36 protein-coding genes are annotated in these 42,655 nt (G+C 61.4%); 24 read left to right on the forward strand and 12 right to left on the reverse strand.

The annotated features are described in order from the left end of the window. Positions 1 to 242: 242 nt before the first annotated feature. The 6 genes from aprB (at position 243) to AB7S84_RS00910 (ending at position 8,952) form a co-directional block, all read left to right on the forward strand. The gene (gene aprB, locus AB7S84_RS00885; protein ID WP_020877730.1) at positions 243 to 680 is read left to right on the forward strand and encodes an adenylyl-sulfate reductase subunit beta; all 438 of its coding nucleotides are present in this window, start codon (positions 243 to 245) and stop codon (positions 678 to 680) included. Between the two features lie 95 nt (positions 681 to 775). Next, positions 776 to 2,749, forward strand: a complete 1,974-nt coding sequence (gene aprA, locus AB7S84_RS00890; RefSeq protein WP_428152742.1) for an adenylyl-sulfate reductase subunit alpha — start codon at positions 776 to 778, stop codon at positions 2,747 to 2,749. Positions 2,750 to 3,010: 261 nt separating this feature from the next. After that, complete coding sequence (locus tag AB7S84_RS00895; RefSeq protein ID WP_020877728.1) at positions 3,011 to 4,288, forward strand: CoB--CoM heterodisulfide reductase iron-sulfur subunit A family protein; 1,278 nt, start codon at positions 3,011 to 3,013, stop codon at positions 4,286 to 4,288. A 96-nt stretch (positions 4,289 to 4,384) separates the two neighbouring features. Then, entirely contained in the window at positions 4,385 to 6,721 is a 2,337-nt protein-coding gene (locus tag AB7S84_RS00900; RefSeq protein ID WP_428152743.1) for an FAD-dependent oxidoreductase, read from the forward strand. A gap of 86 nt (positions 6,722 to 6,807) precedes the next feature. After that, positions 6,808 to 7,956, forward strand: a complete 1,149-nt coding sequence (gene qmoC, locus AB7S84_RS00905; protein ID WP_428152744.1) for a quinone-interacting membrane-bound oxidoreductase complex subunit QmoC — start codon at positions 6,808 to 6,810, stop codon at positions 7,954 to 7,956. Positions 7,957 to 8,034: 78 nt separating this feature from the next. Beyond that, entirely contained in the window at positions 8,035 to 8,952 is a 918-nt protein-coding gene (locus AB7S84_RS00910; protein WP_428152745.1) for a TIGR01212 family radical SAM protein, read from the forward strand. Here the strand turns inward: AB7S84_RS00910 and AB7S84_RS00915 are convergent. The 6 genes from AB7S84_RS00915 to mpl all read right to left on the reverse strand — a co-directional run bounded on the left by AB7S84_RS00915 (position 8,949) and on the right by mpl (position 14,646). Beyond that, a complete protein-coding gene (locus AB7S84_RS00915) occupies positions 8,949 to 9,677 on the reverse strand; it encodes an amino acid ABC transporter ATP-binding protein (protein ID WP_020877724.1) in 729 nt (242 codons plus the stop codon). The two genes, AB7S84_RS00910 and AB7S84_RS00915, sit on opposite strands and share 4 nt — an antisense overlap. Before the next feature lie 40 nt (positions 9,678 to 9,717). Next, on the reverse strand, positions 9,718 to 11,214 hold the full coding sequence (locus tag AB7S84_RS00920; protein ID WP_428152746.1) for an acylphosphatase: 1,497 nt from the start codon (positions 11,212 to 11,214) through the stop codon (positions 9,718 to 9,720). Positions 11,215 to 11,217: 3 nt separating this feature from the next. Next, positions 11,218 to 12,213 (reverse strand): SPFH domain-containing protein, encoded by a 996-nt coding sequence (locus AB7S84_RS00925; RefSeq protein WP_020877722.1) that lies wholly within the window; start codon positions 12,211 to 12,213, stop codon positions 11,218 to 11,220. After that, positions 12,210 to 12,668 carry an NfeD family protein gene (locus AB7S84_RS00930; protein ID WP_020877721.1) on the reverse strand — a complete coding sequence of 153 codons (459 nt, stop codon included), beginning with the start codon at positions 12,666 to 12,668 and terminating at the stop codon, positions 12,210 to 12,212. Before AB7S84_RS00930 ends, AB7S84_RS00925 begins: the two co-directional genes overlap by 4 nt. Positions 12,669 to 12,683: 15 nt before the next feature. After that, positions 12,684 to 12,938 carry a HypC/HybG/HupF family hydrogenase formation chaperone gene (locus AB7S84_RS00935; RefSeq protein ID WP_428152747.1) on the reverse strand — a complete coding sequence of 85 codons (255 nt, stop codon included), beginning with the start codon at positions 12,936 to 12,938 and terminating at the stop codon, positions 12,684 to 12,686. 286 nt (positions 12,939 to 13,224) lie between these two features. After that, complete coding sequence (gene mpl, locus AB7S84_RS00940; RefSeq protein WP_428152748.1) at positions 13,225 to 14,646, reverse strand: UDP-N-acetylmuramate:L-alanyl-gamma-D-glutamyl-meso-diaminopimelate ligase; 1,422 nt, start codon at positions 14,644 to 14,646, stop codon at positions 13,225 to 13,227. 231 nt (positions 14,647 to 14,877) lie between these two features. Between mpl and AB7S84_RS00945 the strand changes: the two genes are divergently transcribed. After that, complete coding sequence (locus AB7S84_RS00945; protein ID WP_020877718.1) at positions 14,878 to 15,702, forward strand: SIR2 family NAD-dependent protein deacylase; 825 nt, start codon at positions 14,878 to 14,880, stop codon at positions 15,700 to 15,702. Here the strand turns inward: AB7S84_RS00945 and hemL are convergent. After that, the gene (gene hemL, locus AB7S84_RS00950; RefSeq protein ID WP_020877717.1) at positions 15,699 to 17,000 is read right to left on the reverse strand and encodes a glutamate-1-semialdehyde 2,1-aminomutase; all 1,302 of its coding nucleotides are present in this window, start codon (positions 16,998 to 17,000) and stop codon (positions 15,699 to 15,701) included. The two genes, AB7S84_RS00945 and hemL, sit on opposite strands and share 4 nt — an antisense overlap. 396 nt (positions 17,001 to 17,396) lie before the next feature. On the opposite strand from hemL, the gene AB7S84_RS00955 reads away from it, so the two are divergent. The 8 genes from AB7S84_RS00955 (at position 17,397) to AB7S84_RS00990 (ending at position 25,864) form a co-directional block, all read left to right on the forward strand. Continuing rightward, positions 17,397 to 18,221, forward strand: coding sequence for a YpsA SLOG family protein (locus AB7S84_RS00955; protein ID WP_428152749.1), 825 nt, complete (start codon positions 17,397 to 17,399; stop codon positions 18,219 to 18,221). Positions 18,222 to 18,457: 236 nt separating this feature from the next. After that, the gene (locus AB7S84_RS00960) at positions 18,458 to 18,943 is read left to right on the forward strand and encodes a YchJ family protein (protein WP_020877715.1); all 486 of its coding nucleotides are present in this window, start codon (positions 18,458 to 18,460) and stop codon (positions 18,941 to 18,943) included. A 92-nt stretch (positions 18,944 to 19,035) separates the two neighbouring features. Further along, entirely contained in the window at positions 19,036 to 20,106 is a 1,071-nt protein-coding gene (locus tag AB7S84_RS00965; protein WP_020877714.1) for a BMP family ABC transporter substrate-binding protein, read from the forward strand. Positions 20,107 to 20,112: 6 nt separating this feature from the next. Further along, a complete protein-coding gene (locus AB7S84_RS00970; protein WP_428152750.1) occupies positions 20,113 to 21,180 on the forward strand; it encodes an ABC transporter permease in 1,068 nt (355 codons plus the stop codon). After that, on the forward strand, positions 21,177 to 22,100 hold the full coding sequence (locus AB7S84_RS00975; RefSeq protein WP_428152751.1) for an ABC transporter permease: 924 nt from the start codon (positions 21,177 to 21,179) through the stop codon (positions 22,098 to 22,100). Before AB7S84_RS00970 ends, AB7S84_RS00975 begins: the two co-directional genes overlap by 4 nt. A gap of 47 nt (positions 22,101 to 22,147) precedes the next feature. After that, positions 22,148 to 22,642 (forward strand): xanthine phosphoribosyltransferase, encoded by a 495-nt coding sequence (gene gpt, locus AB7S84_RS00980; protein WP_020877711.1) that lies wholly within the window; start codon positions 22,148 to 22,150, stop codon positions 22,640 to 22,642. Next, positions 22,639 to 24,150 (forward strand): ABC transporter ATP-binding protein, encoded by a 1,512-nt coding sequence (locus AB7S84_RS00985; protein ID WP_428152752.1) that lies wholly within the window; start codon positions 22,639 to 22,641, stop codon positions 24,148 to 24,150. The genes gpt and AB7S84_RS00985 overlap by 4 nt, the downstream gene beginning before the upstream one ends. 103 nt (positions 24,151 to 24,253) lie before the next feature. Continuing rightward, the gene (locus AB7S84_RS00990; RefSeq protein ID WP_020877709.1) at positions 24,254 to 25,864 is read left to right on the forward strand and encodes an AAA family ATPase; all 1,611 of its coding nucleotides are present in this window, start codon (positions 24,254 to 24,256) and stop codon (positions 25,862 to 25,864) included. A gap of 12 nt (positions 25,865 to 25,876) precedes the next feature. Here the strand turns inward: AB7S84_RS00990 and AB7S84_RS00995 are convergent, their stop codons facing one another. The 3 genes from AB7S84_RS00995 to AB7S84_RS01005 are packed head-to-tail and all read right to left on the reverse strand — an operon-like array spanning position 25,877 to position 28,566. Next, positions 25,877 to 26,839, reverse strand: coding sequence for a hypothetical protein (locus AB7S84_RS00995; protein WP_020877708.1), 963 nt, complete (start codon positions 26,837 to 26,839; stop codon positions 25,877 to 25,879). A gap of 1 nt (position 26,840) precedes the next feature. Further along, positions 26,841 to 27,236, reverse strand: coding sequence for a preQ(1) synthase (queF, locus tag AB7S84_RS01000; RefSeq protein ID WP_020877707.1), 396 nt, complete (start codon positions 27,234 to 27,236; stop codon positions 26,841 to 26,843). Positions 27,237 to 27,288: 52 nt separating this feature from the next. Beyond that, positions 27,289 to 28,566, reverse strand: coding sequence for a citrate synthase (locus tag AB7S84_RS01005; protein WP_020877706.1), 1,278 nt, complete (start codon positions 28,564 to 28,566; stop codon positions 27,289 to 27,291). 580 nt (positions 28,567 to 29,146) lie between these two features. On the opposite strand from AB7S84_RS01005, the gene AB7S84_RS01010 reads away from it, so the two are divergent. Further along, positions 29,147 to 29,623, forward strand: coding sequence for a PilZ domain-containing protein (locus AB7S84_RS01010; RefSeq protein ID WP_020877705.1), 477 nt, complete (start codon positions 29,147 to 29,149; stop codon positions 29,621 to 29,623). A gap of 88 nt (positions 29,624 to 29,711) precedes the next feature. Here AB7S84_RS01010 and AB7S84_RS01015 read toward each other — a convergent pair whose 3' ends face one another. Beyond that, entirely contained in the window at positions 29,712 to 30,410 is a 699-nt protein-coding gene (locus tag AB7S84_RS01015; RefSeq protein ID WP_428152753.1) for a TIGR04283 family arsenosugar biosynthesis glycosyltransferase, read from the reverse strand. Positions 30,411 to 30,547: 137 nt separating this feature from the next. Between AB7S84_RS01015 and AB7S84_RS01020 the strand changes: the two genes are divergently transcribed. Beyond that, positions 30,548 to 31,510, forward strand: a complete 963-nt coding sequence (locus AB7S84_RS01020; RefSeq protein ID WP_234979100.1) for an iron transporter — start codon at positions 30,548 to 30,550, stop codon at positions 31,508 to 31,510. Positions 31,511 to 31,529: 19 nt separating this feature from the next. Here the strand turns inward: AB7S84_RS01020 and AB7S84_RS01025 are convergent, their stop codons facing one another. Beyond that, positions 31,530 to 33,206, reverse strand: a complete 1,677-nt coding sequence (locus tag AB7S84_RS01025; protein WP_020877701.1) for a fatty acid--CoA ligase — start codon at positions 33,204 to 33,206, stop codon at positions 31,530 to 31,532. 291 nt (positions 33,207 to 33,497) lie between these two features. Here AB7S84_RS01025 and sat point away from each other — a divergent pair, with 291 nt between their 5' ends. From sat to AB7S84_RS01060, 7 genes are all read left to right on the forward strand, one after another. After that, positions 33,498 to 34,769, forward strand: coding sequence for a sulfate adenylyltransferase (gene sat, locus AB7S84_RS01030; RefSeq protein ID WP_020877700.1), 1,272 nt, complete (start codon positions 33,498 to 33,500; stop codon positions 34,767 to 34,769). Positions 34,770 to 34,924: 155 nt separating this feature from the next. Further along, the gene (gene mnmG, locus AB7S84_RS01035) at positions 34,925 to 36,931 is read left to right on the forward strand and encodes a tRNA uridine-5-carboxymethylaminomethyl(34) synthesis enzyme MnmG (RefSeq protein ID WP_020877699.1); all 2,007 of its coding nucleotides are present in this window, start codon (positions 34,925 to 34,927) and stop codon (positions 36,929 to 36,931) included. 18 nt (positions 36,932 to 36,949) lie between these two features. Then, entirely contained in the window at positions 36,950 to 37,789 is an 840-nt protein-coding gene (locus AB7S84_RS01040) for an NTP transferase domain-containing protein (protein ID WP_020877698.1), read from the forward strand. 137 nt (positions 37,790 to 37,926) lie between these two features. After that, positions 37,927 to 38,133, forward strand: coding sequence for a heavy-metal-associated domain-containing protein (locus tag AB7S84_RS01045; RefSeq protein ID WP_020877697.1), 207 nt, complete (start codon positions 37,927 to 37,929; stop codon positions 38,131 to 38,133). A gap of 8 nt (positions 38,134 to 38,141) precedes the next feature. Beyond that, positions 38,142 to 40,601, forward strand: a complete 2,460-nt coding sequence (locus AB7S84_RS01050; protein WP_428152754.1) for a heavy metal translocating P-type ATPase — start codon at positions 38,142 to 38,144, stop codon at positions 40,599 to 40,601. A gap of 235 nt (positions 40,602 to 40,836) precedes the next feature. After that, positions 40,837 to 41,415 (forward strand): NifB/NifX family molybdenum-iron cluster-binding protein, encoded by a 579-nt coding sequence (locus AB7S84_RS01055; protein ID WP_020877695.1) that lies wholly within the window; start codon positions 40,837 to 40,839, stop codon positions 41,413 to 41,415. Positions 41,416 to 41,737: 322 nt separating this feature from the next. Beyond that, on the forward strand, positions 41,738 to 42,652 hold the full coding sequence (locus AB7S84_RS01060; RefSeq protein ID WP_020877694.1) for a diguanylate cyclase: 915 nt from the start codon (positions 41,738 to 41,740) through the stop codon (positions 42,650 to 42,652). Positions 42,653 to 42,655 lie beyond the last annotated feature (3 nt).

The raw sequence follows: 42,655 nt of genomic DNA on the forward strand, positions 1-42,655 counted from the left end.
CATCGGCGCTCGAAGAAAGTTGTTTACACCGGGATGGATTTGACATAGTTAAGCAATTTGGGATCTCACAGGCAGTAAGTCTTTGACATAGGCAAGTCGGTAATTTTTTTGAGAAATGGTCCAAAGTCAGCTTTTTGGCCACAGGTAGGAAGGGAGGTGCAGACAGCTTAAGTTGCAACACATCTGATTTAGGTTGTTAGACCTTTACCATCACCAAACGCTAACTGTAGGAGGTATTGTAAATGCCAAGTTTTGTAATTCAGGAAAAATGTGACGGCTGCAAGGGTGGAGATAAGACCGCGTGTATGTACATCTGCCCCAACGACCTGATGGTTCTCGATCCCAACGCAATGAAAGCCTACAATCAGGAGCCCGATCAGTGCTGGGAATGCTTCTCCTGCGTGAAAATCTGCCCGACTCAGGCCATCGAGGTCAGAGGCTATGCCGATTTCGTGCCCCTGGGAAGCTCCATTATGCCGATGATGGGTACCGAAGACGTCATGTGGACCTGTAAGTTCAGAAATGGTGTTATCAAACGCTTCAAATTCCCCATCCGTACCACTCCCGAAGGCGCCGCCAATGCATACGCCGACCTGAAGGGCAAGGATCTCGACAGCGAGCTGCTCGCCACCGAAGAGACGGACGGCGTCACCCTGAAGAAGCCGATCGCCACGGTCTAACGTCGGAATTCCACACCGTCGTTACGGGTGACACGGCAGTAATCGGAAGTAAAAAAATCATAAAATTCTGATAATACTTTAAGGAGGTATGGAGTATGGCATTACCGAACAAACCGATGGGAGAGCTTAAAGCGGTTAGGGATCCTGAAGTTGACGAGCGCGAAGTTGACATTCTGATCGTAGGCGGCGGTATGGCTGCTTGCGGCGCGGCCTTTGAAATCAAGAAATGGGCCGGCGACAAGAAGGTCCTTCTCTGCGACAAGGCCGCCATGGAAAGAAGCGGCGCCGTTGCCCAGGGCCTCTCGGCCATCAATACCTATATCGGCAGCAATACCCCTGACGACTATGTCCGGATGGTCCGTAACGACCTGATGGGCCTGGTTCGTGAAGACCTGATCTTCGACCTGGGCTGCCATGTCGACGACTCCGTGCATCTGTTCGAGGAATGGGGCCTGCCGATCTGGAAAAAGACCGAGGACGGAAAGAACCTCGACGGCAAGAAGGGCCAGAAGATGGGGACGCTGAAATCCGGCGCCGCCCCGGTCCGCACCGGTAAATGGCAGATCATGATCAACGGCGAATCCTACAAGAGAATCGTCGCCGAGGCCGCGAAGCTGGCTTTGGGTGAAGACAACATCATCGAACGCTGCTTCATCGTCGAGCTGCTGCTGGACGCCAATGAAGAAAACCGCATCGCCGGTGCCGTTGGCTTTTCCGTTCGCGAGAACAAGGTTTATATCATCAAGGCCAATACCATGATGGTCGCCTGCGGCGGCGCCGTCAACATCTACCAGCCCCGTTCGGTCGGCGAGGGCAAGGGCCGCGCCTGGTATCCCGTATGGAACGCCGGTTCCACCTACACCATGTGTATGAAGGTCGGCGCCGAACTGTCCATGATGGAAAACCGTTTCACCCCGGCCCGTTTTAAAGACGGCTACGGCCCGGTCGGTGCATGGTTCCTCCTGTTCAAGGCCAAAACCCTCAATGGTCTGGGCGAAGCCTTTGCCGGCAGCGCCGCCGCCAAGTCCGAGCTCGAGAAATACGCGCCTTACGGAACCGCCGCCATCACCCCGACCTGTCTGCGTAACCACCTGATGCTGTTCGAGATGAAGGAAGGCCGCGGCCCCATCATCATGGACACCGTCACCGCTCTGGCCGAACTCGGCAAGACCATGGACAAGAAGGAACTCAAGCACCTCGAGTCCGAAGCCTGGGAAGACTTCCTCGACATGACCTGCGGCCAGGCCAACCTCTGGTGCGCCACCAACACCGAGCCCGAGAAGAAGAACTCCGAGGTTATGCCCACCGAGCCTTACCTGCTGGGTTCCCATTCCGGCTGCTGCGGTCTCTGGACCTCCGGCCCCGATTTCGACTGGGTGCCGGAAGCCTACAAGATCAAATACAAGGGCAAGGTTTACAACCGTATGACCACCGTCAACGGTCTGTTCACCTCCGGTGACGGCGTCGGCTGCTCCGGCCATAAGTTCTCCTCCGGCTCCCACGCCGAGGGCCGCATGGCCGCCAAGGCCATGGCCAAGTTCGTGCGCGACAACGCCGACTTCAAACCGACCCTGAAACAGTCCAAGGAAGAGCTGGTCGACCTGGTCTACAAGCCGGTCCGCACCTTCCTGGACAACTGCAACTACACCACCGCCATCGACATCAACCCGGCATACATCAAGCCCAATGGAATGATGTACCGACTGATGAAGGCGACCCACGAGTACGGTGCCGGCACCGCGACCTTCTACCAGACCTCCAGCAAGATGCTGGAAGTGGTCATGGATCTGCTCCAGACCATGCGCGAGGACTGTGAGAAGCTGGCCGCGGGCGACCTCCACGAGCTCATGAGGGCCTGGGAGATCGAGCATCGTATCTGGACCGTCGAGGCTCACCTGCGTCACATCCAGTTCCGTAAAGAGACCCGTTACCCCGGCTTCTACTATCAGGCCGACTTCCCGGGTCAGGATGATGAAAACTGGTTCTGCTTCGTCAACTCCAAGTACGATCCGACCAAGAAGGAATGGGATATCTTCAAGAAAGAATACATCAAGATCATTCCCGATTAATTGATGCGGAGACCGGAATGCTCAGGAGTTCCGATATCCAATAGAGATTGAACCGAAACCTCCGGGTGTTTTCGAATGCCCGGAGGTTTTTGTTAAGATGTGATGACGCATGTGTCAGGCGTTATGTGCCCGCATCGAAAGATGCATCGAGAACCGGACGTTGCCGGCACATAACTCCTAACACCCGGTATTTGATTAGGATGGAACATTTATGCAACCTTACTTTAATCACACAAACATTATGATGCACGGAGGGATAGCATGACGGTAGACAAACAAGCCCCTGGTAGCGGAAGCATTATGGTTGTTGGCGGTGGGATCAGTGGGTTAACGACGGCCCTCGAAGCTGCCGAAGTGGGGTATGAGGTATTCATCATCGAGAAGAACCCATACCTGGGCGGTCGAGTGGCGCAATTAAACCAGTATTTTCCCAAGCTATGTCCTCCGACCTGCGGACTCGAGATCAATTTCAGGCGGATCAAGGACAATCCGAACATCAAGGTGTTCACGCTGGCCGAGGTGGAAAAGGTGAGCGGCAATCCCGGAAACTACACCGTCGATGTAAAGCTGAGCCCCCGATACGTCAACAGCAACTGCACCTGCTGCGGGGAATGCGGCAAGGCCTGCGAGACCGAAGTCCCCAATGACTTCAATTTCGGGATGGATCGCATCAAGGGGGCTTATCTCCCCCATGAAATGGCGTTTCCGGCCAGGTACGTCATTTCGCCCAGGATCATCGGCACCGAAGATGCCAAAAAGGTCAAGGCCGCCTGCAAATATGATGCGGTGGAGCTGGATATGGAGGCGAAAACCATATCCCTCAGTGTCGGTTCCGTCGTGTGGGCCACGGGTTGGGAGCCTTACGATGCCAACCGGATCGACAACCTCGGGTTCGGTCGGTACCCGAACATCGTCACCAACATGATGATCGAACGCCTGGCGGCGCCCAACGGCCCCACCAAGGGCAAGATCCTGAGACCCTCCGACGACAAGGCCCCCGAATCCATCGCCTTTGTCCAGTGTGCCGGCTCCCGGGACGAAAATCATCTTCCCTACTGTTCCTATATCTGCTGCATGGCCTCCCTGAAGCAGGCCACCTATGTCCGAGCCCTGTATCCCGACGCCAAAATCTACATCTTCTATATCGACATCCGTTCCCCGGGTCAGCGGTATGAAAAATTCTACAACATGGTCAAGGCGGACGAGAATGTCTTTTTTATCAAGGGTAAGGTCGCCGAAGTCAGCGAGGATCCCGACACCCGGAATATCACCGTTGTCGCGGAAAACGCCGTCACCGGCGAAAAAATTCATCAAACCGTCGACATGGTCGTGCTGGCCACGGGCATGCAGCCGACGGCCGCCAACATCAAGCTGCCGGCGGATCTGAAGTACAACGCGGACGGGTTCATCATCAACGATTTCGAAAAAGGCGGCATGTTCGGTACCGGTTGCGCAGCCAAGCCCTTTGACGTGACGTCGGCCAATCAACATGCCACCGGAACGGCACTGAAAGCGATTCAAACCCTGGTGAACAAATAACGGTGACCAGCGAACAGGAATCGGAAATTCGTCCCGGTGGCATTGTCGATGCCGGCGGGCGACGGGTAACCGACGACTGAAATCAGGAGGATATCCATGGATAAAAAGTACGGTGTATATATCTGCACAGGTTGTGGAATCGGGGAAGCCCTGGATGTTAAATCACTCTGCGCTGTGCCGGAGGATGAAGGCTTGCCGGTCAAGACGCACCCCTGCTTCTGCGGCAAGGAGGGTGTCGAACTGCTCAAGAAGGACATTGCAGACGGTACCAACACCCTGGTCCTGGCGGCCTGTTCCCGCCGCGTCAATTTCGACACCTTCCGGTTCGACGGCTGCATCGTCGACCGGGTGAATATCAGGGAAGGGGTGGTCTGGTCCCATCCCCGGGATCAGTTTCCGGCCCTTACCGATGAAGAGAAGGAAGACGAGGACAATTTCGACCGCGTCCAGATGATGGCCGAGGATTATATTCGTATGGGGATGGCCCGGGTCGAAAAGGTCAAGCTTCCCGAGGCCTACAAGCAGGACAATTTCAGCGAGCGAATCCTCGTCATCGGCGGCGGCATCACCGGCATATCCGCTGCGGTGGACGCGGCCAAGGCCGGCTACGAGGTCACCGTCGTCGAAAAAGAATCCTACCTCGGCGGATATGCCGCCAAGGTCCGGAAACAGACCCCCGTAGGCGAGCCTTACGACAGCCTGATTCCCCCCATTATCCAGGCCAGGATCGATGCGCTTGAAAAACACCCCAACATCGCGGTCAAGACCAACACCGTGGTGGCGCGCATCGCCGGGGAGCCCGGAGATTTCACGGTGACTTTCAAGAAGCCCGGCGAAAAGATCGAGTTCGACGTGCCTTATCCCCTTCCGGACGAGATGAAGGTCGACGAAAGCGGCAAGGAGCTCGACGTCGAAACGATTCATGAACGGTATATGGAATACAACAAGGGGCGGAAGGATATCCTGACCCTGGACCCCAACGGTGAGAAGTTCGGAGCCGTGGTGCTGGCCGCCGGATGGCGCCCCTACAAACCCGCCGACGGCGAGTTTGCCAATTTAGGGTATGGGGAGATCCCAGATGTCGTCACCAACGCCAGGTTCGAGGAGCTTGCCGCCGCAGGTCCTGTCAAGCGGCCTTCGGACGGTAAGCCCGCCAAGTCCGTCGTCTTCATTCAGAGCCCCGGCGGCGAGGCGGGCGACGCCGACTTCTCCTACGCCGGCGCCGTGACCAGCATGGTCTCCCTGAAACAGGCCAAGTATGTGCGCGAGGATTACGAGGACGGCAAGGCCTATGTGTTCTACCAGCACATGCGGACCCCCGGCCTCAACGAGAATTTCTACAAAAGCATCCAGCAGGATCCCGGCATCTTCCTCACCAAGGGTGAGGTCATCCAGGTCTCCAGTAACGGCGACGGCCTGGTCATCGATGCCGACAACACCCTCCTGGGGGAGAATATCCGGGTCAAGGCCGACATGGTCGTCCTGGGCACCGGCATGGTGCCGGCCACGGCCGATGATCCCGTCGTCAACCTCGCCTACCGTCAGGGACCGGCCTTCCGGGATATCGGGCTTTTCAACGGGTACTCCGACTCCAACTTCATCTGCTTTCCTTATGAAACCCAGCGAACCGGCATCTACGCCGCCGGCGCCGTCCGCCGCAGCATGACGATGGAAGAGTCCATCGAAGACGCCGCCGGCGCCGCGCTCAAGGCCATCCAGTGCATCCGGTCCACCAACCGCGGAGTGTCGGTTCACCCCCGCTCCGGCGACATGACCTTCCCGGACTTCTTCTTTCAGCGGTGTACCCAGTGCAAGCGCTGCACGGAGGAGTGTCCCTTCGGCGCTCTCGACGACGACGCCAAGGGAACGCCCAAGCCGAATCCCGCCCGATGCCGCCGCTGCGGCACCTGTATGGGGGCCTGCCCCGAGCGGATCATCGGATTTGCCGACTACAACATCGACAGCATCGGTTCCATGGTCAAGTCCGTCAAGGTGCCATCGGAAGACGATTATTCCGAACCGCCCTTCAGGGTTCTCGGACTGGTCTGTGAAAACGACGCCTTCCCGGCCCTGGACATGGCGGCCATCAACGGCCTGTCCTACTCGGCCGACGTCCGGCTGATCCCCGTGCGCTGCCTCGGATCCGTCAACGTAATCTGGATCAAGGACGCCCTTTCCCAGGGCATGGACGGCGTTTTCCTCCTGGGGTGCAAGCATGGCGACGATTACCAGTGCCACTTTGTCAAGGGGAGCGAGCTGGCCGAAATCCGGATGAAGAAAATCGGCGACGCTCTCGCCAGCCTGGCCCTCGAGGAGGAGCGTGTGGCGCAGTTCGAGATCGCCATCGATCAATACGACAAGGTTCCGGAGATCATCAACGGTTTCGTGGAATCCATCGAAGCCCTGGGCCCGAACCCGTTCAAGGGATTCTAGTCAGGTAAAAACAGCAAGTGGGACGCCGGCGGAGGATGGGTTTCCGCCGCCGGCACGCCATTCTTAACGGATCAGGAGGTACTGAGATGACGGATAGATATGTGGTGGAGCCCGACGTCGGATTTATCAACGAGGTCATCGGGCTTGGTGGCGAAGATCTCAAGAAGTGTTATCAGTGTGCGACCTGTGCTGTGGCATGTCCGATTTCTCCGGACAATAAGCCCTTTCCCCGCAAAGAGATGATCGCGGCGTCCTGGGGGTTGAAGGACAAGCTGGTGGGGAATGCCGATATCTGGCTGTGCCACAACTGCGGCGACTGTTCGACCCTGTGCCCCAGAGGCGCCAAACCCGGCGATGTTCTGGGCGCCATTCGGGCCTATGCCATCCAGGAGTATGCCCAGCCCAAGAAGCTGGCCGAGCTTTTCAACGATCCCAAGAAATTGCCGGTGCTGTTCGCGATTCCCGCCGTTCTTTTCATCGTGCTCGGCATTATCGGCAACATCCTCGGCTTTCACTTCCTGGATTTCACGCCCGGGGGCGAGGAGATCGTGCATGCCAAATTCATTCATACCACATTGGTCGACATCATCATGATTCCGACCTTCTTCGCGGCCATCGGCATTTTTGCCATGGGCCTGAAACGCTTCATTGCCGACATCCACAAGGATGCGCTCGAAACCGGCAAGACGACCCTCCAGAAGATCGACCCCAAGGGTTTTGCGGAGGCGCTGGTCCGGGTCATTCCCGGGATATTCAAGCACAAGAAATTCACCGAGTGCGGCGAGAACACCGAACGGGCCACCTCTCACATGATGGTCTTCTTCGGGTTTCTGGGGCTGTTCATCGTGACGAACATCTTCTTTGTCGTCCTTTACGGCTTCGGGATCCATGGGCCCTATTCCCAGCTGAACCCGGTGAAATGGCTCGCCAACATTGCCGGCGTAGCCCTCATCATCGGCGCGGCGCTGATGATCAAGGACCGAACGGCCAAGCCGGACCAGGTTTCCGCCTATAAAGACTGGTTCATCATCGGCCTGGCCCTGGCCCTGGGCGCCACGGGCATGCTGACCCAGATGACCCGCCTGGGGGGCGCCGCCGGTCTCTCTTATTTCATCTATTTCATCCATCTGCTCTGCATCTGGGTGTTTTTCATGTGCCTGCCGTTCTCCAAGTTCGCCCACATCATCTACCGGACGGTGGCCATGGCCTACGCCGAATACACCGGCAGAAAATAACAGACAACCCGGGACGCTGCTGTCTTCGGATGATGAGGGGGAGCCTTCGGGCTTCCCCTCGCTGTTTCGAGGAACGCCATGACGGCTTTGCCGTACAGGGATTTCAACGCCTATTTGAGAGATCGCTTCGGGGAGCGGGTCCAGAAGATTATCGTGGATGCCGGCCTCGACTGTCCCAATCGGGACGGCACGGTAGCCCGGGGCGGATGTATCTATTGCAACCGCCGGGGATCGGGCACCGGCAATCATGCCAAAGGGCTTTCCATCACCGAACAGATCCGGGTCGGCAGCCGATTCGTCGCCCGCCGCTACAAGGCCCGCAAGTTTCTGATCTACTTCCAGTCCTTTTCCAACACCTACGCACCGGTGCCCGTGCTTCGGCGACTCTACGACGAGGCCCTCGGAGCCGTTCCCGGGATAGTGGGCCTCAGCATCGGCACGCGGCCGGACTGCGTGGACAAGGCGGTGCTGGATCTCCTCGAGGATTACGGCCGACGGACCCTGATGTGGGTGGAGTACGGTCTCCAATCGGCCCACGACGAGACCCTGCGGCGCATCAACCGGGGGCACGACGTCGCCTGTTTCCGGAGAGCGGCAGCCGAGACCCGGCGGCGAGGTATCCGCGTTTGCGCCCACGTCATATTGGGGCTGCCGGGGGAAAGCCGCGGAGAGATGATGGAAACGGCAAAGGCTCTGGCCGAGATGGGGATTGACGCAGTCAAAATCCACCTGCTTTACGTGGTCAGGGGGACGGCCCTGGAGCGCATGTACCGGACGGGGGCTTACCAATGCCTGACCCAGTCCGAATACGTAGACCTGGTCTGTGAATTTCTGGAGCATCTCCCCCCAAAGGTCGTCATCCAGCGTCTCACCGGCGATCCTCACCCGGATGAGCTTGTCGCCCCCGACTGGGCCCGCGACCGATCCACCCTGAACCGCATTCGTGAGACCCTGACCGCCGCCCATCGTTTTCAGGGGGGGCGATACGGCGGCTAGTGCTTGAGAATCTTGCCGAGAAACGAGCGGGTCCGCTCGTCCTCCGGTGCGGTGAAAAACGCCGTGGGGGTTCCGGTTTCGATGATCCTGCCGTCATCCATGAACACCACCTTGCTCGCCACCTCCCGGGCAAACCCCATTTCGTGGGTCACGACGGCCATGGTCATTCCCTCTGCAGCCAGCTTTCGCATAACGTCGAGAACCTCGTTGATCATCTCGGGGTCCAGGGCCGACGTCGGTTCGTCAAAGAGCATGATTTTGGGCTGCATGGCCAACCCCCGGGCGATGGCCACGCGCTGTCGCTGTCCGCCGGACAACTGCGCCGGATAGGCGCCCGCCCTGTCATGGATGCCGACCTTTTCCAGCAGGTCCAGGGCGATGGCTTCGGCCGTTTTCCTGGGAACGTTCTTGACCTTGATGGGGGCGATGGTGATGTTCTCCATGACCGTCATATGGGGATAGAGGTTGAACTGCTGAGAGACGAAGCCGATCTCGGCCCTGAGCCTTGTGATGTTGGTGGCCTTGTCGTGGACCGGCAGGTCGTCCACGAAGATTTCACCCGACTTGATCCGTTCCAGCTGGTTGATGCACCGGATGAGGGTGCTCTTTCCGGATCTGCTGGGCCCGCAGATGACCGCCGTTTCCCCGGCTTTCACATGAAAATCGATGTCCTTCAGCACGTGGTGCCGTCCGAACCATTTGTTGACCTTTTTGAACTCAATCATGAACGATCCTTTTCAGCCGCTCGCCGCGGCATTATGCTCGTCAGACGGTCGCGGCGGCCACCATGGCCTGGCCCAGGGAGATCCCGCCGTCATGGGTGGGGACGCGGGCGTGACTGAAGACCGAGAATCCCGCTCCGGTCAAAGCCCGGGTCAAGCCCTTCAGCAGAATGACGTTCTGGAAGGCGCCGCCGCTCAGGACGACCCTGTCAAGCCCGGTGTTGCAGCGAATATCGGTGCACAGCGTGGTGAATTGGCGGATAAGGGTGTTGTGGAATTTTCGGCTGATGACCGGAACGCAAAGCCCTGAGAGACGATCCCGGACCACGCCCTCGATGATGGGAAAGAGCGGGATTTCCCGGCTGTTTTGAGCCGGGCGTTCGCAGGGGTAGCAGCCGGTCTCCGAGGGATCGGCCGACATTTCGAGGGCCATGGCCGCCTGTCCCTCGAAGGTGACGTCATACCGGATATCGAGAAGAGCGGCGACCCCGTCGAACAGTCGCCCCAGGCTGGAGGTGAACGGCGCCTGGAATCCTCCCCTGACCATGGCGAGAACGGCATCGATCCGGTCCGCGTCGAGGCGTCTGAGCATGGGAAGGTCCAGTTCCCGGAGGGCATCACCGAAAGCCCCGTGGAGATAGGCCACGGCCATTCGCCACGGCTCCCGAACGGCGGCATCACCCCCGGGCATGGGGGTGTAGGCCAGATGCGCGGCCCGCTCAAACGATCGGTAGTCGGCCGTCAAGACCTCTCCGCCCCATACGGCCCCGTCGGTGCCGTAACCCGTGCCGTCGAAGGCGAGACCGATGACGGGGCCTTCCAGTCCGTTTTCCGCCATGGCCGCCGCGACGTGGGCGTGATGGTGCTGGACGGGGATCTTCGTTCCGGAAGATCGCATCCGGGCATACCGGGTACTGAGGTAGTCGGGATGCGCGTCGTGGGCGATGATCTCGGGGGCGATGGCGAGGATGTGTTCGAGGTGCCGGATGACGGCGTCCAGGAACCGGTAGGTCTCGAGGTTTCTCACGTCCCCGATGTGCGGGCTCAAATAGGCGCATCGTTTCCGGGTGAGGCAGACCGCGTTCTTCAATTCGGCGCCGCAGGCCAGAATCGGCGGCAGGGATCGGTGCAGAAAGATGGGCGCGGGGGCATATCCCCGTGAACGGCGGATAAAGCGGCTGCGGCCGTCGATATGCCGGACAACGGCATCGTCGCTTCTCTGGCAGATGTCCCGGTCATGAATGAGAAATCCGTCGGCGATGCCTGACAGATCCCGATGCGCTGCGTCGTTGTCGACGGCGATGGGCGCCGTGTCCACGGCCCGGACTTCGGTAATGACGGCCGGGGGGGGCAGCGACGCCGTGATCTCCCGGGAGAAAGCCGTGACGGCGTCGACCGTTCCCTCAAGACGGATGCGGACCCCCGCCGACGCGTTGGCCACCTCTCCCTTCAGGCCGTGTCGGCGGGCCAGCCGATAGACGAAAGGACGAAACCCGACCCCCTGGACGACGCCGCTGATGTAGAGGGTTCTGGATACCATGGATCAGGGTTTGGGAAGATCCCAGCGGGTCACCGGCGACGCCGGCGGGGTCGCTGTTGCGGCCCCGGGCTCCGCAGCCGGTGTGTCGAAGACGTCCAGGATTCCCTTGGCCGCGGCAATGAAGCCGCCGACATCCGAAAGGGTGGCGGGGATGATCATGGTGTTGTTGGTTCGGGCCAGATTTCCGAATTCCTGGATGTACTGTTCGGCGATGCGGAGGTTGACCGCCTGAAGCCCCCCTGCCTGCTGGATGGCCTGGGCGATCTTCCCGATGCCCCGGGCCGTGGCTTCGGCCACCCGCTCGATCTCCTGTGCCCGACCCTCGGCCTCGTTGATCCGCTTCTGCTTTTCCCCCTCGGACTCCGCGATCATGGCCTGGCGGCGCCCCTCGGCGCGGTTGATTTCCGCCTGTCGTTTTCCTTCGGATTCGGCGATCTCGGCCCGCTTGTCCCGCTCGGCCTTCATCTGCTTCTCCATCGCCTCGATGATGCTCTGGGGCGGCTCGATATCCTTGATTTCATAGCGTGTCACCTTGACGCCCCAGGCGTCGCTGGCCTCGTCCACCGATTCCACCACCCGCATGTTGATGACCTCCCTGGCCTCGAAGGTGCCGTCGAGATCGAAGGTGCCGAAGACGCTCCGCATGGTGGTCTGGGCCATCTGCATGACGGCGTACTTGTAATCCTCGATGCCGTAACAGGATTTCTGGGCGTCCACCACCTGGAGGTAGAGGATGCCGTCCACCCCGATGGAGACGTTGTCCTTGGTGATGCAGACCTGTTGGGGCACGTCCACCGCCTCCTCCTTGAGGGAACGGCGGTAGGCGATGCGGTCGATAAACGGCACCAGGATGTGGAATCCGGCCTCGAGGGTCCGGCTGTATTTGCCCAGTCTTTCGACGATATAGGCCGTTCTCTGGGGGACGATGCGGATGGTCTTGAAGAAGACGACGATGACGAAAACCGCGATGCCGGCGGTGATCAGGGTGTAGAGGCTCATATCTTTCGGTACTCCTCCTCGTGAAGGGGTTCGACAAACAGCAGGATGCTGTCCCGACCGACGATCGAGACGTAGCGGCCTTTTTCCAGCAGCTCCTCGGACGCGGTTTCAGCCTTCCATGCGGCGCCCTTGAAGACCACCCGGCCGGGCCGGCCCCGGCGAAGGGGCTCCAGTACGACGGCGGTCCGGCCGATGAAATCGTCCGTCAGGTCCGGGCCGCTGTCCGGGCGGGGGGTGAATCTCCGGCGGAGCAGCACGAGAGAGCCGATGGAGACAACGACAAAGACGGCGATCTGAAGCGGCGCGCCTACATCCGCCCCGAGGCAGAGGAGGGCGACCACCCAGGCGCCGACGCCGAAGAAGACGATGATCACTCCCGGCGCGAAAAATTCGACGATGACGCAGAAGAGTCCGATGAGGAACCAGAGGGTCACGGGGTCTTTCAGCATCTCCATGGCGGGCCTCCGATATCAACCCGACGGTTCGGAAGCGTCGAAAGCTTCCCCGTCCGTTGCGGCCCCCGCCTCCCGGAGCAGCCGGAGGGATTCCATGGCGACGGTCTCATCGATGACGTGGAGGGCGAACCCGGCGTGGACGATCACGTAGGCGCCGACCGCGGCGTCTTCCGCCAACACCAGGCTGCACTCCCGCCGAATTCCGTCCACGTCGACGACGGCGGTGTCGCCGTCGATCCCGATAACCCTCGCGGGGATGGCAAGGCACATCTGGATGCGCTACTCCTCTGGTTGAACGGCACGGGTTTCGATGCCGACGCCGACGGCCTCGGGAGGTCCGCCGGCTTGTGCGGCGATTCCCGAAGGCGTTAAATAATCACTTTTTATCACCTCAACTGTCGACTTTCACAGGCCGGTTCCGGGAGGAAAGGGGCGCGGGCCGTATCCTCCCGGCATCGCTTTCCGGTCGCCATCATGAAAGTCGACAGTTGAATTATCACTCTATCGATTGTGATGCCGATTGTCAATGAAACGGGGGTCCTTTCGGCCGGCGACGTTACAGGGCCGCCAGCAGCCGTTCATGAATGTTGTCGAAGCCGCCGTTGGACATGATCAGGATCGTGTCCCCGGATTCGGCGGTTTCCACCAGAAACCGGATGACGGCGTCGGTGTCGTCGAAATGGCGGGCGTCCATGCCGCGCCGTTTCAGATCCGCCACCAGGGTTTCCGAGGAGAGGCGCTCCTCCGGCGGAACCTTATCGAGGCGGGAGGGCTTCCGGATCAGGACCTGATCGGCGTCCTCGAACACCTGGGGGTAGACCGCCTGAAACACCCGGCGCATGCTCGTGTTGGTCCGGGGTTCGAACACGGCCACGAGTCGCCCTTCGGGATAGAAGCTGCGGACGGCCCGGAGGGTCTCCCGTACCGCCGTGGGATGGTGGGCGAAGTCGTCGATGACGGTGACCCCCCGCTTCACCCCCCGGACCTCCTGGCGTCGCCGCGGGCCCTGAAAGCTTTCGAGAGCCGCGGCCATGGCCGCCTTCGGGATGCCGACGGCGTCTCCGGCAGCCATGCAGGCGAGAATGTTTTCGAGGTTGTGCCGGCCCATGAGTCGGGTGTTGAAGGCGCCGAAGCGCCGGCCGTCCCGGAGGACCTCGAAGCGGGTCCACGGCGGGGCCGATTCGATGCCTCCAAGCCGCCAGGGGGAGTCGGGCCGATGGCCGTACGGCAGGACCCGGCACCCGCATGCGCTGGCTAACTCCGCGGCATTGGGGTCGCCGTCATAAGGGATCAGGGTGCTGGTGGGGTTCATCCGGTGAATCAGGCGACCGAAGGCCTGCTTGACGGCGGAAAGATCCTTGTAGATGTCCGCATGGTCGAACTCGACGCCGGTAAGAACGGCGACGGCGGGATCGTAGTGAAGAAATTTGGGGCCCTTGTCGAAAAAGGCCGTGTCGTATTCATCCCCCTCGATGACGATGAAGGGGCCCCCGCCCAGACGATAGTTGCTCTGAAAATCCCGCACAATCCCGCCGATGAAAAAGGAGGGGTCCAGACCCGCGCAATGGAGCATCCAGGCCAGGATCGACGCCGTGGTGGTCTTGCCGTGGGTTCCCACGACCATAAGGACCTGTCGGTCTCGAACGACGAAATGGTTGACGGCCTGGGGCATGGAGCAGTACGAAAGCCCCATCTCCATCAGGGCCAGGGCCTCGGGGTTTTCCCGGGTGACGGCATTGCCCACCACGACGAGATCCGGGCGGTGGGCCAGGTGGTCCCGTGAAAACCCCGGGGCCGCCGGAATGCCCTTTCCGGCGAGAAAATCGCTCATGGGCGGGTAGATTCCCTGATCCGATCCGGTGACCCGGTAGCCCAGGTCCTTGAGCATGCCGGCAAGCGCGCCCATGCCCGTGCCGCAAACGGCGATGAGGTGGATCGTCTCTATATGGGCGGGAATCCGGTTGCGGTTCACATCCATGGCTTGTCACTTCCTTTGTTTTCTGATAGTCCGGGTTCAGGTTCGGGCGGCGCCGTTCCGCATGCAGACGGCGGCGTCAGGGGGCGGCCTGCCTCCCCGACCGCCGCCGGCTGAAGGAAGGTCGCGCGGGGTCAACGGCAGGCATCGGATTTGGCAACGGCCTTTCGCAGGGAAGCATCTCCCGGCGCCGGGCGGCAGACGACAACACCACGCTCATCGGAGACGCATTCCATGGAAACCTCCCTCGAAAACCTCTTGAAAGCATTCGTCACTTCTCAACAGCGGATTACCGTCCTCACCGGCGCGGGCATCTCGGCCGAAAGCGGCATTCCCACCTTCCGGGGTCCCGAAGGCTACTGGACCATCGGATCCGAGGCCTACCGTCCCCAGGAGATGGCGACCCAACGCATGTTTCTGAAAGCACCCCTGGCGGTCTGGAACTGGTATCTTTACCGCCGTTCGGTCTGCGCCCGCGCCGAGCCCAACCCCGGGCATCGCGCGGTGGCCGGGATGGAGCGCCTCTTCGGCGATCGTTTCCGACTGGTCACCCAGAATGTCGACAATCTCCACCTGCGGGCCGGCAGCACGCCGGAGCGGACCTTCGAAATCCACGGCAACATCTTTCTGATGCGCTGCGCCGAGGCATGCTCTGCGGCTTTGACGCCGGTGCCGGCGGCCTTTGACGATTGGCCCCGGGACCGGGAGATTTCCTCCGGGGAGGCGGAACTTCTCCGCTGCCCCCGCTGCGGAGGGCTTTTAAGACCCCACGTACTCTGGTTCGACGAGGTCTACGACGAGCCGTTCTACCGGTTGACCACAACGCTCGCGGCCGCCCGGGAAACGGATCTCCTCATCGTCGCGGGCACCTCCGGCACCACCAACCTGCCCAACAAGGTGGCCTGGGAGGTCTCCCGCCGTTACAAGGCGGTCATCGTCGACGTCAACACCGACCGCAACCCCTTCGCCGCCCTGGCCGTCCGCCAGGGGGGGTTCGCCGTGACCGGCACCTGCGGGCAGATCCTTCCCGAGATCCTGGCGCTCTTCCAGGCGGCCTAGCACTCACATCCGGCGGCGAGGGTCTTGAGCACCTCGGCCGCCGCCCGGACGGTCTCGTCGATATCCTCCCGGGTGTGTGCCGCCGAGACGAAGGCGGCCTCGAACTGGGACGGGGCCAGGTAGATTCCCCGCTCGAGCATGGCGTTATAGTAGGCTGCGAACATCTTGAGATCGGATGTTTTGGCGTCCTCGAAATGGGTCACCGGGCGGTCGGTGAAGAACATGCCCAGCATGGAGCCCACCCGGGTGAAGGTCACCGGAATGCCGGCCACAGCGGCGGCGCCTTCGAGCCCGACGGCCAGCCGACGGGATTTCTGATCCAGCGCGTCGTAGAAGCCCGGTTCCTGGAGCTGTTTGAGGGTGGCCACGCCGGCGGCCATGGCCAGGGGGTTGCCGGAGAGGGTGCCGGCCTGGTACATGGGGCCTGCGGGGGCCACCTGTTCCATGATATCCCGGCGTCCGCCATAGGCGCCCACGGGCAGGCCGCCGCCGATGATCTTGGCGAGACAGGTCAGATCCGGGGTGATGCCGTAAAGCGCCTGTGCCCCGCCGTAGGCCACGCGGAACCCCGTCATGACCTCGTCGAAAACCAGAACGGTCCCGTGCTTCTCCGTTTCCTTCCGGAGGGTTTCGAGGAATCCGTCCACCGGGGGTACACACCCCATGTTCCCGGCCACCGGCTCCACGATGATACAGGCGATGTCGTCGCCCCGGGCGTTCATCAAGGCGGTCACGGCGTCGATGTCGTTGTAGGGCAGGGAGATCGTCTGGGCGACGAAGGCCTGGGGGATCCCCGGGCTGCCGGGAATGCCCAGGGTGGCGACGCCGGAGCCGGCCGCCACCAGAAGGGAGTCGGCGTGCCCGTGGTAGCAGCCGTCGAATTTGACGACGGCGTCCCGTCCTGTAAAGGCCCGGGCGAGACGGACGGCGCTCATGGTGGCTTCGGTGCCGGAGTTGACCATGCGGACCATCTCGATGGACGGCACGGCGTCTTTCACCATTTCGGCCAGCCGGAGTTCCAGCACCGTGGGCGCACCGAAGCTGGTGCCCTGGGTCAGTTCGAACTCGATCAGCTTGATCACTTCGGGATGACGGTGCCCCAGAATCATGGGTCCCCACGATCCCACGTAGTCGATGTAGCTGTTGCCGTCCACGTCGAAGATGCGGCTGCCCTGGGCCCGTTCGATGAACAGGGGGGTGCAACCCACGGACCGACAAGCGCGGACCGGGCTGTTCACCCCGCCGGGAATGAGTTCCCGGGCTTCTTCAAACAGTTTCAACGAGTGGTCTATGTTCATGTCAATCTCCTTCATTGCCTGCGATCCTCGGCTGTTGACCGCCCGGGATGTTCATCGTCAAAGGGCTCGATGCGGATGCATTCGTAAGGGGCGGTTCTCTGCATTGCCTTGCATTACCCGATGTCGACCGGCTTCTGAACGTCGAGTTGAATGCCGGAACGTAACGCCACCAGATACAACGGATCGGGGGATATTGCAACACCGGAGTCCGAAAACCGACCGTCGGCGCCGCTTCCCGTTCCCGGGGCGGGCGCTTGAAACAATATATTGATTTTGTAATTGAATCATCTTAAATTGAGACGATAATGTGGAAAGGCGGGCATGGGAAGGATGGGGACAACGGCCGCGACCGCTCCGAAAAGAGGGGCCGGCAATGCAGGGGGATGACGATCCGGTATGATTCGAAAGGTGATTTCCGGCGGAGAGGCGGGGGTGGAGCGCGCGGCACTGGACGCGGCCCAGAAATTCATGATCGACTGCGGGGGGTGGATGCCCCGGCGGCGCGACGGGGAGGACGAGGCTCTGGTCAGGGCTTATCGGTTGACGCTGCTGATCGACGCCGATGCCGACCAGGCCGCGGCGCGGAACGTGTCCAACGCCGACGGTGTGCTGGCCATCGTCTGGGGGGCGGCGACGGAAAGCGCCGCGCGCCATCTCCGGCTGGCGGAGCGATACGGGCGGCCTGCAAAGGTGCTGGACCTGGATCGGATTCCGGCCTTCAAAGCGGCCCGGGAGGCCGAGGCCTGGATCCGGGAGAAGGGGATCGCCGTGCTGAACGTCACGGGGTCCCAGACGACCGACGCGGCGGTCTATCGAACAGCGTCGGACATTCTCGAGACCCTCCATCAACTGCTCATGATCGACCCCCGGCATCACCGGTCGGGGCCCGGCGACGTCGCGACGCGGGCGGACGTCCGTCTGGACGCATTCGTCCGGATTCCCAAGACCGTCGACGAGGCGGTGGCGGTGCTTCTGTCGGCGCTGAGTTTCCGGGATCGAACCCGTATCGCCAACATGGACGAGAAGCGTCTCGATACCTTGATGCCCTCCATCGGCGTCTACATCCAGAACGAATTTCGGCTGCGGCAGGGCAACCCGTCGCTCATGGATGACTGCAGGGCCCGTTCGGACACCCCTGATGAAGCGCCCGCGAAGGTTGTCATCCGGGCGCTCCGGCACGCCCTTCGGAACACCGATGGGGTGCTGCGCGTCGTCAAATAGCCCCCTGCGCGTCGGACATTGACATACGCCGACCTGGAAGAGGCCCTCCTTTTACCTGGCGCGGTCATCTCGGGAAAAGTACAGGTGATCGTTTCTTTACTTTTGAAAGAGATATTGGTATAGGCCGTCAGTTTCAACAACCTTGCCGGTTATGAGAACCAACGGGGCGTCTTCGCTCCCCGCGGGATCGAGGCCCCCGGATCCATCCGAGATGAAAAGCAGAAAAGGAGTCGACCATGGAATCATGCCCCTGTGGATCAGGCCTGACATACACCGAATGCTGTGAACCGCTGATCACCGGCGCGCAACCCGCGAAGACCGCGGAGGCCCTCCTCCGGTCCCGCTACACTGCCTATGCCGGGAAGATCGTCGATTATATCGTCGACACGACCCATCCCGATCAGCAGGAACCCGACAGCCGGAAAACAGTGGAAAAATGGTCCCGAAACACCGAATGGCGGAAACTCGAGATCGTGAACTGCGAGGCCGGCGGCATCGATGACGAGGAAGGAACGGTGGAGTTCAAGGCGGATTACACGGAAAAAGGGAAGCCTAGAAAACATCACGAACTGGCAACGTTCAAGAAAAAGGACGGCCGATGGTATTTTTTCGACGCCGGGACACCCCCGATTCGACAGGTGGTGCGCACCTCCCCCAAGGTGGGGCGGAATGCGCCGTGCCCTTGCGGAAGCGGAAAGAAATACAAGAAGTGCTGTGGCTGAAAGACCGTAGATCGTCGCCGGCCGTGACCGGGTCCGGGAATATGCATGCCGGCGTTTGTTCTTCTATCGATTCAAGGAGGCGGGGTACAGCAATGGTGAAACGTGCAATCATGGTGGCGGCGGCGGTGCTGTTGTGCTGCGGGGCGGCGTTGTCCGCCGACAAAGACGACAAAGAGATGAAGGTCGGTTTCGTTTATGTCTCCCCCGTAGGGGATGCGGGCTATTCCTATGCCCACGACATGGGCCGGAAATTCATAGACGGCAAGGACGGCGTGACCACCGCTTTTGTGGAGGCGGTTGCCGAAGGCCCGGATGCCGAGCGGGTCATCCTCAACATGGCCCGGAAGGGCTACGATCTCATCTTCGCCACCAGCTACGGTTATATGGATCCCATGCTCAAGGTGGCCCAAAAATTCCCCGATATCGTGTTCATGCACTGCTCCGGATTCAAGGCCGCCGCCAACATGGGCAATTATTTCGGCCGGATGTATCAGGCCCGGTATCTGACGGGCATGGTGGCCGGCGGCATGACCCGGAGCAATACCCTGGGGTACGTGGCCGCCTTTCCCATCCCCGAGGTGATCCGCGGCATCAACGCCTTTACCCTTGGCGCCCGGGCCGTCAACCCCGATGCCGTGGTGCGCGTGGTCTGGACCAAGACCTGGTACGATCCGGCAACCGAAAAGGAGGCGGCCAAGAGCCTCCTCGACACCGGGGCCGATGTCATCGCCCAGCATCAGGACTCTCCCGGTCCCCAGGAGGCTGCCCAGGAGCGGGGCGTTTACGCCATCGGGTACAACACCGACATGAGCGCCTTCGCCCCCAAGGCGCATCTGACGGCCGCCGTCTGGAACTGGGGGCCTTTCTACAAGGAGATGACGGACGCGGTGAGAAACGGAACCTGGAAGAGCGGTGCCTATTGGTACGGCATGGACAAGGGCATCGTCGATATCAGTCCCATGGCCGACGTTGTGCCGGAAAGGGTCAGGGCACGGGTTGCGGCCGTAAAGGCCGAGCTGATTGCCGGCACCTTCGCACCCTTCTCCGGCGAACTGAGGGATCAGAGCGGCGTCGTTCGGATTCCCGCCGGGAAATCCATGACGGACGCCGAGTTGCTGGGAATGGACTGGTTCGTCGAGGGCGTGGTCGGTTCGACGCAATAATACCGCATGAACAGTCCGTTTCGGATCGTTAAAAGGGAGGCGCCTTTGGGGTGGGGCGTCTGCCTCGTCATATCGGGGGCGGTGCTTTTTGCCCTGGGGATCGGTATGGGCATGCTGAGTATCCAGGGCAAACCGCCGCTTTCGGGTATGGGGCTGCTGCTTCAAGGGGCCTTCGGCTCCCGCTGGGCACTGGAGGATTGTGTCGGAAAGGCGATTCCCATCTACCTCTGTTCCCTGGGGGTCGCCGTCGCCTTTCGTCTCCAGATATGGAACATCGGCGCCGAAGGGCAGTTCGCCCTGGGAGCCGTGGGCGCCGCATGGGCGGTCTACCGGTTTTCCGCCCTGCCCGGTTGGACGCTGATTCCGCTGATGATGCTGGTCTCTTTCGCCGCCGGGGCCTTCTGGGGGCTGATTCCCGCTTTCCTGAAGCTGCGCATGCGCGCCAACGAAATCATCGTCACCCTCATGATGAATTACATCGCCGTCTTCTTCCTCGATTACCTCGTCTACGGCCGCTGGAAAGACCCGGCGAGCTTCGGTTTCCCCATGACCCCCACGTTTCCGGAGAGCGCCGTCGTGGGCAGGATCGGCGGAACCAACCTCAATTGGGGGCTTCTGCTCTGCGTCGTCTCGGGTCTTATCATCTGGATCTTTTTCCGCCACACCCGGCTCGGCTTCGAACTGAAGGCCGGCGGGGAGAGCCTTCAGGCGGCCCGGTATGCCCGCCTACCCTATGAAAACCTGGTGGTTCTGGTGATGGTCCTGAGCGGCGGGCTGGCCGGTTGGGCGGGATTCATCGAGGCTTCCGCCACCCTCAACCGGCTTCAGCCCAGCATCATGGTCGGATACGGCTACACCGCCATCGTGGTGGCGTGGCTGGCGCGGCTCAACCCGCTCTACATCGGCATCGCCGCATTCCTCCTGGCCGGGCTGCGCGTGGGGGGCGAGAATCTCCAGCTGGAGCTCCAGGTTCCCGCCGCCTTCGGGGAGATCCTGGAGGGACTGATCCTTCTGTCGGTTCTGGCGTCGTCGTTTTTTATCCGTTATCGTTTTTCCCCAAGGCGGCCGTCATGACGTGGTGGGACATGCTGGTGCCGCTTCTGGCGGCTGCGGTTCAGTCGGGGACGCCCATCCTGTTCGCCACCCTGGGAGAGATCTTTACGGAGCGCGCCGGCGTTCTTAACTTAGGGGTCGAAGGCGTGATGCTCGCGGGCGCGCTGGCGGGATTTCTGACGTCGATGTGGAGCGGGAGCCCCGTACTGGGGTTTGCGGCCGGCGGTTTTTTCGGCGCCGGTCTGGCGGGCATTCACGGCCTGGTCTGCATCGCGTTCAGCGGGAATCAGGTGGTCTCCGGACTGGCCCTCACCATCCTCGGCATCGGGCTCGCCGACTATCTGGGAACCCCCTTCATCGGCCAGAGCGCGCCGGGATTCGTTCCGGTTCCGATTCCCGGGCTGTCCGAGATCCCTGCGGTGGGGGCGATCCTGTTCCGGCAGGACCCTCTCGTCTATGTCTCCTACGCCGTCCCGCCGCTGATGTGGTTGTTTTTCAGGAACACCCGGTGGGGACTCAGACTGCGTTCCGTGGGAGAATATCCCCACGCGGCCGCCGCCGCCGGACTCAACGTGTCCGCCTTCCGCTGGGCCGGCGTGCTGGTGGGAGGGTTCTTGTGCGGTCTGGGTGGCGCGTATCTCTCCCTGGCCTACACCCATCTGTGGACCAGCGGTCTTTCCGCCGGCAGGGGCTGGATCGCCGTGGCCCTGGTCATCTTCGCCTTCTGGCATCCCGGGCGGGCGGTGCTGGGTGCCTATTTCTTCGGGGGGGTGATGGCTTTCCAGTTCCGGCTTCAGGCGACAGGAACCCATATTCCCTCCTCCCTGTTGCTCATGCTGCCTTATGCACTTACCATCCTGGTTCTCGTCTTTTCGTCCTGGCGGGGGCGGGGCGATCGGGCGCCGGCCTTTCTGGGCGTCAATGCCGAGCCGGCAGAGTAAAATCCGGGGTGACGTAAAAGCGAGACCCTTTCAAGGAGAATGACCGGATGTCTGATTTGGATAGACGTTATCGAAAAACATATCCCATTTCATGGGAGCAGCTGCAACGGGATACCCGGACTCTCGCGCGGCGTCTTCTCGAGATCGGTGAATGGCGGGGCATTATCGCCGTCACCCGGGGCGGGCTCGTGCCGGCGGCCATCATCGCGCGGGAGTTGGATATCCATCGGGTGGATACGGTATGCGTTTCCAGCTACACCTGGCAGAACCAGGGGAAGATCCAGGTGATCAAGCCTGTGGCCGATCAGGGCGAGGGCTGGCTCATCGTCGACGATCTGGTGGACACCGGAAAAACCGCCGCCGTGGTTCGGGAGATGATTCCCCGCGCCCATTTCGCCACCGTCTATGCCAAGCCCGCCGGTCGGCCCCTGGTGGACTCCTTCATCACCGAGGTCGACCAGGAGACGTGGATTCTCTTTCCGTGGGACGCGTCATCTCAGTTTATCCGCCCCATCGCAGGCCTGAAACAGGACCGGTCATGACCGAATGCGAAAAAAATGCGCCTTTGCCGCTGGTACGCCTGGCGGGGATCGGCAGATCCTTCGGACGGGTCCGTGCCAACCACGATATCAGTCTCGACATTCATGCCGGTCGGATCATGGCGCTTCTGGGTGAAAACGGCGCCGGGAAGAGCACCCTCATGCGCATCCTGGCGGGTCGGCTTCAGCCCGACACGGGTCATATCGTCATCGACGGCCGGCGGACCGTTCTGTCGACGGCCAGGACCGCCATCGATGCCGGGATCGGGATGGTCTACCAGCACTTCACGCTGGTGGAGGCGATGACCGTCGCCGAAAACGTTTTTCTGGGCCAGGAGGGCGGCTTCTGGCTCCATCCCCGGCAGATGCGGGACAAGGTCGCGGCGTTGGCCGAGATCTACCAGCTCGCCGTCGATCCGTCCCGACGGATATCGACGCTTTCCATGGGTGAGCGGCAGCGGGTCGAGATCCTGAAGCTCCTTCTCCGCCAGAGCCGGGTTCTGATTCTCGACGAACCGACGGCGGTGCTGACGCCCCTCGAGACCGAGCAGCTCTTCAAAGCGATGCGCCGCATGGCGGGGCAGGGCAAGGCCGTCGTCTTTATCAGCCACAAATTGAGCGAAGTCATGGCCGTAGCGGACGACATCGCCATACTGCGGAAGGGTGAGATCGTCGACACCATGCCGGTCGCGGATGTCGCCTCGGTGGGGGAACTGGCCCGGCGTATGGTCGGTCGGGAGGTGCTGCTGCAGATCGAAAAAAATCCGGTGCCGTGCGGCGAAAGGGTCCTGAAGATTCGGGGCCTGTGCTCAAAGGCCCTCAAAGCCATCGACCTGGAACTCTTCCAGGGGGAGATTCTGGGGATCGTCGGGGTTGCCGGGAACGGGCAGAAAGCGCTCGCCGAGATTATCTGCGGTCTTCTGGCGCCCGAGGCGGGAGAGGTCGAGATCATGGGCCGGGAATGGGGGTGCTTCTTCGCGCGATGCCGAACGGAAACGCCCCTCGGCTACATTCCGGAGGACCGGCTGGGGATCGCCACGTGCCCCGATCTCGACCTGCGGGATAATTTCCTGCTGACCACCCGGTATGGCTTCTGTCGGGGGCCGTGGCTGCTGGGCAAGGCAGCCGAGGGGAAGGCTCGGGAGACCTTGAAGATCTTTCAGGTCCGACCGGCGAATATCTTTGCGTTGGCCCGGCAACTCTCCGGGGGCAACCTCCAGAAGATGGTGCTGGGCCGCGAGTTTTACCGGCAGCCGCGCCTCATCGTGGCCGAACAGCCGACCCAGGGGCTTGACGTGGCCGCCACCGAGGCGGTCTGGCGGCACCTGCTGGAGGCCCGGACCCGGGCGGGCATCCTGCTGATCACCGGCGACCTGAACGAGGCTTTGGCCCTGTCAGACCGCATTGCCGTCATGTTCGGCGGCCGGATCATGGACGTCTTTGAGGCGTCCGACACTCATAAGGTGGATCGAATCGGCATGTTGATGGCCGGCATTTCCTCGGCGGCCTGACGGTAACGGTGTGTTCGGGCCGTCCGGCGCCGATCCCGAACCCGAAAAGACATGTATCGGCATCGGGCCGATGCCCTTGAATACGTGAAAGGAGGCGAGGCCGTTGACGCGAACGACAAAAGCGGATGACCCGCGGACGATATTCGAGGCCGTTTGCTCGGCCATGGCGGATCCGACCTTCTACCCCCATGCCGTGACCGGCGTCGAGCGCCGGGATACGCATATCTCCGCGGTTTTTTTGACGGGGTCGATCGTCTACAAACTGAAAAAGCCCCTGGCCCTCGGATTTCTGGACTTTCGACGCCTGGAAGATCGGCGGACGGCCTGCCTTCGGGAGGTCGAGCTGAACCGTCGATTGAGTCATGACGTATACCGCGAGGTCGTTCCGATTCATCGCGGCCCCGATGGGAAAATCTCCCTGTCGCCCGGCGGTCGGGTGGTGGAATATGCCGTGACCATGCGGCAGCTGCCTGAAGCGTCCAACCTGAGAACGCTCCTGGAAACGGGTCGGGCAGGGCATGAATGCATGGTCGAAATCGGGCTTCGGCTGGCGCGTTTTTACGACGAGAGCGAGCGGAGTTCCGCGGTGGACGCCTACGGGTCGCCGGATGCCGTCGCCTACAACATGGAGGAAAACTTCCGGCAGCTGGGGCCGTGGGTGGACACCGTTCTGGCGGGGTGGCCGTGGCCGTTTCTGTGCGAGGCGAACCGTGCCTTTCTCGTCGATCACAAGGCCCTTTTCCAGGGGCGGATCGCCAACGGCCGGATACGGGACGGCCACGGGGATCTTCGGGCCGATCACGTCTATTTCGACGGCGGTCTCCAGATCATCGACTGCATCGAATTCAACGATCGGTTCCGGTACGGGGATGCGGCGGTGGATCTCGCTTTTCTGGTGATGGACATGGCCGCACTGGGGCACGGGGCCCTGGGATACACGCTCCTGGCAGCCTATGCCGCGGCGGCGGCGGATCCCGGCGTCTTCGCCCTTATCGACTTCTATGTGGTCTACAGGGCACTGGTCCGCGTCAAGGTTTCCTGCATGCGGCTTTCGGCGGCCGACGCCGACGAGCGGGCTGTCCTCCTCACGGAGATCGGGCGATACATGGACCTCGCCTACCGGCACACCCTCATGTTCGCACGTCCCACCCTCTGGGTTTGCTGCGGGCTTCCCGCCTCGGGCAAGTCATCTCTGGCCGCCCGGCTGGGCGAGGCGATGGGGATTCGGGTTTTCAGCTCCGATCGGGTTCGAAAGACGATGGCGCCCGGGTCCGGGGTTTCACCCTACGGCAAGGGGACCTATTCCGACCAGCGGCGGAACCGGGTTTACGGTCGGCTTCTGGCCCTGGCCCAGGACGAACTTCGCTCCGGCCGGTCGGTGATCCTGGATGCCACCTACGGCCGAAGGCACTGGCGGGACGGCGTCCGGCAGCTGGCGTCGGACATGGACGCCGGCCTGATCTTCGCCGAGTGCGTCTCTCCGCTGGAGACCCTTCGGCGCCGCCTGGCCCGCCGGGATCGGTCGCCCGGCCTGTCGGACGCCCGGCTCGGCCACCTCAGCCGACTTTCCGCCGAATTCGAGGCGTTGACGGATATCCCGCAGGCCATGCGTGTGTCGGTGGACACCGACGGCCCGCGGGAAAATACCGTGACGGCGCTGTTGAAAACGGCCTGGGCTCTTCGCGAGCTTCAGATTGCCGGCCGGTCGTCGTGATGCCGGCGAGGGCTATTTGAGCCTGACCGCGGCGCCTTCGGCCACCGGCGTCGCGTCAATCGGACGGGCTTCGGCCCGGCCGTCGTCGACGGCGGTGATCTCAAGCGTTCCCGCAAGCGTTCCCGGAATGATGAAGCGCTGCCCCATCCGTCCCTCGATCACCTCTCCCGCGTTGTAAACCTCGAGGATGTCCCCGGCCTTCAAGCCGATTTCCCGGCCGGACGACAGGATCGCCTTCCCGTCCTGAACCGCCAAGACGTAGCCTTGCCAGGGGTGTTTCCCGAGGACTTCACAGATCTGTGCGGCGCCGATTTCAGCGACACGGTCCAAGGTCTCGTCCAGCGCGTAGACGGCTTTCAGATCCCGGGCCAGAACGGCATCATATTCAGCCCCGTCCACCTCCGCGGTCGCCTTCGGGGACTCGTCCATGAGCTTGGCGCCGGTTCCGGAATCGTAAAGCTGCAGCCCCACCTGGACGGATTCGTAGTAATGGGTATCCCGGAATATGAAAAAGCCCTCATCCTTTTCCTCGGCGTCGATGCCGACGAGGTGACCCACCAGGAAGGCGTTGATGCCCGATGTTCTGCCGATTTCGGCCAGTGCGAGGTTGTCGATCCGGCCTGATGCCGGACGGGGCATCCGGTCGACGGCTTCATCGGGGTAGCCGGGATCGCCGGGTTTCAGCCACTGGACGCCATTGCAGCCGGCCGAGAGTCGGTCCATGAAACGGCTCATGAAGCGCTGCGTTATCTCGGCATCCGAAATGAACGTCGTGTTTTCAAAGGGCAGGATCGCCACCTTTTTCTGAAGCCGCTCACCGGTGAAAGGGATGGCCTCGACCACTTTCCGGGTCTGGCTTCGCACCGTCGCGCATCCCCAGAGGCAGAGGACCGACAACAGGACGGCCAGCAGCCGCATCGCCGGTCTTGCCGGCGACGCGCCGCAGATTTTCAGGGAAACGGTATTTGCGGACATGTCATGCGAGCCCTTCATAAAGCGCGGAGACGCTCGTCGAAATGCCCCCCCGCGGCGTGAAGTCACCGATGATCTCCATGCGTTTAGGGCTGACGACGGCCACCAGATCGTCCAGGATGCGGTTGACCACATGCTCGTAAAAGATGCCGACATTGCGGTATTGGAGCAGGTAGAACTTGAGGGATTTCAGCTCGACGATCTTCTTGTCGGGACGGTACCGGATGGTGATGGTGCCGAAATCGGGAAGCCCCGTCATGGGGCATACCGAGGTGAACTCGGGCTGCCGGATCTCGATATGCACATCCCGGTGCCCCGTATACTGATAGTCGACGGGATCCAGAAGGTCCCGGCGGATGGTATCGGGTTTTTCGATGTTCTGCAAAACAACGTCCGTCATGGTCAAACACTCCTTGCTGCAGGGTTGCGGCGGCAGATGTCCGGGAAGACGACTACCGTTCGTCGAGGGGAACGTATTCCCGCTGGGTCGGCCCGGTGTAGATCTGACGCGGGCGGTTGAGGCGCCATTCCGGGTCATCCATGCTTTCCTTCCACTGGGCGATCCATCCCGGAAGACGCCCGATGGCGAACATGACCGTGAACATGTTGGTGGGGATGCCGATGGCCCTCAGAACGATGCCGCTGTAAAAATCGATGTTGGGATAGAGGTTGTGATCGACGAAATAGCTGTCTTTCACCGCGATCTCCTCGAGGGCCTGGGCGACTTCCAGAAGCGGGTCGTGGATGTTGAGTTTGGTGAGGAGCCGATCGCACATCTTCTTCATGATCCGGGTCCGGGGATCGTAGGTTTTGTAGACCCGATGGCCGAACCCCATGAGCCGGAAGGGGTCGTTCCTGTCCTTGGCCCGGGCCAGCACGTCCTTCAACGGGATCTTCTTCTCGACGATGTTCGTCAGCATTTCGATGACCGCCTGGTTGGCCCCGCCGTGGAGCGGTCCCCAGAGGGCGGCGATGCCGGCGGATATGGCGGCATAGAGGTTGACCCGGCCGCTGCCCACCAGACGGACGGCGGAGGTCGAACAGTTCTGTTCGTGGTCGGCGTGAAGGATCAGAAAGACGGATAGGGCCTGAACGACGTCCGGATCGATTTCATAGGGCCTGACCGGGCTGTCGAACATCATGTTGAGAAAATTTTCGCAGTAGGAGAGGTCGGGTCGGGGATAGACCACCGTGTGTCCTCTGAAGATCTTGTAGGACATCGCCGCCAGGGTCCGGACCTTGGAGATGAGGCGTGCGACGGTGGTGTTCAGTTCCTCCTCGCCTTCGAGGTAGGGGTAAAAGCTTTTCAGGGCGTTGACCATCGAGGAGAGGATTCCCATGGGATGGGACGCCCGGGGGAAGCTCCCGAAAAACGACCGCATGTCCTCGTGAACCAGGGAGTGGTCGTTCAGGAGAACCGAGAAGCGGGTGATCTGCTTTCGGTTGGGGAGTTCGCCGTTGATGAGCAGATAGGCGACCTCCCGGAAGGAGGAGTGCTCCGCCAGTGCCTCGATGGGATAGCCCCTGTACCGAAGGATGCCCCGTTCGCCGTCCATGAAGGTGATGGCGCTCTTGCAGCTGCCGGTGTTGGCAAAGCCCGAATCCAGGGTGATCATGCCGGTCATCTGGCGGAGCCTGGAAATATCGATGGCCTTTTCCCCTTCGGATCCGGTGACGACCGGCAGCTCGTAGGTCTGGTCGCCCCAGATCAACTTTACGTGTTCAGTCATACATATTCCTTTCCTGTTCAGGCGGAAGGGTCACCGCCGTTACCGCTTTGCGGATCGTGCCCCAACAGTGAGCACCGGACAAAAAATATGCCGCCCATCATCCACGCCGGCCGTCCCGGAACAGAGCGTCCTTGCAGTCAATCCATGAATGTCAAGAAGTTTTTCGCCTGCGGATGCCGTTGGGTCGGCCCGGCGGAACGCACTGGAAGGCAAGAGAGTTCCCTGGAACCATACATGAAGATGCGGAATGGGTCAAGCAGTGATCGCGAGGCGGGCAGGACGGGCGCCGCCGTCTCCGATTTTTCGTTTGTAAAGGCCTTTTCGATGTATTATAGACAACCATTTACAAGCAGATGTTTCCGCTTCGATCCCGCAGGCCGGCTGGTTTTCAGATCCGAAAGGCCATTGATCCATTTTTTTGCGTTTTACGCGCCGAAAGCGCGTCTCTTGCCGCCATGGCGTGGTGGGCTATGACAGCCTGAGATGTCCGGGGGCGACGGCCCAGGCCCTCTGAAACGACGCCGTGACGGTTTGCAGCCGCCGATGAAATGCGGATCTCTCTTCTGGACAGGGTATACGGATGAATGAAGTGAAGGCTTTTATAGACAATTCGGGGGAGGCCGTCATCAAATGCCCTCGATGTCATGCGACGCGGGTTGTCGATGTCAAGGAATATTCCAGGCTCGACCACATTGTCCGCTTCAAGGTGACCTGTCCGTGCAAGCATGTTTACCGGGTGATTCTGGAGCGGCGGGAGTTCTTCAGAAAACCGGTCCGATTGACGGGCGTGTGTCGGATGCGGGAGGGCGTGCCGGCGGTTGACATCCATATCCACAATCTGTCCCGGAAAGGATTGCGGATCGAGCTGATGAAGGACGATCCGCCGGCGATAGGCGACAAGGTGACCGTAGAGTTCCGGTTGGATGACGAGAAAAAGACCCTTATCCGAAAAGAGGCGTTGGTTCGAACCCTCATGGGGCGGTTTGTCGGGCTGGAGTTTTTTTCCATCGATCCCTACAATGTCTATGACAAGGCCCTGGGGTTTTACCTGATGTGAATAACGCGGGTCAGGCCGCCTTCGGGGCGATCTTCCGGCAGATTCCGGACGGGGTCGACGTGCCCGTGCTGGTGAAGATACGCGGTTGTCATCGGTAAAAAAGGCTCAGCCGCTCGGGCGCAACGCCGGCGTGATACAGGATCAGCAGCATCCAGTTGCGGAGCGTGTTCCGACAGACGCCCGTTCTTTCCCAACGGCGGGCCGATGTCGTGACCCGATGGGGGAGCAGGATGATCCGGTCTCCCCGCCGCCGGATCCGTCGCATCAATTCGACGTCCTCCATGATCGGAATCGCCGCGAACCCGCCGTGTCTCAGAAAATAGGCCTTTCGGATGAAAATGGCCTGATCCCCGTACGGGATGCGCGTGATGCGGGAGCGGCGGGAGGCGGCTTTTTCGATCCATCGGAAACAGGGGCGGGGGGAGTCGATGGCGAGATCGAAGGCTCCGCCGACGAAGTCCTTCGCCTGAAGGGCCTCGATGATGCGTTCGAGGCCGTCATCGGGGAGGCGGGTGTCCGCGTGCAGAAACAGCAGGATGTCGCCTGTGGCGTGCCGGGCGCCCGTGTTCATCTGGACGGCCCGCCCCCGTGTCGAACGGAGTTTCACGGCCCGCGGATCCCGGATCGCCCGAAGCGAGTCACCCGAGGCGGCGCCGTCAACAACGATGATTTCCCGTTTACCCGCGAAGGGCATACGAAGCAGGTGACCGACCAGGGGATTTATGATATGGGCCTCATGAAATACCGGGATGACGATGGATACGGCGGGGCGCATGAACTGTTTCAACACGTCCGGTCTAACCGATGGGCTTGAAAGATGCGTCCGCGCGGTTGCGCGCGGCGCTTGTTTCCTGTCCTCTATCGCCGTCGCTCCGGAGAATATAGTCCGATAAGGGCTCGTACGAAAGGGCGTTGATGTCGTTGATGATGCATGTTACAGCGAGACTGTGGCCCGCCGCAAAAGCGGGGGTTAGAAAAGGGGTTTTCGGATTTTTGTGGATCCTGAAGATTCTGATTCCCATTTCCTTCCTGACGCTGCTGTTGGACGCCGGGGGCGTCATCGGCAGAATCGACTTTCTGCTCACGCCGCTCATGGCGGTGCTGTGCCTTCCGGCCGTTGCCGCGCTTCCCTTGATCATCGGCATGCTGACGGGAATATACGGCGCCGTCGCCGCCATGACGGTTCTGCCCATGACCCTCGATCAGATGACCCTCGTCGCGATTTTTCTTCTGATTTCACACAACCTGATCCAGGAGGGGATCATTCAGGGTCGCTCGGGCATCCATCCCGGGATTGCCACGGCCTTCCGCCTGGGCGCCAGCATCGTCACGGTCATGGTGACGGCGCGGTTTCTCCCCTCCGACACCACTGTCGTCCTCTCCGGCGGGACGACCCCGGGCACCGCGGGACCGTTTCTCGACATTCTCGGGAACTGGGCGCTCCGGATGGGATGGCTCAGCGTCAAGATCCTCGCCGTCATTACCGCCATCATGGTGGTCCTGGAGATCATGAAGGCCTTCCGGCTCATCACCCACCTCATCACGCTGCTTCAGCCCGTCATCCGGTTCATGGGGCTCGATGGGCGGGTGGGCATGCTGTGGCTGACCGCCTGTCTCTTCGGCATCACTTACGGTGCCGCGGTCATCGTCGAGGAGGCCAAGGAGAACGACTTTGCGGCGGACGAACTGACCCGGCTTCATCTTTCCATCGGCATCAACCACGCCGTAATCGAGGACCCGGCCCTGTTTCTGCCGTTGGGGATCGGGGCCTTCTGGCTCTGGGTGCCGAGGCTGATCAGCGCTGTGGCGGCGGTCTGGCTCCTCAACCTCTGGTTCCGGCTGCGTCGCCGCCTGACCGTGGGATTGACGGTTCGTACCCCTTCATGAGTTTCAATGCCGGCCTGGATCAGGGGCCGTTTTTCAGATCGAAGGGCACCGGGGATTGCTTTTCGAGCAGCTGCTTTCTGCTGATTTTGCCGACGCTGGTGGTCGGGATGGTCTCCACGAAGGCGATCTTGTCGGGGATACCCCTTCCGGGAAGGCCGGCCGCTTTCACCCGCGCCGATAGAAACTCCCTGAGATCCTCCTCGGTCATCCGGTCTCTGTAACCTTCCTTGAGAACGACGAAGGCCATGGGGCGCTCCCCGTATTTTTCGTCGGGAACGGCGACCACCGCCGCCTCGGATATCCCCTCGTGCTCACAGATCAGATCTTCCAGGGCCATTGTGTCGATCCATTCCCCCCCCGCCTTGATGGCGTCGCGGGTCCGGTCCGTGATCTGAAGATACCCGTCGGCATCGATAAAGCCGATGTCTCCGGTGTGGAGCCATCCGTCGCTCCAGAGCTTTTCGCTTTTTTCGGGATCCTTGGCATATCCCTGGGTCAGCCACGGCGCCCGAAGGACCACCTCGCCGATGCTCTTGCCGTCGTGGGGAAGCGGCGTTCCCTTGATATCCGTCACCTCGATATCGACCATCGGGGAGGGAATTCCGGTTCGGCACCGGACGTCCACCTGCCGCTCCGGATCCCACGACCGCATCTCCGGCTTGAGAAGGGAGGCCGCCAGCAGAGGCCCGGTTTCGGCCATGCCGTAGACCGAACAGATGTCGATGCCGAGGGAAAGCGCCGCCCGGCAGACCGATTTGGACAGCGGAGCGCCTCCCACGATCACCTTCCATCCCGTGAGACCGAATCCGCGGATATCGGGGCAGTTGACGAGGGTGTGGATCATGGGGGTATCGGAGTGAGAAAAGGTGACCCCCTCCCGGACGATCAGGTCCAGGATGGCCTTGGGGTCGTATTTGCCCGGATAGACCTGCTTGGCGCCAAGGAGCGTGAAGAGGTAGAAGAGACTCCAGGCGTTGACGTGAAACATGGGCGTCAGGGGCATGTAGACGTCGTCGGCGTTGACCGAGGGATGGAAACCATAGGCACAGAGGCCGGCCATGACGCCGTAAGTGTGCAGGACGAGCTGCCGGTGGCTGAAGCAGACGCCTTTGGGGGAGCCGGTGGCGCCGGTGCTGTAGAAAATGGACGCCATGGCGTTTTCGTCGAAATCGGGAAAGGAAAAGACGTCGTCATGTTGGGTCAGCATGGATTCGTACTCCCCGATAACGGTGAGGGCGGTTTCGGGGAAGATGCCGTCGTCGGTGATGAGAATGATCGTTTTGGGGCCGTCCAGGCGGTCCTTGATGGATTCGAGGGCCGGGAAGAAATCGGCGTTGGCCAGAATCACCCGGGATTCAGCGTGGTTGAGGGTGTGGACCAGGCTTTCGGGGGGTCGCCGGATGTTGATGGGATGGAGGACGCAGCCCATCATGGGAATGGCGAAGAAGCACTCGAGGTAGCGGTGGGAATCCCACTCCATCACGGAGACGGTCTCCCCCTTCCGGACGCCGATACGGTTCAGGGCGTGGGCGAGCTGAGCGATCCGCCTGTCGAGGTCCTGGTAGGTGTAACGGACCCGGTCTTTGTAGACGATTTCCCGGTGAGGGAAATATCTCATGGGAGGTCGGAGCAGATTCTTGATCAGCAGCGGATAATCGTAGGCCGACGGGGTCCGTTCTATCTTCCTGACTGTCATCTTGCCTCCTAAAATGGTATGTTTTTCCCAAAACATTTAGACCTATATCATGGCCGATGGGTTATTCCAAGCGAATCTTGACGCGGGTCGAAAGTCGGCGTCGCGCCGCCGTCCTTCAGGAGGGGGATTTGTCGTGGTGTTTTGATTAAACTTGACAAATCTCTTTTTCCGGATTAATTGTGATTCCTTATGGAAAGACACGAAGGATGCCGCTTCGTATAGGTTGGCTTCGAGGTCACCGGCGACGGGTGACTTATATACTACAAACCTTTTTGAAAGGAGACTGAAAGGATGTCCGAACTCGTACCGCCTCATGGAGGAAAAGGGTTGGTCTGCTGCCTGCTGGAAGGCGCTGCTCTGGAAAGTGAAAAGAAAAAGGCCCAGGGGCTTAAAAAAATCGAGATTTCCGCCCGCGCCAAAGGCGACCTGATCATGATGGGTATCGGCGGCTTCAGCCCGCTGAACGGTTTCATGACCAAGGCGGATTGGAAAGGTGTTTGTGAAAACTTTCTGATGGCCGACGGGACCTTCTGGCCGGTTCCCGTGACCCTCGACACCAATGACGAGAGCGTCAAGATCGGCGACGAGGTCGCCCTGGTGAACGATGGTGAGATTTACGCCACCATGAAGATCACCGAGAAATACGAGATGACCGACGCCGACAAACGGTGGGAGTGCGAGACGGTCTACAAGGGCGAAGGCGAGGACTCCAAGGGCGATTTCATGGCCAAGGCCCTGGAAGACCACCCCGGCGTCCAGATGGTCATGGCCCAGGGCAAATACAACCTGGCCGGACCTGTCAGGGTACTGAGCGAGGGCGAATATCCGACCAAGTATGCCGAGGTCTATCAGCGCCCCGCCGAGGCCCGCAGGATCTTCGATGAGAGGGGATGGAAAGAGGTGGCCGCCCTCCAGCTCCGCAACCCCATGCATCGTTCCCACGAGCATCTGGCCAAGATCGCCATCGACGTCTGTGACGGCGTATACATCCACTCCCTGGTGGGCAATCTGAAGCCCGGCGACATCCCCGCCGAGGTGCGCGTGAAATGCATCGACGCCCTGGTCAAGGGCTACTTCGTGCAGGACAAGGTCGTGCAGGGCGGCTACCCGCTCGACATGCGCTATGCCGGTCCCCGCGAAGCGCTCCTCCATGCCACCTTCCGCCAGAACTACGGCGTCTCCCGGATGATCATCGGCCGCGACCACGCCGGCGTCGGCGACTTCTACGGCATGTTCGAAGCCCAGACCATCTTCGACAAGATCCCATATGCCGCGGATACCTGCCCCGTACCGGGAAGAGCGCTGATCTGCACGCCGCTGAAGATCGACTGGACCTTCTACTGCCACAAGTGCGACGGCATGGCCTCCCTCAGGACCTGCCCCCACGGCAAGGATGACCGTGTCCTGCTCTCCGGCACCAAGCTCCGCAAGGGCCTCTCCGAGGGCACCCCGATCCCCGATCACTTCGGGCGTGAGGAGGTTCTTGAGATCCTGCGCGAGTATTACGCCGGCCTGGAAGAGAAGGTCGAGATCAAGACCCACAAGGCGGCCGACGGCGCCTGATGCGATGACGCCGTAACCGAATCCGGTTAGATAACGAGAAACACCGAAGGGGGGTGCCGAATGGGGCATTCCCCTTTTTTCGTGGAACGCACCCCGAACGGCTCCCGCCCGGAGGCATGGGCGACCCGGCGCCGAACGGGGGATGGAAAGACGGTATGACCCTTTACGAAAAACCCTATGATGTCATCGTGGTCGGCGCGGGGCACGCCGGATGCGAGGCCGCCCTGGCGCCGGCCCGCATGGGCCTCGACGTCCTGCTGCTGGCCATCGATCTGGACAAGGTGGCGGCCATGCCGTGCAGCCCCTCCATCGGCGGCATGGCCAAGGGACAGCTGGTCAAGGAGATCGACGCCCTGGGAGGCGAGATGGCCCGCGTCACCGACCGGACAGCCCTCAGCTACAAGCTGCTCAACACCAGGAAAGGGCCGGCGGTCCAATCCTCCCGGACCCAGAACGACAAGAAGCGCTACCACATGGCCATGAAACAGGCTATCGAGGCCGAGTCCCGCATCGACCTCAAACAGGCCATGGTCGAACGCCTGGTGGTGGCGGATGAACGCATCGTCGGCGTGATGGACCAGACCGGTTTCGGGTATCGGGGGAAGGCCGTCATTCTGGCCACCGGGACCTTTCTGGGCGGTCGGGTCCACATCGGATTTCAGCAGATTCCGGCCGGTCGGGCGGGGGAATTCGCCGCCGAAGGCCTGGCCCGGCAACTCCGGGATCTCGGATTCGAGGTGGGTCGGATGAAGACCGGAACACCGCCGCGGCTTCACCAGGACAGCATCGATTTCAAGCGGTTCGACATGCAGGACCCGGCCCCGGGGCCCGTGACGCCCTTTTCCTTTGCCACCAGGACGGTCTCAATACCGCATCTGCCCAGCTACATGGGGCACACCACCGAGGAGAGCCGGAAAATCGTTCTGGACAACCTCGGGCATTCCGCCCTTTACGGGGGGCGAATCACCGGAGCCTCCGCCCGCTACTGTCCCTCTTTCGAAGACAAGGTCGTCAAGTTTCCGGATCGCAGCCGTCACCACGTCATCCTCGAGCCGGAGGGCGTCGATACCCGCGAGATCTATGCCAGCGGACTGGGCAACAGTCTGCCTCTCGAGGTTCAGATCCGGCTGGTCAGATCGGTACCGGGCCTGGAGGCGGCCGAGATCATGCGGCCGGCCTATGCCATCGAATATGACTACGTCAACCCGGTTCAGCTCAAACCGACCCTTGAGACCAAGCGGATATCGGGGCTCTACATGGCCGGCCAGATCAACGGGACATCGGGGTATGAAGAGGCGGCAGCCCAGGGACTCTGGGCCGGCATCAACGCCGCCTGCCGGATCATGGGGCGGCCGCCCTTCATCCTGGATCGGTCCCAGGCCTACATGGGGGTTATGGTGGACGACCTGGTGACCCGGGGGACCCGGGAACCCTACCGGATGTTTACCTCGCGGGCCGAGTATCGGCTCATGCTCCGGGAGGACAACGCCGATATCCGATTGATGGAGATCGGCCACGACCTGGGGCTGATCGATGCGGCGGCGGTCCGGGAGGTCCGCGACCGCAAGGCCTGTATCGCTGCGGAGATCGAGCGGCTGAGACGTGCGGTGGTCAAGCCGGTGCCGGCCGTCAACCAATTCCTGGCCGCCCGGGGGACCCCGCCGATTCAGAACGGGATGCCCATGGACCAGCTCCTGAAACGGGCGGAGCTTGACTACGGCGCGGTGAAGACTTTCGCTCCGCCCCCCATCCCCTTGACGGAGAAGACGACGCGGCAGGTTGAAATCGAGGTCAAGTACGAAGGCTATATCCGGCGCCAGCAACGGGAAATCGAACGATTCAGGCACCTGGAGGCGATGCGGATTCCCGAAGGGTTTGACTACGGAGGCGTTCACGGGCTTTCCAACGAACTCCGGGAAAAGCTGACACGGATCCGGCCCGCCTCCCTGGGCCAGGCCTCCCGCATCGACGGCATCACCCCTTCGGCCATTTCGGTCGTCATGATCGCCGTCCGGGCCGCCGGAGCGTCCGCCGATGTGCCTCGACCGGACGCGAATGTCTCAGAGAAACCAAATGCCGGGGAGAAGGGATGCACGTCTTCCGGAATCCCATCCGTCGACCTGCGGTCACGTCCCCCGGAAGGGCCGTACCGGGAGGTCTGACCTTTGATTGGAGGAACCATGACACCTGATTCAAATATTGTCTCCATCGTGATGGCTGCCGGCCGGGGCAGCCGCATGAAGGATTTCGATGGCAACAAGACACTGCTGCCCCTCATCCCTGAAAAGAGCCGGTTCGAGGGGCGGGAGCCCATGCTGGTCCATGTGCTGCGCTCTCTGCCCGAAGGGGAAAAGGCGGTGATCGTACATTACCGGTGCGACGATGTCAAAACGGCGACCCGGAACTTCGCCCTGACCTACTGCCTGCAGCCGACCCTGAACGGGACCGGCGGGGCGCTTCTGGCCGTCCGGGCCTTCCTCGAGGCCCAGACCGCCGACCGGGTCCTGATCACCATGGGAGACGTCCCTTTTGTCCGGCCGGAGACCTACAGGGCGCTGATCGCCAAGCTCGATACCCACCACATGGTGGCGCTGGGATTTCGTCCGGCCGACAAGAAGCAGTACGGGGTCCTCGAGATCGATGGGGAACAGGTGCAGAGGATTGTGGAATGGAAGTACTGGCGGGAGTATTCCGAGGCTGCAAGGACGGCTTTGGAGGTCTGCAACGCCGGCATCTACGCCGTCCGACGGGGGGTGCTGACGACGTATCTGTCGGTGCTCGAATCCCGTCCCCAGTGCGTCGAGAAAGAACGGGACGGGCGGCTGACGACCATCCGGGAATATTTCCTGACGGATATCATCGAATACATGAACGCCGACGGGCTCCGGGTGGGGTTTGTCCTGGCCGAGGACGAGATGGAAACCATGGGCGTGGACGATCCGGCGGCCCTGGAGAAGGCCCAGGCCTATTATCGGCGACGGTGCCCGGCGCTTCACGACGGGGGGGCCGCTCTCCGGTAGCCGCTCCCCAGCGGCGTTAACGGCCGCGTTCCGGAAATTTCTCTCGTGGACAACGGTGAGTCGTGCATTATGTTGATAAGGTATCCGTCTTGTTGTGTTTCACGGCAGGACGACTTTGGAACGGAAAGGAGCGGGACATGGAAAAAAAGACCTTTTCAATTCCCAATATCTCTTGCAGCCATTGCACGGCGGCCATTCGGAATGAACTGGGTGAGCTTGCCGGGGTCGTTCGGGTGGAGGGGAATCCCGGGGACAGGACGGTGACGGTCGAGTGGGAGAAACCGGCCACCGAGGCCGACATCGTCGCACGACTCAGGGAGATCAACTACCCGCCGGCACCATAGGGGGCGTCATGAGTGAACAGAGCATCACCCTGCCCATATCGGGGATGACCTGCGCCAACTGCGCCATGACCATCGAACGGACCCTCGCCGGGCTGCCGGGGGTTTCGGAGGCGGCCGTCAATTTCGCCTCGGAGCGGGCACGGGTGACCTTCGATCCCGGGCAGGTCACGCTGGAACGGATAGTGAAGAAGATCCGGGAGGCGGGATTTTCCGTGGTCACCACCCGGGCCGAATTTCCCGTCACCGGTATGACCTGCGCCAACTGCGCCATGACCATCGAACGGACCTTGAGCCGAAAGGTGGCGGGCGTCGTGGCGGCATCCGTCAATTTCGCCGCCGAACGGGTTTCAGTAACCTATCTGCCGGAACTCGCCACCCTCGAGGAAATGGCTGCGGCCATCGAAAAGGCCGGCTTCACGGCCCTCCTTCCCGATGAGAGTGCGGACGCTGCCGATGTGGAGGACGCCGAGCAGGCGGCCCGGGCCGCGGAGATCCGGGACCAGACCCGGAAATTCCGGATCGGCGTACTTTTCGCCGCCCCGCTCTTCGTCTTGAGCATGGCCCGGGATTTCGGTCTGACCGGATCCTGGAGCCATGGGGCGTGGGTCAACTGGCTCTTTCTGGCCCTGGCCACCCCCGTCCAGTTCTATACCGGATGGGATTATTACGTGGGCTCCTGGAAAAACCTGAAGAATCGAACGGCCAACATGGACGTTCTGGTGGCCATGGGATCTTCCACCGCCTATTTTTATTCCCTGGCGGTGCTGATCATCCCCGCCCTGGGGGACCATGTCTACTTCGAGACCTCGGCCGTCATCATCACCCTGATCAAGCTCGGCAAGATGCTGGAGGCCCGTACCAAGGGCCGGACCGGACAGGCCATCCGCAAGCTGATGGACCTGACACCCAAATCGGTGACGGTGATCCGGGACGGCGTCGAGCAGGAGGTGCCTCTGGCCAGGGTGGCGGCGGGAGACGAGATCCGCGTCCGGCCCGGCGGATCGATCCCCGTGGACGGGGTGGTCACCGCCGGACAGTCAGCCGTGGACGAGTCCATGCTGACGGGCGAAGCGATTCCCGTGGACAAACAGCCGGGCGACACCGTCTTTGGGGGGACTCTCAATCGTGAGGGGATGCTCGCCTTTCAGGCGACCCGGGTGGGGCGGGAGACCGCTCTGGCCCAGATCATCCGATTGGTGCAGGAGGCTCAGGGCAGCAAGGCTCCCATCCAGGCTCTCGCCGACCGGACGGCCGCAGTGTTCGTTCCGGCGGTGATCGCCGTCGCCCTGGCGACCTTCGTTCTCTGGTGGACCGTGGGCGGGACGTTCGTTCCGGCCATGATCCGCCTGGTGGCGGTGCTGGTCATCGCCTGTCCCTGCGCTCTGGGGCTGGCGACCCCGACGGCCGTCATGGCCGGCACCGGCAAGGGCGCCGAACAGGGGATCCTGTTTCGAAACGGCGAGGCCCTGGAGATCTTCTCCCGCATCGACACCGTCGTCTTCGACAAGACCGGCACCCTGACCCAGGGGGTTCCCAGAGTGACGGATCTCGTGGTGGTCGATAATACCGCCGCCGTTTCGGACGAGAATGCCCTGCTGCGGCTTCTGGCCGTCGTGGAGAAGGGCTCCGAGCACCCCATCGGAAAAGCGATCGTTCAGGCAGCCCGGGACCGGGGCATGGACATTCCGGACCCCACGGCTTTCAAAGCTTTCGGCGGTATGGGCGTCGAGGCCGCCGTGGACGGCCGTCACTGGCGTCTGGGAAAACCCGGATGGTTCGAATCAGCCGACGTCGATCTCTCCCCGGCCCGGGAAACCATCGACCGGCTGCGGCAGGACGGGAAGACCGTTATGATGCTTGGCGAGGCGGGACGGATCGCCGGCGTTGTCGCCGTGGCGGACACCCTGCGACCGGAAGCCTCCGAAGCCGTGGACACTCTCAAGGCACAGGGGTTGAGGATCCTGATGCTCACCGGTGACAACCGGCAGACGGCCATGGCCGTCGCCGCGCAGGTCCACATGGACGACGTGGTGGCGGAGGTCCGGCCCGAGGAGAAGGCCGACGCGGTGAAACGGCTCCGGGCGTCCGGACACAGGGTGGCTATGGTGGGGGACGGCATCAACGACGCCCCGGCCCTGGCCGGAGCGGACGTCGGCCTGGCCCTGGGCCGGGGCGCCGACGTCGCCATCGAGGCGGCCGACGTGATCCTCTCCAGCGGAAATCTGAACGGCGTTCCCGCTGCAGTCCGGCTCAGCCGGGCCACCCTGGCGACCATCCGCCAGAACCTGTTCTGGGCTTTTTTCTACAACATCCTCCTCATCCCCGTGGCGGCCGGAGCCCTCCATACGGTCACGGTTCTGCCTGCCTTCATCCGGGACCTCCACCCCATCATGGCAGCACTGGCCATGTCCTTCAGCAGCGTCACGGTGGTTACCAACAGCCTGCGGCTCTATCGCTCCAGGATCTGAAGCGCTTCCGACCTTCGATCCTTCCTCCCGCCGAATGCGGCCCTTTGACGCCCGGCACCGCCATTTGCCTGTGTTGAAACCCGTTTTTGGGTAAGATCGTCACGGCATTGCAAAAAAAACGGTGGGATTTCACGACGGGGGATTGAAAGAATGAGATAAATCCTTATAATGGTGTTATGAGCATATGTCTGAAACTCAAGCTTTATTAACTTACCCTTTATCAAGGAGGCGTGTGATGAAGATCGCGATCTCATCGACAGGGCCCGACCTGGATGCACAGGTTGAGCCGCGGTTCGGCCGTTGTCCCTATTTTATCATTGTGGATCCGGCATCCGGAGAATTTGAGGCGCTGGAAAACCAGGCCGCCGGGAATGCCTCGGGGGCGGGCGTCCAGGCCGCCCAGATGGTCGCCGATGCAGGGGCGGAAGCAGTCGTTACCGGCAGCCTGGGGCCCAAGGCTGCGAATGTGCTGCAGGCAGCGGGTGTGAAGGCCTATACCGGAAAATCCGGTACGGTGCGTCAGGTCATGGGGACATACCAAAGCGGTGAAGGGGGAGCGGCATCAACCCCCTCTTCCGGCGCAACCGGAACCCCCTCCGGAGTCGGTATGGGCGGCGGCGGTCGCGGCATGGGCGGCGGCGGTCGCGGTATGGGCGGTGGGGGTCGCGGCATGGGCAGGGGCGGCGGTCGAGGACTGGGCCCGGGCGGCGCCTGTGTCTGCCCTGGATGTGGGGAAACGGCGCCTCATCAGCCGGGGGTTCCCTGTTTTGATATGCGCTGCCCGAAATGCGGCGGCGCCATGACGCGATCCTAGACCGGACGATGTCCCGAATCTTCGGATAAATCTTGATGGGGCCAGTGAAAATCTATTTGCCTATCCCGGTGGTGAAGCATTATGTTAATATGGATAAGAAGCCCATTTCATCTGCTGAAAGGACCGACAGCGACCGGCTTTCCAGGCTTCCGAACACTGTGCTCGATCCGGACGATTCCGAAGAGACGCGCCGCTTTTCGTGGTAAAGTATGAACGGCGGCGCGCCGTGAACCCGATCGAAGAGGCGCATTTCCATACCGTAAGCAGAGGCCGGCGAGAGCGTTTCGGACGGCCGGACGTTTTTTGGAAAAAGGTATTGGAGATGCAACTGACAAGCGAAAAGCTGAGAGCCGTCGTCAAAGAACTCGAAGAGGCGGTCATCGAGCACCAGCGGTGGCTTCACGCCTGGCATCGCAGCCTGATATTCGATTTACCGCTGAACGAGGTCTGCTTTTCAAGACATTCTTACCGGCAGTGCCGTTTCGGCCAGTGGTATCGCGGTCTTCCCTCCGCCGTCTTGAGCCGTCATCCGGGGTTTACGGCTATAGATCAACACCACCGCAAGCTGCATGAAAGCGCGTATACCCTGGCCGCAAAAATAGAATGCGGCAAGATAATCACCATTGGCGACTATGAAAACCTTATTGAAAATGAAAGGAATTTTTCAAAAGCTGTTTTAGATTTCAAAGAGGAGCTCCTGAAAACCCTGTTTGAATTCGATCCGCTGACGGATATCCTCAATCGACAGGCCTTTATCCGGATTCTCGACGGCGAGCTTGCGCGATTGTCCCGAACCGATGAGTCCTGCTGCATTTGCATGGTGGATCTGGACCATTTCAAGGCGATCAACGACACCCACGGCCATCTGGCGGGAGACAGGGTGCTGAGGGTCACCGCCCAATACCTCAACCATAAAATACGGCCCTATGATTCGATATGTCGCTATGGCGGTGAAGAATTTCTGATCTGTCTGCCCAACACCGATCTGGAGAGGGCAAAGCATATCATGAACCGTCTGCGAACGGGTCTTGCATCCCTGAACATCGATGTGGATGAAGAATGCTCACTGAACGTCACGGCCTCTTTCGGTATCACCAAAATGGTAATCGATATATCCATCGAGGGGCATATCGCCCGAGCAGACGAAGCGATGTATGCCGCGAAACAAGGCGGCCGCGATCGGGTGGTGGTATATGAAGAGATGTCGCTATCACTGAATCACGAGAAGCAGGCCTGACCT

It is taken from the genome of Desulfococcus sp. (assembly GCF_050178255.1).
Taxonomy (GTDB): Bacteria; Desulfobacterota; Desulfobacteria; order Desulfobacterales; family Desulfococcaceae; genus Desulfococcus; species Desulfococcus multivorans.

Excerpts from the sequence above, each read along its gene's own strand:
- AB7S84_RS01040 (WP_020877698.1), top strand. The coding sequence starts at position 36,950 with ATGACACCTGATTCAAATATTGTCTCCATCGTGATGGCTGCCGGCCGG.
- aprA (WP_428152742.1), top strand. The coding sequence starts at position 776 with ATGGCATTACCGAACAAACCGATGGGAGAGCTTAAAGCGGTTAGGGAT.
- AB7S84_RS01045 (WP_020877697.1), top strand. The coding sequence starts at position 37,927 with ATGGAAAAAAAGACCTTTTCAATTCCCAATATCTCTTGCAGCCATTGC.
- AB7S84_RS00895 (WP_020877728.1), top strand. The coding sequence starts at position 3,011 with ATGACGGTAGACAAACAAGCCCCTGGTAGCGGAAGCATTATGGTTGTT.
- mpl (WP_428152748.1), bottom strand. The coding sequence starts at position 14,646 with ATGGATGTGAACCGCAACCGGATTCCCGCCCATATAGAGACGATCCAC.
- AB7S84_RS00900 (WP_428152743.1), top strand. The coding sequence starts at position 4,385 with ATGGATAAAAAGTACGGTGTATATATCTGCACAGGTTGTGGAATCGGG.
- hemL (WP_020877717.1), bottom strand. The coding sequence starts at position 17,000 with ATGAACATAGACCACTCGTTGAAACTGTTTGAAGAAGCCCGGGAACTC.
- AB7S84_RS01010 (WP_020877705.1), top strand. The coding sequence starts at position 29,147 with ATGAATGAAGTGAAGGCTTTTATAGACAATTCGGGGGAGGCCGTCATC.
- queF (WP_020877707.1), bottom strand. The coding sequence starts at position 27,236 with ATGACGGACGTTGTTTTGCAGAACATCGAAAAACCCGATACCATCCGC.
- AB7S84_RS00960 (WP_020877715.1), top strand. The coding sequence starts at position 18,458 with ATGGAATCATGCCCCTGTGGATCAGGCCTGACATACACCGAATGCTGT.
- AB7S84_RS00945 (WP_020877718.1), top strand. The coding sequence starts at position 14,878 with ATGGAAACCTCCCTCGAAAACCTCTTGAAAGCATTCGTCACTTCTCAA.
- qmoC (WP_428152744.1), top strand. The coding sequence starts at position 6,808 with ATGACGGATAGATATGTGGTGGAGCCCGACGTCGGATTTATCAACGAG.
- AB7S84_RS00930 (WP_020877721.1), bottom strand. The coding sequence starts at position 12,668 with ATGGAGATGCTGAAAGACCCCGTGACCCTCTGGTTCCTCATCGGACTC.
- AB7S84_RS01020 (WP_234979100.1), top strand. The coding sequence starts at position 30,548 with ATGATGCATGTTACAGCGAGACTGTGGCCCGCCGCAAAAGCGGGGGTT.
- AB7S84_RS01025 (WP_020877701.1), bottom strand. The coding sequence starts at position 33,206 with ATGACAGTCAGGAAGATAGAACGGACCCCGTCGGCCTACGATTATCCG.
- gpt (WP_020877711.1), top strand. The coding sequence starts at position 22,148 with ATGTCTGATTTGGATAGACGTTATCGAAAAACATATCCCATTTCATGG.
- AB7S84_RS01060 (WP_020877694.1), top strand. The coding sequence starts at position 41,738 with ATGCAACTGACAAGCGAAAAGCTGAGAGCCGTCGTCAAAGAACTCGAA.
- AB7S84_RS00910 (WP_428152745.1), top strand. The coding sequence starts at position 8,035 with ATGACGGCTTTGCCGTACAGGGATTTCAACGCCTATTTGAGAGATCGC.
- AB7S84_RS00995 (WP_020877708.1), bottom strand. The coding sequence starts at position 26,839 with ATGTCCGCAAATACCGTTTCCCTGAAAATCTGCGGCGCGTCGCCGGCA.
- AB7S84_RS00925 (WP_020877722.1), bottom strand. The coding sequence starts at position 12,213 with ATGAGCCTCTACACCCTGATCACCGCCGGCATCGCGGTTTTCGTCATC.
- sat (WP_020877700.1), top strand. The coding sequence starts at position 33,498 with ATGTCCGAACTCGTACCGCCTCATGGAGGAAAAGGGTTGGTCTGCTGC.
- AB7S84_RS00955 (WP_428152749.1), top strand. The coding sequence starts at position 17,397 with ATGATTCGAAAGGTGATTTCCGGCGGAGAGGCGGGGGTGGAGCGCGCG.
- AB7S84_RS00915 (WP_020877724.1), bottom strand. The coding sequence starts at position 9,677 with ATGATTGAGTTCAAAAAGGTCAACAAATGGTTCGGACGGCACCACGTG.
- AB7S84_RS01005 (WP_020877706.1), bottom strand. The coding sequence starts at position 28,566 with ATGACTGAACACGTAAAGTTGATCTGGGGCGACCAGACCTACGAGCTG.
- AB7S84_RS00965 (WP_020877714.1), top strand. The coding sequence starts at position 19,036 with ATGGTGAAACGTGCAATCATGGTGGCGGCGGCGGTGCTGTTGTGCTGC.
- AB7S84_RS01050 (WP_428152754.1), top strand. The coding sequence starts at position 38,142 with ATGAGTGAACAGAGCATCACCCTGCCCATATCGGGGATGACCTGCGCC.
- mnmG (WP_020877699.1), top strand. The coding sequence starts at position 34,925 with ATGACCCTTTACGAAAAACCCTATGATGTCATCGTGGTCGGCGCGGGG.
- AB7S84_RS00985 (WP_428152752.1), top strand. The coding sequence starts at position 22,639 with ATGACCGAATGCGAAAAAAATGCGCCTTTGCCGCTGGTACGCCTGGCG.
- AB7S84_RS00920 (WP_428152746.1), bottom strand. The coding sequence starts at position 11,214 with ATGGTATCCAGAACCCTCTACATCAGCGGCGTCGTCCAGGGGGTCGGG.
- AB7S84_RS00935 (WP_428152747.1), bottom strand. The coding sequence starts at position 12,938 with ATGTGCCTTGCCATCCCCGCGAGGGTTATCGGGATCGACGGCGACACC.
- AB7S84_RS01055 (WP_020877695.1), top strand. The coding sequence starts at position 40,837 with ATGAAGATCGCGATCTCATCGACAGGGCCCGACCTGGATGCACAGGTT.
- aprB (WP_020877730.1), top strand. The coding sequence starts at position 243 with ATGCCAAGTTTTGTAATTCAGGAAAAATGTGACGGCTGCAAGGGTGGA.
- AB7S84_RS00970 (WP_428152750.1), top strand. The coding sequence starts at position 20,113 with ATGAACAGTCCGTTTCGGATCGTTAAAAGGGAGGCGCCTTTGGGGTGG.
- AB7S84_RS00975 (WP_428152751.1), top strand. The coding sequence starts at position 21,177 with ATGACGTGGTGGGACATGCTGGTGCCGCTTCTGGCGGCTGCGGTTCAG.